We start from the raw sequence: 57,671 nt of genomic DNA, 5'->3' as shown, positions 1-57,671 counted from the left end.
CCCAGCACCACCGCCACGGCTCCCCTGCGCACGGCCACCGACGGACGCGCGCGCCACGTCCCCGCACGCCGCCCCCACGCCGTACGGCACCGTCCCCTCACGCGCCACCCCTCACCGTCGCCGGACCACGAACCGTGAAACCGTGGCCCATCCTGCCCCGCCGACGCGGTTCACGACCGTCCCTCGGCACACAAAACCCCGACCGCGAGGCGGCCGGGGTGTGTTCGGTCTGGGTTGTCGTGACTCACGAACCCGTGGGCACGGAGTCAGTCGCCTCCGTCCACAGATCCTGCTCGGCGCGATCCGCCTGGATCTGGCGGTACACGAGGAGCCCGCCGATGGCGGCCAGTGCGACCAGGAGAAGCTTCTTCACCGCGCGACCTCGTCTTTCCTTGACGTAGGGGACCTCTGGCGCCCGACTATACACACCGACCGATACCGATCGGTGACCTGAGTCGGCCCTCAACTCCCGTCCCGGACACCGGGAGAGAAGCGGAGTTCACCGCTCCGATCTGAGGGTGATCACACCTCGACGGACGGTTACTTCGTCCGCTCTTCACCTTCTTTTCGCCATTTTCAACCCTCTTGCGTCCATACGGGTGGTGTTCATCTGAACATCGCCGCGCCACGGGCGTCGGTCCGCCACTTCTCAGCCGTCATACACATCATGAGGAAAGTACGCAAATCGCCCGACCCGAAAGTGAGGGGCCATGGCCCGGAACAAGGTCATGAAGCTGTGGACCGCCATCGTCACCGCCTTCCTCGCGCTGTGCACGACGCTCGGACTCGTCACCACGACCGCCGCCGCGGCGGTACCGCAGGCCGAGCAGAAGCGCAACAGCGCCAGCAACGGCAGCATCCCGCAGCAGCGGCTGGCACCGGCGACGCTCCCCTGGACCCAGGCCAGGGCCCTGCCCCCCACGATGAAGCAGCGCATCCGCGCCGAGGCGCACAACAAGGCCCCCCGCTGCCGCCACCGCCCCCTCACGGACACGGCGTCCTCGCCCGGCACGGACTGCACCGACGAGGACGCCGACACCGACACCGAGGCGGACCGCCTCACACCCCTCCAGCGCTGATACCCGGCACGACATCCTGGCGATCCCGCGTACAGAGCCCGGCAGCTCGACAGAGCCGCCGGGCTTACGCATGTCCCGGGTGCCCCGACCGACGAGCCTCTGAGGACCTATCAGGTCGATCGAGGCGCCCTCTCGACCATGATGAGCCTCCGCAGAACCCTGGTCCGGCTACCGCTGAGGTTCGGCGTCGATCGGCGCCATACGCCCTTGTTGGTGTCAGCCACTGGTGTCAGACGACCTAGTCAGACGACCTAAAGCCCCTTGACAGTTCGGCCGTTCCTCTGTGTTCCCCACCGGATGGGGCAGGCTCGGGGGCGGTCAGTCTTCGGCGGGACTGGGGGCCGTGAGGTCGACCCATATCCACGGCTTGCGATCCCAGTCGCGCACCTTGCCTATCACTAGGTCGACGGTCGCCCCCACTGGCGGCAGCTCCTGCACGAGTCGCTTCACCCCTGGCTCGCTTCTGCGGCTGAGAGGTCGTCTCGGTTCATCAGCCATGGCGGCATCCTCCTCCTCAACCCACCACTCACCCCAGCTCCCGTCCCGTCCGCCGTCGACCCACACACCGTGGAGCGGGCGTGGTTCCTGGCGTCCAGGTGGAGCGCGCCACTGTACGAACGACCTGGACGCCAGGAACCGCGTCTGCTCGGCTATGCCTGGGTCGGCGGTGGACGGGATGGGAGCTCCCCGCGCACGCCCTCTACGGGCCCGCAGTCGGCGACGGTGCCCCCTCCGGGTCAAGCAGGTCCAGCGGGTCAAGGACGTCGGTCTGGTCCTCAAGGACCTCAAGACGGAGTCCTCACAGGCCGTGCTCCCGCTTCCCGAGTTCTGCGCCCGTGTCCTGGAGGAGCGGCACGAGCTGCGAGCCCTGGAACGGAAGATCGCCAGTGAGTACTGGTCCCAGGAGCCGGATCAGCACTTGATCTTCTCCTCGGAACACGGCGGCATGATCGACCCCGTGGGCTTCTCGCGCATCTTCGATCGGCTCGTCAAGCGTGCCGGCACGCCGGATCACGGTCCGCCTCGCCCGGCACACGTGCGGGACCCTGCTCGCCTTCCTGAAGGTGCGTCCCAAGGCCGCGCAGGCGATCCTTCGACACAGCCAGATCAGCATGACCATGGATGTCTACACGCACGTGGTAGGGGACAGCGAGCGGGAAACAGTCGGCATGCTCGCCGAACTCCTGGAAGATCCACTCATCGGCTGATGTCAGCCATGGATGTCAAAGACCCCCAGCCGGTATCGACTGGGGGTCTTTTCGCTGGTGGGGCTAACAGGATTTGAACCTGTGGCCTCATCCTTATCAGGGATGCGCTCTAACCAACTGAGCTATAGCCCCGCCGCGCTCTGCGGTGTGTCCCGCGCGCTGACTCCTGAAGATTAGCGCACGACATGGGCAGTCCCAAAATCGGTTGTCGGATGCAACGCCAGGGCAACGCGGGGACAACGCCGGCAGACGTCACTCGTCCTCGGCGAGCGTCAGCTCCACACCGCCCACGAAGCCCGCGGAGAGGTTGTAGATGAACGCGCCGAGCGTCGCGAGGGCCGTCGCGAGGACCACGTCGATGACCGCGATGATCGACGTGAACATCAGGACGTTGGGCAGCGACAGGAAAGCCTGCAGGTCGAAGCCGTTGGACTCGTTCGAGCCGGTCGCCTCGGAGACCGTGCCGCCGACCGTCGAGAAGACGCCCATCGCGTCCATGACCATCCACAGCACGGCCGACGCGACGATCGTGCAGATGCCCAGCGCGATGGAGAGCAGGAAGCTGACCTTCATCACCGACCACGGGTCGGCCTTCGCCACCCGCAGGCGCGCCTTGCGTACGCGGGGCGTGGTGCGCACCCCCGTGCGCGGACGCCGTACGGCAGCCGTGGCACCCGCGCCGGCACCGGCCGCCGCCCCCTGCTGTGCCGGGTAGGCCTGCGGCGGGTGGTACGGCCCGGCCTGCGCTTGCGTCTGCCGCTCTCCCGGCAGGGGGGAGGCCGGCTGCGGCTGGGCGCCCGATGCGGCCGCGCCCGCGCCGGACTTGTGCTGGGTCTGCGGACCTCGGCTGTCCGTCACTGTTCCCCCCTGGGAGTCATGTGAGGCAGACGAGGGCGCGTCCTTGGCCGGGGACTTGATCGCCTTCAGGTTGGTCGTGTGCGGGTCCGCCGCACGCGCGGCGGAGCCACGGCCGCCGTCGTCCGTTTCCGTACCCCTCGAGGTACCGCTCGGTCCGGCGCCCGTGGCTCCGCTCACGCTGACTCACTCCTCGTGCCTACTCGGACGAGGGCACCTCACCCTCGTCCGTGCCGGTGGTAGCGGCACCCTCGGCGGTCTCGTCGACGACCACGTCGCCGTCGACCTCCTCCGCCTCGCGTCCCGCCTCGGCGTTGCGAGCGATGCCTACGACGGCATCGCGCTTGCCCAGATTGATCAGTTGGACGCCCATGGTGTCACGGCCGGTTTCCCTGATCTCGTTGACTCGCGTACGAATCACACCGCCCGACAGCGTGATGGCGAGGATCTCGTCGGTCTCCTCGACCACCAGCGCGCCGACGAGGGACCCACGGTCCTCGACGATCTTGGCGGCCTTGATGCCGAGGCCGCCGCGACCCTGGACGCGGTACTCGTCGACGTTGGTCCGCTTCGCGTACCCGCCGTCTGTGGCAGTGAACACGAACGTACCGGGTCGAACAACATTCATCGAGAGCAGCTCGTCACCCTCGCGGAAGCTCATGCCCTTGACACCCGAGGTGGCACGGCCCATGGGACGCAGGGTGTCGTCCGAGGCGGTGAACCTGATCGACTGGGCCTTCTTGCTGATCAGAAGCAGATCGTCGTCGGCCGAGACCAGTTCGGCTCCGATCAGTTCGTCGTCCGAACCGTCCTGACCCTCACGTAGGTTGATGGCGATCACACCGCCGGAACGCGGTGAATCGTAATCCTTCAGAGGCGTCTTCTTCACAAGTCCGGCCTTGGTGGCGAGGACGAGGTACGGAACCGCCTCGTAGTCGCGGATCGCCAGGATCTCCGCGATCGCCTCGTCCGGCTGGAAGGCGAGCAGGTTGGCGACGTGCTGGCCTCGGGCGTCCCGGCCGGCGTCGGGCAGCTCGTAGCCCTTGACGCGGTAGACGCGGCCCTTGTTGGTGAAGAACAGCAGCCAGTGGTGCGTGGTGGACACGAAGAAGTGGTCGACGATGTCGTCTTCCTTGAGCTTCGTGCCCCGGACGCCCTTGCCGCCGCGCTTCTGGGCGCGGTAGTCGTCGGTCTTGGTGCGCTTGATGTAGCCGCCCCGGGTGACCGTGACGACGATGTCCTCCTCGGCGATCAGGTCCTCGATGGACATGTCGCCCTCGTAGGGGATCAGCGTCGTCTTGCGGTCGTCGCCGAACTTCTCGACGATCGCGGCCAGTTCCGCGCTGACGATGCCGCGCTGACGGACCGGGGAGGCCAGGATCTCGGTGTACTCGTTGATCTTCGCCTGGAGCTCGTCGTGCTCCTGGACGATCTTCTGGCGCTCCAGGGCGGCCAGTCGGCGCAGCTGCATCTCGAGGATGGCGTTGGCCTGGATCTCGTCGATCTCCAGCAGGCTCATCAGGCCGCCGCGGGCGATCTCGACGGTGTCGCTGCGCCGGATCAGCGCGATGACCTCGTCGATGGCGTCCAGGGCCTTCAGCAGACCGCGCAGGATGTGCGCCCGCTCCTCGGCCTTGCGCAGCCGGAAGCGCGTACGGCGGACGATGACCTCGATCTGGTGCGTCACCCAGTGACGGATGAACGCGTCCAGCGACAGCGTGCGCGGCACGCCGTCCACCAGCGCCAGCATGTTGGCGCCGAAGTTCGTCTGCAGGTCCGTGTGTTTGTAGAGGTTGTTCAGCACGACCTTGGCGACTGCGTCCCGCTTCAGCACGATGACCAGGCGCTGGCCCGTGCGCGAGGAGGTCTCGTCGCGGACGTCCGCGATGCCGCCGATCTTGCCGTCCTTGACCAGGTCAGCGATCTTCTGGGCGAGATTGTCGGGGTTGACCTGGTACGGGAGTTCCGTGACCACCAGGCACTGGCGGTTCTGGATCTCCTCGACCTCGACGACCGCGCGCATGGTGATGGAGCCGCGGCCGGTGCGGTACGCCTCCTCGATGCCCCGGCGGCCGACGACCAGGGCGCCGGTCGGGAAGTCCGGGCCCTTGATGCGCTCGATCAGCGCGTCCAGCAGCTCCTCGTGGGAGGCCTCGGGGTTCTCCAGGTACCACTGGGCACCCGCGGCGACCTCGCGCAGGTTGTGCGGCGGGATGTTGGTGGCCATGCCGACCGCGATACCGGCCGAGCCGTTGATCAGCAGGTTCGGGAAACGGGCCGGCAGGACGGTCGGCTCCTGGGAGCGGCCGTCGTAGTTGTCCGTGAAGTCGACGGTCTCCTCGTCGATGTCGCGGACCATCTCCATCGACAGCTGCGCCATCTTGCACTCGGTGTACCGCATGGCCGCGGCCGGGTCGTTGCCCGGGGAGCCGAAGTTGCCGTTGGAGTCCACGAGCGGCATGCGCATCGACCACGGCTGGGCGAGGCGCACCAGCGCGTCGTAGATGGAGGAGTCGCCGTGCGGGTGGTAGTTGCCCATGACGTCGCCGACGACGCGGGCGCACTTGTAGAAGCCGCGCTCGGGGCGGTAGCCGCCGTCGTACATGGCGTACAGCACGCGGCGGTGGACGGGCTTGAGGCCGTCACGGACGTCCGGCAGCGCACGCGAGACGATGACGGACATCGCGTAGTCGAGGTACGAGCGCTGCATCTCCGTCTCGAGCCCGACGGGCTCGACGCGCATGGCCAGGGGGTCACCCTCGGGCGTCGTCACGGGAGTGTTCTCGTCGGTCATTGCTGGTGAAGATCCTTCCTGATGCGGTCAGCTGAGACCGACTCAGATGTCGAGGAAGCGGACGTCCTTGGCGTTGCGCTGGATGAACGCGCGGCGGGCTTCGACGTCCTCGCCCATGAGGACCGAGAACAGGTCGTCGGCCTGGGCGGCGTCGTCGAGGGTGACCTGGCCGAGGACGCGGTGCTCCTGGTCCATGGTCGTGATGCGCAGTTCCTCGGCGTTCATCTCGCCGAGACCCTTGAAGCGCTGCACGGAGTCGTCCTTGATGCGCTTGCCCGCGTTGCGGCCCATCTCGATCAGGGCGTCGCGCTCGCGGTCGGAGTACGCGTACTCGAAGTCGTCCTTGCCCCACTTGATCTTGTAGAGCGGCGGGCGGGAGAGGTACACGTGCCCGGCCTCGACCAGGGGCCGCATGAAGCGGAACAGGAAGGTCAGCAGCAGGGTGTTGATGTGCTGGCCGTCGACGTCGGCGTCAGCCATCAGGATGATCTTGTGGTAGCGCAGCTTCTCGATATCGAAGTCCTCGTGGACTCCGGTACCGAAGGCCGAGATCAGCGCCTGGATCTCCTGGTTCTGCAGGATCTTGTCGATCCGCGCCTTCTCGACGTTGAGGATCTTGCCGCGGATCGGGAGGATCGCCTGGTACTGCGGGTTGCGGCCGGACTTGGCCGAGCCGCCGGCGGAGTCACCCTCGACGATGAAGATCTCGCACTTCGTGGGATCGTTCGACTGGCAGTCGGAGAGCTTGCCCGGCAGGGACGCGGTCTCCAGCAGTCCCTTGCGGCGGGTGAGGTCACGGGCCTTGCGGGCCGCCACGCGCGCGGTGGCCGCCTGGATGCCCTTGCGGATGATGTCCGCGGCCTCGTTCGGGTTCCTGTCCAGCCAGTCCGCGAGGTGCTCGTAGACGACCCGCTGCACGAAGGTCTTGACCTCGGTGTTGCCCAGCTTGGTCTTGGTCTGGCCCTCGAACTGGGGCTCGCTCAGCTTGACCGAGATGATCGCCGTCAGACCCTCGCGGATGTCGTCGCCCGTGAGGTTGTCGTCCTTCTCGCGCAGCAGCCTCTTGTCGCGCGCGTACTTGTTGATCAGCGAGGTCAGCGCGGCGCGGAAGCCCTCTTCGTGCGTACCGCCCTCGTGCGTGTGGATGATGTTGGCGAAGGAGTACACGCCCTCGGTGTAGCCGCCGTTCCACTGCATGGCGACCTCGAGGGACAGGTGCTTGTCCTTGTCCTCGGCCTCCAGGTCGATGACGGTGGGGTGCACCGCCTCGCCCTTGCGGGAGTTGAGGTACTTCACGAAGTCGACGATGCCGCCCTCGTAGTGGTACGAGACGGCCTTGACCTCATGCTTCTCGTCCTCGCCCGCCTCGTCCGCCCCGGCGGTGGCCTTCGCCGACTCACGCTCGTCGGTGAGGTTGATCCGCAGGCCCTTGTTGAGGAAGGCCATCTCCTGGAAGCGCCGCGACAGCGTCTCGAAGGAGTAGTGCGTGGTCTCGAAGATGTCCGGGTCGGCCCAGAAGGTGACCGTGGTGCCGTGCTCGTCCGTGGCCTCGTGCTGGGCGAGCGGGGCCGTCGGGACGCCCAGCTTGTAGTCCTGGGTCCAGCGGTAGCCGTCGGTCTTGATCTCGACGGACACCTTGGTCGACAGGGCGTTCACGACGGAGACACCCACGCCGTGCAGACCGCCGGAGACCGCGTAGCCGCCGCCGCCGAACTTTCCGCCCGCGTGCAGCACCGTCAGCACGACCTCGACGGCCGGCTTGCCCTCGGATGGGACGATGCCGACCGGGATGCCACGGCCGTTGTCGACGACCCGCACTCCGCCGTCGGCGAGGATCGTCACGTCGATGGTGTCCGCGTGACCGGCCAGCGCCTCGTCGACGGAGTTGTCGACGACCTCTTGCACAAGGTGGTGAAGTCCGCGCTCACCGGTCGAGCCGATGTACATACCGGGGCGCTTGCGGACCGCGTCCAAGCCCTCGAGGACGGTGATGGCGCTGGCGTCGTACGAGGCGGTGACCTCGCCGTTCGACGAGGTCACCGCGACGTTCTCGCCGGCGTCTGTGGACGGGATGTTCTCGTTGGAGTTGCCGGAATCGGCCACGAAGCGCCCTTTCTGGCACAGCACCAGCCAGGCTCGTCGGCGGGTTGCCGGAGCGGCTGCGGCATGTTGCGTTGGTCAGCCTTGATCAGCGTTGCTCAGCTTTTCCCGGACGGTCCCCACGATTGGGGGCGGGATTGCTTCCAGTCTACCGGTAGCGGTGACACTGATGGGGGTTTGCCGGTACCTGAGTCCGCATGTGCCGCCCTCGACGGGTCTCGTCCGACTCCCGATATGCGGATGGGGGCTCCAAGAGGCTCACGGAGGCACTCAGCGCTTCCGGCCGTCCACCCTTGGCTACTTCGGAGTCAGGTCGCGACAAGCAATGGCGTCCGGTGGCACGACGGGACGACCGCACCCGGCGAACAGGGCACCGGAGACGTGACGTAAGTCACCTGTAGGTGTCACCCGGACCACTGCTGCCGGGGGCACGCAGGGGGCCGTACCGGCGAGGCGGACCACCGGGTCCCATGACCTTGATCTGCCGCACGGTGCCGTGGCCCAGATCCTCGTTGAGGCGCGCCACCAGGGTCGGGGCGAGCAGCCGCAGGTTCGTCGCCCAGGCCGTCGAGTCGCAGCGCACGCTCAGGACGTGCTCGTCCTCGTCGTACTTCTCCGGCACGCAGTGCTTGGCCACGTCGTCGCCGACGATCTGCGGCCAGCGGCCCATCACCCCGCCCACCGCGGCCGGGGCCTCCCAGCCGCGCTCGGTGATCAGCCGGTTGATCGCGGAGCCGAGCGCCATGGGGTCGCGGCCGTCGGCGCGCGCGCCGGAGCGCAGCCCGCCGCCACGGCGCGCCTGCTTCTTCTGCTGCGCCGCGTCCCCCCTCGCGCGTGCGGCCTCCTTCGCCGCGCGCAGCGCCACGCGCGCGAGGTCGACGCCGGAGGGCTCGGGCTGCGTGGGGGGCTTGGCCGGCTGGGGGATGCCCCCGGGTGTGTTCTCCGTCATACGCGCTCCACCGTCCCCTCGGACACGGCGAACCGCGTCCCGGACAGCACATGCGGTACGTCGTCGTCGACCGCGGCGGTCACCAGGACCTGCTCGCCGGGGGCGACCAGCTCGGCGAGGCGCTCGCGGCGACGGGTGTCCAGCTCGGCGAAGACGTCGTCGAGTACCAGCACCGGCTCGTTGCCCTCGGCTCTGAGCAGGTCGTACGAGGCCAGGCGCAGGGCCAGCGCGTAAGACCAGGACTCGCCGTGGGAGGCGTAGCCCTTGGCGGGCAGCTGGCCGAGCTTGAGCTGGAGGTCGTCCCGGTGCGGGCCTATCAGCGTGACGCCCCGCTCGATCTCCTGCTTGCGGGCCTCGGCGAGCGCGGCCATCAGCTGCTCGAACAGGTCCTCGCGCGCGTGCGCCTCGCCCGGCGCCGACGGCTTGTACTCCAGGGCGAGCGGACCGCCGCCGGGCGCGAGCTGCTCGTAGGCCTTGTCGGCCAGCGGCTGGAGCGTGGCGATCAGGTCCAGGCGCTGGGCGAGCAGCTCGGCACCCGCGCGCGCGAGGTGCTGGTCCCATACGTCGAGCGTGGACATGTCCATGGTGCGGCCGCCGTGCCGCCGGGCGAGCGCGGCCGACTTCAGCAGGGTGTTGCGCTGCTTGAGGACGCGGTCGTAGTCGGAACGGACCCCGGCCATGCGCGGGGAACGGGCCGTGATCAGCTCGTCGAGGAAACGCCGCCGTTCACCGGGGTCGCCCTTGACCAGAGCGAGGTCCTCCGGGGCGAACAGCACGGTCCGTACGATCCCCAACACGTCACGCGGCCTGACCTGCGAGGACCTGTTGATCCGGGCCCGGTTGGCACGCCCCGGGTTCAGCTCCAGCTCGACCAGCTGCTGCCGGTCGCCCTGCCGGACCTGGGCGCGGATGATCGCTCGGTCGGCGCCCATGCGGACCAGGGGGGCGTCGGAGGAGACCCGGTGACTGCTGAGGGTGGCGAGATAGCCGACGGCCTCGACGAGGTTGGTCTTGCCCTGCCCGTTCGGGCCGACGAAGGCCGTCACCCCGGGGTCGAGCGGGACCTCGACCCGGGGGTACGAGCGGAAGTCGGCCAGCGACAGATGCGTGACGTGCATGGTCGTTTCGCCGACCTCCCAGGCCCTCGGTGCTGCTTACTTCTTCTCGACCGCGTGGCCGCCGAACTGGTTCCGCAGCGCCGCGATCATCTTCATCTGGGGCGAGTCCTCCTGGCGGGAGGCGAACCGTGCGAACAGCGAAGCGGTGATCGCCGGCAGCGGTACCGCGTTGTCGATGGCGGCTTCCACAGTCCAGCGTCCCTCGCCGGAGTCCTGTGCATGACCCCGGAGCCTGTCCAGGTGCTCGTCCTCGTCGAGCGCGTTGACCGCGAGGTCGAGCAGCCAGGAGCGGATGACCGTGCCCTCCTGCCAGGAGCGGAAGACCTCCCGGACGTCGGTGACGGAGTCGACCTTCTCCAGGAGCTCCCAGCCCTCGGCGTAAGCCTGCATCATCGCGTACTCGATGCCGTTGTGGACCATCTTCGCGAAGTGGCCCGCGCCGACATCGCCGGCGTGCACCGAGCCGAAGTCGCCCTCGGGCTTGAGGGCGTCGAAGACCGGCTGCGCCTTGGCGACGTTCTCGGCGTCGCCGCCGTACATCAGCGCGTAGCCGTTCTCCAGGCCCCACACGCCGCCGGAGACGCCGCAGTCGACGAAGCCGATGCCCTTGGCCGCCAGCTCCTCGGCGTGCTTCTCGTCGTCGGTCCAGCGGGAATTGCCGCCGTCCACGACGACATCGCCCGGCTCCAGCAGCTCGGCGAGCTCGTCGATGGTGGACTGCGTGGCCTCGCCCGCCGGGACCATCACCCAGACCACGCGCGGGCCGCTGAGCTTGCCCACAAGCTCCCGCAGGCTGTGGACATCGGCGAGGTCCGGGTTGCGGTCGTATCCGAAGACGGTGTGGCCCGCGCGGCGAATCCGCTCGCGCATGTTGCCGCCCATCTTGCCGAGGCCGACGAGACCGAGCTCCATCAGTTGTGTTCCTTAGGTTCTGCGACGTGGCGTGGCGGCACGTTCGAACCGCCAGGCACTTTCGTACCCACGTCCGAGCCTAGACCCGGACGCTCGCGCACATCTGTGGGCATACGCGCTCAGTCGTACGCCCTCACCTGCGGGTTTGCCCCCAGCCTATGGACAGCCGCCGACAGGCTCAGCCGGTCAAGGCCTTGCGCCGGAGCCGGCTCAGCCGCTGAGGCGCACCGGCATGATCAGGTACTTGTAGGCCTCGTCCGCCTCGGCGTCCAGCGCCGGCTTGCCGCTGAGCAGCGCGGGCTTGGTGGACGTCGTGAACGACAACTGGGCCACCGGGGAGTCGATGGCACTCAGGCCGTCCAGCAGGAAGGTCGGATTGAAGGCGATCGAGATGTCGTCGCCCTCCAACTGGGCGTCGACCCTTTCCACAGCCTGTGCGTCGTCGCTGGAACCGGCCTCCAGGATGAGCACGCCCTGCTCGAAGCTGAGCCGCACCGGGGTGTTGCGCTCGGCGACCAGGGCCACGCGCTTGACGGCCTCCACGAAGGGGGCGGTCTCGATGACGGCGACGCTGTTGAACTCCGTCGGGAACAGCGTGCGGTACTTCGGGAGGTCGCCCTCCAGCAGGCGGGTCGTCGTACGGCGGCCGGCGCCCTCGAAGCCGATGAGACCCTCGCCCGAGCCCGAGCCGGACAGCGCCAGGATCACCTGGTCGCCGCTGGTCAGGGCCTTGGCGGTGTCCAGGAGCGTCTTGGCGGGCACCAGGGCGACCGCGGAGGCCTCCGGGTTCTCCGGCTTCCACAGGAACTCGCGGACCGCGAAGCGGTAGCGGTCGGTGGACGCAAGCGTGACCGTGTCGCCCTCGATCTCGATGCGGACGCCCGTGAGGACGGGCAGCGTGTCGTCACGGCCGGCCGCGATGGCGACCTGGGCGGCCGCGGAGGCGAAGACCTCGCCGGGGACCGTGCCCGTCGCGTTCGGCATCTGCGGCAGGGCCGGGTACTCCTCCACAGGCAGGGTGTGGAGTGTGAACCGCGAGGAGCCGCAGATCACCGTCGCCCGTACACCGTCTGTGGAAATCTCCACCGGCCGGTTGGGGAGCGCGCGGCAGATGTCCGCGAGCAGGCGGCCGGAGACCAGGACCGTGCCCTCCTCCTCGACCTCGGCCTCGAGGCTCACGCGAGCGGAGACCTCGTAGTCGAAGCCGGACAGGCTCAGCTGGCCCTCCTCGGCCTTCAGCAGCAGGCCGGCGAGGACAGGCGCCGGCGGACGGGCCGGGAGGCTGCGGGCCGCCCAGGCCACTGCCTCCGCGAGTACGTCGCGTTCCACCCGGATCTTCACTGTTGCCGCCTCCTGCTGTTGCCGGCGCTTCTCGCTCTGCCTGGCCCTCGTCGTCTGTCTCGGTGTCGACGGTCCCTGTGACGGGGAGGACACCGGGGACCAGTCTGACGCACCGCACTGACAGTAGGTGCCTCTCGGGGTCAAGTCGTGACGAGGGGCGGTCGGGCACCGGAGAGCGAGTTGTGCACAGGACCCGCTTCGAAACGAATTCCCAGCTCTCTCTAGTCGGGAGTAGTAGTAGGGCCTGTGGATACCGTGGATAACCTCGTTTGCCCAGCTCAGAGCCGAAATTTTGTCCACCGGGCCTGTGGGTGGAGGCGGTGGACAACCAGGTGTCTCTGTGGAGAACGGAAAGTTCTGCACACGCCGTGCACAGGGAGAGGCGACTTCTCCCCAGCGCCGTCCCCAGCTTTACCCAGCTTTCCCACAGCCCAACCCGGCACCTTCGTGTGACGCCTTTCACTCGACCCGGTGAGGAGGCGCGTCACGTTGCCGAACAGTGGACAGGCATGTGGAGAAGGGGGCCTTCACTGGGGACAACCGCCCCCAGCCTGTGGGTTGCCGGTGGACAACTCGATGCACAGCCTGTGGACCAGTCCGTTGTCCACAGTCTGTGGAGATCGTTCGTCCACGAATCCACAAGTACCTGAGCTGGCCTGATGGTCTTTCAGTAGTGCCCTCTGTGGACGCAATCTGGACAACTCCCCGGTCCCCAGGATGTGGACGGGAGAAAGTCCCCGAATCTGTGGAGGGAGGCCGTAACCCGGCAGGTATTCGAACAGTGGGGTGCGATCGGGTGCCGGAGGTGCGGGCCGGGATCCGCCCGAGGAGGCCCGGAAGCGGGCCTCCTCGGGTCGGGGAGGCGGCCGGGGGTGGGCGCGGGAGCCGGCCGGGAGGGTCCGAAAGCCGGCTGTGGCGTGGTGCCCGGAAACCGGACCGGGATCGGCCCTTCGATCGCTGCCCCGCGGCACAAGCGGCACACGAAGAAGGGCGCTCCCTGAAGCCTCAGGGGGCGCCCTCAGCGGCGTACCGCCGTCGTCGTCAGCCGTTCTTGATGCGGTTGGTCAGTTCCGTGACCTGGTTGTAGATCGAGCGGCGCTCGGCCATCAGATTGCGGATCTTGCGGTCGGCGTGCATGACAGTCGTATGGTCGCGGCCGCCGAACAGCGCGCCGATCTTCGGCAGGGAGAGGTCCGTCAGCTCACGGCACAGGTACATGGCGATCTGCCGGGCGGTGACGAGGGCGCGGCCGCGTGAGGTGCCGCACAGGTCCTCGACCGTGAGCCCGAAGTAGTCGGCGGTCGCGCCCATGATCGCCGTGGAGGTGATCTCCGGGGCGGAGTCCTCGCCGCCGGGGATGAGGTCCTTCAGGACGATCTCCGTCAGCCCCAGATCCACCGGCTGCCGGTTCAGCGAGGCGAACGCCGTGACCCGGATCAGCGCGCCCTCCAGCTCGCGGATGTTCCGCGAGATCCGGGACGCGATGAACTCCAGCACCTCCGGCGGTGCGTTCAGCTGCTCCTGGACCGCCTTCTTGCGCAGGATCGCGATCCGCGTCTCCAACTCGGGCGGCTGGACGTCCGTGATCAGTCCCCACTCGAAACGGTTCCGCAGCCGGTCCTCCAGCGTCACCAGCTGCTTCGGCGGCCGGTCGGAGGACAGCACGATCTGCTTGTTCGCGTTGTGGAGGGTGTTGAAGGTGTGGAAGAACTCCTCCTGCGTCGACTCCTTGTCCGCCAGGAACTGGATGTCGTCGACGAGCAGGATGTCCATCTCGCGGTACCGCTTGCGGAAGCTGTCGCCCTTGCCGTCGCGGATGGAGTTGATGAACTCGTTGGTGAACTCCTCCGAGCTCACATACCGCACCCGCGTGCCCGGGTAGAGGCTGCGCGCGTAGTGCCCGATCGCGTGCAGCAGGTGCGTCTTGCCGAGCCCGGACTCCCCGTAGATGAACAGGGGGTTGTACGCCTTCGCCGGTGCCTCGGCGACAGCGACCGCGGCCGCGTGCGCGAAACGGTTGGAGGCGCCGATGACGAACGTGTCGAAGAGGTACTTGGGATTCAGGCGCGCGGTGGGCTCACCCGGGCCGGTAGCCGGCGCGGGCTGCGCGGCCAGCGGGCCGGGCGCACCGGTCGTCGGCAGGTTCGGGCCGACAGGGCCGCCCCGGTGCACGTGCCCGGATCCGGCCGGCGGCTCGGGCAGCTCCCGGCGGACCGCGTCGCGCTGGTCGTACTCGGGGCGGTCGTAGTCGGGGCGCGGCTGCTCGTAGGAGTGGCGCTCCATGGGCTGCGGGCGGTAATCCTGTGAGGGGGAGCCGTAGGAGTCCTTCGAGCCATAGGAGTCCTGGGACCCGTACGCGTCCTGCTGCGATCCGGATCCAGGTCCGGAACCGTAGGAATCCTGCGAGCCGTACGCGTCCTGCGAGCCGTAGCCGTCCTGGCTCGGTGACGCGTAGGGGTCACGCTCCGGGAAGCCGAGGCGCTGCTGCTGCCAGCCGTAGTCATCCTGTGCCGGCCGCGGCCAGGCGCCGGGTTCGGGGCGCTGGTACTCGGACGGGTATGCGGGACGGGCCGTGGGGAGCTGATCTGCGCGCGTAGGCGGAAGCTGGTCGCCGGCCGTTCCCGGCAGCTGGTCGGCGCGGTGGCGGCCGTATCCCTCGTATCCCTCGTAGCCGTCCCGCTCCCGGTCCCGGCGGGGGTCGTACCCGTCACGGTCCTGGCGCTCATGCCCGTCGCGGTCCTGGCGGTCGTAGCCGTCGCGGTCCTGGCGCGCGGCCGGAAGCTCGGCCTCCTCGTAGCGCGGCTGGGGGCGGGACGGGGGCGTCGGCGGCGCCGGGGGCTCGCCCGCGGAGTCGTCGACGGTGATCGCGATGCGGATCGGGCGGCCGCACTCACGGCTCAGCGTCTCGCTGACGATCGGCGCCAGGCGGCCTTCGAGCACGCCCTTCGCAAATTCGTTCGGTACGGCGAGCAGCGCGGTGTCGGCGACCAGCGCGAGCGGCTGACAGCGCCGGATCCAGTGCTCGTCCTTCACCTCGACCCCCTGCCCACGGCCCTCCCCGAGGAGTTTCTCCAATACGCGTGGCCACACTGCGGCAAGATCGGCAGGTACGTCAGCCACAGGGCACGCTCTCTCACAGGTCCCACGAACGTGTGGTTCTGGGACGGCTCGGGATGTAAATCGGGTGGGGCAGGGATAAGGGAACGAATCGGAGTTCCGTCACGGTAGTCAGGGCGGCCGCTGCGGTTCAAGTTGTTGTCCCCAGGCTGTGGACAAGTGTCTCCCGGCGACTCCTGGTTTGACCGGATGGCGTAGCCGCGCGTACCGTAACCAGGTCGAGTTGTCGATGGCTGCTGCCGCCTGCCTCCGATGGGCACAGATCATTTGGGTGATCGGTCAGCGGTGCACTCGGGCGTAACTGCGAGCTACTCGTGGGCGCACGGTGACAGCCAGGACGGCACCCCGCAACCACCGATTCTTTCTGGAGCCCCCGAGTGAGCAAGCGCACCTTCCAGCCGAACAACCGTCGTCGCGCGAAGACCCACGGCTTCCGCCTGCGGATGCGCACCCGTGCCGGCCGCGCGATTCTCGCGAACCGTCGCAGCAAGGGTCGCGCCAGCCTGTCCGCCTGATCCCGATCAGGTCATGACGTCGTGCTGCCCACCGAGAACCGGCTGAGGCGGCGCGAGGACTTCGCGACCGCGGTACGGCGAGGCCGCCGGGCAGGACGCCCGCACCTCGTCGTCCACCTTCGAAGCGGTGCCACGGACCCGCATGCGCCTGGGGAGAGCGCTCCCCCGACGCGTGCGGGTTTCGTCGTGAGCAAGGCGGTGGGTGGCTCGGTCGTGCGCAACAAGGTGAAGCGCAGGCTTCGCCACCTGATGCGCGAGCGAGTCGCCCAGCTGCCCCCCGGTAGCCTGGTAGTCGTACGAGCGCTGCCCGGATCGGGCGACGCCGACCATGCACAGCTGGCCCGAGACCTGGATGCCGCTCTTCAGCGGCTGCTGGGAGGGGGCGCGCGATGAAGTACCCGCTGCTGGCTCTGATCAAGCTCTACCAGTGGACGATCAGTCCGCTGCTCGGGCCGGTCTGCAAGTACTACCCGTCGTGCTCCCACTACGGCTACACGGCCATCGACCGGCACGGTGCCGTCAAGGGCACGGCGCTCACGGCCTGGCGCATCCTGCGGTGCAATCCGTGGTCGCTGGGCGGTGTGGACCATGTTCCTCCGCGTAAGCGTCCGCGGTGGCACGAAATGCTGCGTCACGCGTGGCGTGCACGCAAGGGCGGGCCCTCCGCCGCCGACCCGGCCACCGAAGGACAGACTTCTCCCCCAAGTCCGTCGAGTCCTTCGAGCCCGGCCGCAGAGACACCGTCCCATGCCCAAGGAGCATGATTAGTGGACACGATTGCCAGCCTCTTCAGCTTCATCACCACACCCGTCTCCTGGGTCATCGTCCAGTTCCACTCGGTGTACGGCGCCCTCTTCGGGCCTGACACCGGCTGGGCCTGGGGCCTGTCGATCGTGTCCCTGGTGATCCTGATCCGTATCTGCCTGATCCCGCTCTTCGTGAAGCAGATCAAGGCGACCCGGGCGATGCAGACGCTCCAGCCCGAGATGAAGAAGATCCAGGAGCGCTACAAGAACGACAAGCAGCGTCAGTCCGAAGAGATGATGAAGCTGTACAAGGAGACGGGTACCAACCCGCTCTCCTCGTGCCTTCCCATCCTGGCGCAGTCCCCGTTCTTCTTCGCCCTGTACCACGTGCTCAACAGCATCGCGTCGAACGACACCATCGGCGTGATCAACACCAGTCTTCTGGAGAGCGCGCAGAAGGCGCACATCGTCGGTGCGCCGCTCGCGGTGAAGTTCACCGACAGCGCCTCCAAGGTGGAAGGGCTCGGTGCCACCCTCACCGACGTGCGCGTGGTCACCGCCGTCATGATCGTCCTGATGTCGGCGTCGCAGTTCTTCACCCAGCGCCAGCTGATGACGAAGAACGTCGACACCACGGTGAAGACGCCGTTCATGCAGCAGCAGAAGATGCTGATGTACGTCTTCCCCGTCATGTTCGCCGTCTTCGGCATCAACTTCCCCGTGGGTGTCCTCGTCTACTGGCTGACCACCAACGTGTGGACCATGGGCCAGCAGATGTACGTGATCCACAACAACCCGACCCCGGGTTCCAAGGCCCAGGCTTCGTACCTGGAGCGCCTGCACAAGCACGTCACGCAGCACAGCAAGGTCAGCAAGCGCCGTGACAAGGCCGTCGTGAAGGCGATCGTCGCCAAGGGCCGCGACCGCAACGAGTTCGAGCGCAAGTTCATCAACGGCCTGAGCAAGGCCGGACTCGCCGCCCAGGCCGACGGCACCGTGATCAAGAGCGACACCGCGGCCGCGGCCCAGGCCGAGGACGGTACGCCGACGGCCACCGGCACGCCGAAGCGTCAGCAGCCCAAGCGGCAGAGCAAGGCACAGCGCCAGTCCGGCACCACCGGCGCTAAGGCGGATGGTGAGCACGAGCCGAAAACGTCGCTGACCAAGTCCGACGAGCCCCAGGACGCCAAGCCCGCCGCTGCCAAGAAGGGCGGCGCGAAGCCCGCCGGCGGTACCCGCAGCAAGGCCCAGTCCGGACAGCGCAAGGGCCCGCAGCGGCCCAAGTCCCCGTCCAAGAAGTAAGAAGGAGCCCATCCCGTGACGGAAGGCACCACCTCCGCTGCTGCCGAGGGTGCAGACACCCTGACTCGCCTGGAGCAGGAAGGCGAGATCGCGGCGGACTACCTGGAGGGTCTGCTCGACATCGCCGACCTCGACGGTGACATCGACATGGACGTGGAGGCCGACCGCGCCTCCGTCTCGATCATCAGCGACACGGGCAGCCGCGACCTGCAGAAGCTGGTCGGCCGTGACGGCGAGGTGCTGGAGGCGCTCCAGGAGCTCACCCGTCTGGCGGTGCACCGGGAGACCGGCGACCGCAGCCGTCTGATGCTCGACATCGCGGGATACCGCGCCCGGAAGCGCTCCGAGCTGTCCGAGCTGGGGGCCAAGGCTGCTGCCGAGGCCAAGAGCAGTGGTGAGGCCGTGAAGCTGCAGCCGATGACGCCGTTCGAACGCAAGGTCGTGCACGACGCGATCAAGGCCGCGGGCCTGCGCAGCGAGTCCGAGGGCGAGGAGCCGCAGCGCTTCGTCGTCGTGCTGCCCGCCTGATCGGCCCCTACGTTCCCCGGCCCCGTCTGTTGCGCAGGCGGGGCCGAACTTTGTCAGCCTGATAGTTCTGGTGGTTCTGGTGTCGGCGCAAGGTGCGCTGACGCGGTACGGAAGGACGGTCCCCCGTGACGGAGGCAGCGGAGCTTCCCCCCGCGCCCGAGCAGGCGCGCGAGGTGTTCGGTGACCGCTTCGCGGATGCGGTGCGGTACGCCGAGCTGCTTGCTGAGGCGGGCGTGCAGCGCGGTCTCATCGGCCCACGTGAAGTGCCCCGCCTGTGGGAGCGGCACCTGCTGAACTGCGCGGTTCTCTCGGAGGTTGTGCCCGACGGCGTGACGGTGTGCGATGTCGGCTCGGGAGCAGGCCTCCCGGGCATTCCGCTGGCGCTGGTGCGGGAAGACCTGAAGATCACGCTGCTGGAGCCGCTGCTGCGGCGCACCAACTTTCTCAGCGAGGTCGTGGAGCTGCTCGGTCTTGATCACGTGACCGTTGTGCGCGGCCGGGCCGAGGAGGTCATGGGGAAGATCCAGCCCGTGCATGTGGTGACCGCCCGAGCCGTCGCGCCTCTCGACCGTCTCGCTACCTGGGGCATCCCGCTGCTGCGGCCCTACGGGGAGATGCTCGCACTCAAGGGCGACGCCGCCGAGGAGGAGCTGAAGAGCGCGTCGGCGGCCCTCAGTAAGCTGGGTGCGGTGGAGACCTCCATCCTGCATGTGGGTGAGGGCGTGGTGGACCCGATGTCCACGGTCGTGCGAGTCGAGGTCGGGGAGAGCCCTGGCGGTGTGCGCTTCGCCGCCAAGCGCGCCAAGGCGGCTCGAACGGGACGAACGCGTCGGCGACGCTAGCGGGACGAACGCGTCGGCGACGCTAGCGGGACGAACGCGTCGGCGACGCTAGCGGGACGAACGCGTCGGCGAGGCTGATCCGTCCTGGCGACGAGACGTACTCCACACAAGCTGCCAAACCGATGCATGCCGGAGTGTCGCGGCAGTCCGGCCTCGGTGGCTGTGCATCGTGTTTCACGTGAAACGTCGCTCACTGCTGCACGGCATCATCAGTCGTGGCCGCGCTGCGGCCGAACCCCGCGACCGTAAGCCTCTCGGTTCACTCGATGAGAGCCCTGAGTTGTCCACAGAGGTGGATTTCTCCACAGAACGCCAGGCCTCACTGGTTCACGACCCCGAAGACATGGGAGGCTCTGTTCATTGCGAGCCTGAAGTCGAGGAGAGTGAATCCTTGCGGTCCGACGCCAACATCGCGGGACCGATGACCGATCCGGTCCCCGGTCCCCGTACCGAGTCGATGGGGGCGGATGTTTCACGTGAAACACCGCCTCCGATGGACGACACTCCCATCGGTCGTGCTGCCCAACTGGCGGTGGAGGCTCTGGGTCGTGCCGGCGAAGGCCTGCCGCGGCCCGAGCAGACCCGAATCATCGTGGTCGCCAATCAGAAGGGCGGTGTGGGCAAGACGACGACAACCGTCAACCTTGCCGCGTCGTTGGCTCTGCATGGTGGCCGGGTCCTGGTGGTCGACCTCGACCCGCAAGGAAATGCGTCCACTGCGCTGGGCATCGACCATCACGCCGAAGTTCCGTCCATCTATGACGTGTTGGTGGAGAGCAGGCCGCTCTCCGAGGTCGTCCAGCCGGTCCCCGACGTCGAGGGCCTCTTCTGTGCACCTGCCACCATCGATCTCGCCGGTGCGGAGATCGAGCTGGTGTCCCTGGTAGCACGGGAGAGCAGGCTGCAGCGCGCGATCCAGGCGTACGAGCAGCCGCTGGACTACATCCTTATCGACTGTCCTCCGTCGCTCGGCCTCCTGACGGTCAATGCGCTGGTCGCGGGCCAGGAGGTCCTGATCCCGATCCAGTGCGAGTACTACGCACTGGAAGGCCTGGGCCAGCTGCTCCGCAACGTCGACCTGGTGCGAGGGCACCTGAACCCCGCCCTGCACGTGTCGACCATCCTGCTCACCATGTACGACGGCCGGACGCGACTCGCGTCCCAGGTCGCGGAAGAGGTGCGCACCCACTTCGGCGACGAGGTCCTGCGGACGAGTATCCCCCGGTCCGTCCGTATCTCGGAGGCGCCTAGTTATGGGCAGACCGTACTGACTTACGATCCTGGATCGAGTGGTGCCCTCTCCTACCTGGAGGCGGCACGAGAGATCGCGCTGAAGGGCGTCGGCATCAGCTATGACGCGACGCACGCCCATATCGGCGCACAGCAGAACGACCCGAGCATGGTGGAGGGCATCCAGTGAGCGAGCGACGGAGGGGGCTGGGCCGTGGTCTCGGCGCACTGATCCCTGCCGCCCCGACGGAGAAGTCGGTGGCCCAGGCTGCTTCGGGGGGTGCCGCTTCCACACCCCCCGCGGCAGTGCCCACGCTGCCGAATGACCGTGGGGTGGCCGCAGCGAAGGTAGCGACGCTGCCGACCGTTTCACGTGAAACAGAGGAGTCGGCGCAGCCGAGTGCTCCTGCTGTTCCTGCGGCGCCCATCGGTGCGCACTTCGCCGAGATCCCCCTCGACACCATCACGCCGAACCCGCGGCAGCCGCGTGAGGTCTTCGACGAGGACGCGCTGTCCGAGCTCATCACCTCCATCAAGGAAGTCGGGCTCCTCCAGCCGGTCGTCGTACGGCAGGTGGGCCCCGGCCGCTACGAGCTCATCATGGGCGAGCGCCGCTGGCGCGCCTGCCGCGAGGCGGGGCTGGAGGCGATCCCGGCGATCGTGCGGGCCACGGAGGACGAGAAGCTACTCCTGGACGCGCTGCTGGAGAACCTGCATCGCGCCCAGCTGAACCCACTGGAAGAGGCAGCCGCCTACGACCAGTTGCTCAGGGACTTCAACTGCACGCACGACCAGCTGGCGGACCGCATCGGCCGATCCCGCCCGCAGGTCTCCAACACGCTGCGCCTTCTGAAGCTCTCGCCGGCTGTCCAGCGCCGGGTCGCCGCCGGGGTGCTCTCCGCCGGTCACGCGCGGGCGCTGCTGTCCGTCGAGGACTCGGAGGAGCAGGACAGGCTCGCCCACCGCATCGTGGCCGAGGGGCTCTCGGTGCGGGCGGTAGAGGAGATTGTCACCCTGATGGGGTCGCGGCCTCAGAAGGCGCAGAAGCCCAAGGGCCCGCGAGCCGGTGCCCGGGTCTCACCCGCGCTGTCCGACCTCGCCACGCGACTCTCGGACCGCTTCGAGACCCGGGTGAAGGTCGACCTCGGCCAGAAGAAGGGCAAGATCACCGTCGAGTTCGCCTCCATGGAGGACCTTGAGCGGATCCTCGGCTCACTGGCTCCCGGCGAGGGTCCGGTCCTGCAGAAGAGTCTCCTGGAAGGCGACTCCGAGGAGAGTGGGTCCTGAGCCTCCGACAGGGGCTTCGGCTTGCATGCGACAGAGCGGGTCGTGTCCGGTGTGTACCGGAACATGGCCCGCTCTTTCCTTTACGGCGGTATCGATGGAATCGCATCGTGGATACGATGCGTTCGAGTACGGCGCAACCACTCGGTAGCACCTCTGAGAGTGAGGCAGGGGCCCATGCGAACGATGAGCCGCACCGGACTGGTCAGCGCCGGTTTGGGGCTGGGAGCGGCCGGTGGGTTCATCGGCAGTCTCCTCAGGGAACGGAGCGCTTTGACAGCCGCCCGCGATGCGGCGGGAGAAGGAAGCGAGGATCAGCCTTCATGGGCCGCCGGCTCGTACCGCTCACGTTGGACAACCTTCAGGACCTTCCCAAGCGTTGTCGTTCGTGTGTCTTCTGGGAACTCGACCCAGTCAGTGGCGAGGCCGCGGTAAAGGCAGGCACGCCTGCTCTGGAGAAGGAAGCCTGGATCTCAGCGGTCCTGTTGGACTGGGGGTCCTGCGGTCGGGTCGTGTACGTCGACGATGTTCCGGTGGGCTTCGTGCTCTATGCCCCACCCGCCTATGTCCCCCGCTCCACGGCATTCCCCACGAGTCCCGTCTCCCCTGACGCGGTGCAGCTGATGACCGCGTTCATCGTGCCGGGCTACCAGGGACAGGGCTTGGGCCGGGTGATGGTCCAGACGGTTGCCAAGGATCTCCTGCGGCGCGGCTTCAAGGCCATCGAGGCGTTCGGAGACGCCCGCTGGAAGGAACCGGCCTGTGTGCTTCCCGCCGACCACCTTCTGGCCGTGGGCTTCAAGACGGTTCGGCAGCACCCCACCCATCCCCGGCTGAGACTGGAACTGAGAACGACACTCTCCTGGAAGGAAGACGTCGAGATGGCTTTGGATCGGCTCCTGGGCGCCGTGCAGAAGGAGCCTGTGCTGCGGCCGCTGTAGCGGGTACGCACGCAAACGAATGGGCCAACCCGGAGGGGTTGGCCCATTCGTGTTTCACGTGAAACATGCACCGTCGGTGCGACGGCGAAGCTGCCTTACTCGGCGATGAACTCCTCGAGGTCGCGCACGATCGCGGCCTTCGGCTTCGCACCCACGATGGTCTTGGCGACCTCGCCACCCTGGTAGACGTTCAGGGTCGGGATGGACATGACGCCGTACTTGGCGGCCGTACCCGGGTTCTCGTCAATGTTCAGCTTGACGACCTCGATCTTGTCGCCGTACTCGGAGGCGATCGCTTCGAGGGACGGCGCGATCTGGCGGCACGGGCCGCACCAGGCGGCCCAGAAGTCCACGAGGACAGGCTTGTCGCTCTTGAGGACGTCCTGCTCGAAGGAGTCGTCGGTCACATTCTTCAGGGTGCCGGCCACGGCGGGCTCCTTAACTGTTGGTGCGTGGGGCGGGTAGGGAGAGGGTCAGACGGCGGTCTTCTCGGGCTCGGGCTGCTCCTCGTCCGCGAGGGCGGCGAGGTAGCGCTCGGCGTCCAGAGCAGCGGCGCAGCCGGTCCCGGCCGCGGTGATCGCCTGCCGGTAGGTGTGGTCCACCACGTCGCCGGCACCGAAGACACCCGTCAGGTTCGTACGCGTCGACGGCGCGTCCACCTTCAGGTAGCCCTCGTCGTCCAGGTCGAGCTGACCCTTGAAGAGCTCGGTGCGCGGGTCGTGGCCGATGGCGATGAACAGTCCGGTCACCGGCAGGTCCGACAGCTCACCGGTCTTGAGGTTGCGCAGCTTCAGGCCGGAGAGCTTCGGGTCGCCCTGAATCTCGGCGACCTCGCTGTCCCACACGAACGAGATCTTCGGGTCGGCGAAGGCGCGCTCCTGCATGGCCTTGGATGCGCGCAGTGTGTCACGGCGGTGGACCACGGTGACGGACTTGGCGAACCGCGACAGGAAGGTCGCCTCCTCCATCGCGGTGTCGCCACCACCGATCACGGCGATGTCCTGGTCCTTGAAGAAGAACCCATCACAGGTCGCGCACCAGGACACGCCACGGCCGGAGAGGGCGTCCTCGTTGGGCAGACCGAGCTTGCGGTGCTGCGAGCCGGTGGTGACGATGACGGCCTTGGCCCGGTGGACGGTACCGGCTGTGTCCGTGACGGTCTTGATCTCACCGCTCAGGTCGACTGCCACGACATCGTCCGGGACGAGCTCGGCGCCGAAGCGCTCCGCCTGGGCGCGCATGTTGTCCATGAGTTCGGGGCCCATGATGCCGTCCTGGAAGCCCGGGAAGTTCTCGACGTCGGTGGTGTTCATGAGCGCACCTCCGGCGGTGACGGCGCCCTCGAACACGAGTGGCTTCAGCGACGCGCGCGCGGTGTAGAGCGCCGCCGTGTAGCCGGCGGGCCCGGAGCCGATGATGATCACGTTACGGACGTCGCTCACGGCTTGATTCCTCGTCTCTGGGTCTGCATCGGTCGACCGGTGGGAGCTTCTCTCGGAACTCTCACCCCACCCAACGGATCCTAAGGGGCGCGCATTCCCACTGTGTCCGGGCACACGGAGATGTCACACCGTGCCGGACACCACACAGGACGTAGACGAACCGCTCAGTCACGCAGACGGATAGGTCCGCTCCAGGAGGACCTTGCCGACGGCGGCGGACGCTTGGTGATCCACGCAGGTCGCGTCGACGATGTAGGCGGTGACGCGGGAGCCGTCGGCCACGTCGGGCAGCAGCACGAGCATGGCCTCCTTCCCCTGATACGTGCCGTTCTCCGTGGCGAGAGCCGCGTCGTCCCGCCCGATGCCGTCGCGGACACAGCCGGGCACCACGACTTCCCTGAACACCTTGGGCTGGTTGGTACCAGGCGCGGTCGCCGCGCCGTAGGGAGTGCGGGAGCCGCCGCCGCCTTCGGTCTTGTTCTTAGCCAGGAGGTCGGTGACCTGCTTCTGCAGTTTCCCCTCGGAGAAGGTGTCCGCAGGGCTGGTCTGTCGTCCCCCCGCCGTGTCATGCGGCGGATTGTCGTCGCCGAGCGACGACAGCAGGGCTGAACCCAGTCCAAGAGCTGCCACCGTGAAGACGGTCCCCAGCACGGCGATCCTGCGGCGCCCGGTCCGTGTGCGGCCCTTGCGGCCCGGGCCGGTGGTGGAGGCTCGGGGACGCCCGGCGGGCCGGTCGGCAGGCGCAGGTGTTTCACGTGAAACATGCGCACCGCTGTCGTCCTCGGCCTCGGACCGTGAAGCACTCACCGGTTCCGAGTCCTCTGCGGACTCCGGCACCGTTGCATTCAGCAGAGCCTCGGCGGCGAGGGCGGCATCGATGCGGTTCGCGACATCGGCGGGCATACGCGGCGGGCCCGGCAGTGTGCCGAGCAACCCGCGGATCTCCTCCAGGGAGGTGTAGACATCCGCGCAGAGCTCGCACTCGTCCAGATGCCGGCGTACATCAGTGGTCCGAGACGGTGGGAGGAGGCCCTCGGCGAGGTCGGAGATCTCCGCGACGTCCGGGTGCCCGGTCATGTCTGTCGTCGACGTCACGCTCGTCCACCTCCGCCCTTCACTGCAGCTGGGTCGCTCGGTCCTGTGCCCGGCGGGCCGGTTTCGTGCGGCCCCGCTGCGGGTGGGACGGCTGGCCCCTGCGTCCGGTTCCGTTTCCCGCCCGGGTTCTTGCCCTCACCGGTGCCATCCGGCCGTAGATGGGTGAGAAGAGGCAAAAGTCTTGCTCTGCCGCGCGCGCATCTGCTCTTCACGGTGCCGGTCGGCACGTCGAGGATGCGGGCGGCTTCCGCGACCGGGTAGCCCTGCATGTCCACCAGGACGAGCGCGGCACGCTGGTCGGTCGGCAGGGTGCCCAGGGCTTCGATGAGCTGCCGGTGGAGATCGTTGCGCTCGGTGGGCGCGGAGGCCGACTCGTGCGGCTCCAGCAGCTGCTCCAGGCGCTCGGTGTCGTCGACCGGGGAGGTCTTGCGGGAGGCCGCCTTGCGGGCGCGGTCCAGGCAGGCGTTCACCGTGATCCTGTGCAGCCACGTCGTGACGGCCGACTGGCCCCGGAAGGTGTGGGCGGCCCGGTAGGCGGAAACGAGAGCGTCCTGCACCGCGTCAGCGGCCTCCTCTCGGTCTCCCAGCGTCCGCAGGGCGACCGCCCAGAGCCGATCGCGGTGCCGCTGCACGATCTCACCGAAGGCATCGGGGTCGCCTTCGACGTGGCGGGCGAGGAGGTCCTGATCACTTGCACCGCTGTGCTCGGCGCGGTCCGCCATCGAACCCCCTTCCCTCTGCCGGCTTTCAGCCCGTGAACTTCACTTCGGTGATGGCCTGCTTGTACCCCGGCCTGCTGTAGTTGGCGGGGTCGTTTCCGGAGTACGGCAGTGCCGTCAGCCACACGAGGAGATACCGGCTCTTCACCGGCTTGTCGACGGTCACCTTCGCTGAGTTGCTGCTCGTCGTCGCCGTGCCGAGCTTCTTCATGGAGCTCAGCGGCGTGGAGGAACCGAGGGAGTCGGTCGCGTACAGCTCGACCGTGGTGTGGCTGCCGACGTACCGCAGCGAGAGGGCCGCGGCCGAGACCTCCTTCTCGGATCCGAGGTCGTAGACGATGCCGACGCCGGGCTTTATCACCATTTTCGGGCCGTCCAGGTAACTGCTGGTACGCCAGCCCGTGGACGTGTTGCCGTCGTAGGTCTTACTCACGTCGGCGGGGTGCTGGGCATCGCCCTTGGCGACGTACTCCTCGGATCCCTTGATTGCGATCGGCTTCGGTGCAGGGCGCTTCTGGTTCTTGTCGCCGTCCTGGTTGTTCTGCGTCTTGTTCGGGTCGTCCGTCTTGCCGCCCTGATCCATGAGCGCGTCTGCCAGCTGCCAGCTGCCGAGGCCCAGTGCGGCGATCAGGAGTGCGGACACGGCCCACTTCAGGGCCTTGCCCGTGCGGCTCTGCAACGGGGGCGGCGGGGTCGGGACGGGCTGGGCGGTGCCGGGACGTGAGCCCTGGCGGCCGTACGTGCCCTGCTGGTACGTCGTGCGCTGGTACTCGGGCGGGGCGGTGAACGCCGGCTCCGGCGGGCGGATGCGCGGCATTTCGCCGACCGCCTTCACCAGCTCCTCCGGCGTGGTGCACGGCGACTCGTGCCGGGATGCGGTGGCACCTTCGTTGACGAGCGCGCGCATGGAGAGTTCGGACAGGCCGCGGTGCACCCCGGCCCGAACCTGGTCGGGCGCGATCAGGCCGATGTCTTTGGGAAGGCCCGACAGCCCGTAGGCATCGCTCTCGTAGGGCCAGCGCTGGGTGAGCGCCGCGTACAGCAGGGCGCCGATGGCCTCGGTGTCGGTGCGCTGCGGAGTGTCGGACGCGGCGCCCCGCAGGGCGGCGTTCACGGCGAGACCGCGGATGCGCCACTGCCCCGTGGAGGTGCGCAGCACGGCGTTCGGGTTCAGCCGCAGATGGGCGAGACCCTCACGGTGCGCGGCGGCCATGGCCGCGGAGATCTGACTGACCATCTGGAAGGCGTCGTACGGCTCCAGAGGTCCGGAGGCGAGGAGCGTGGTCAGTTCCGTCGCGTCGGGAAGCCACTCGTGGACGACGTAGACGACGTCGTTCTCCTCCACCGCGTCCAGGACTTGGACGAAGCGGGGGTCGCCCAGGAGCGCGGAGGAACGGGCGGCGGCCAGGACGGAGCGGGCCCGCGAGTGGTCGGCGGGCAGGATGTGCACGCCGACGGCACGGCGGAGCTTCTCGTCCACGGCGCGCCAGCTGCTGAAACCGTCCAGACGGGTGACGCACTCCTCGAGGCGGTACCGTCTGGCGAGTTTGTGACCACTGTGCAGTTCGGGCGGCGAGGTCTTCCCGGAGCCGTCGGTCCGGGGGCTCTCCTGTACCTCGTCGCTGTCCGTGTCCCGCTCCCGGTTCTTGGCCACCCCGTCGGCCGTGGACTGGTCCGCCTCTGCGGTCAGCGACGTCTCGTCGCTGTTGTCTGCCACGTCGACGGCAGCCGTACTCCGTTCCGCCACCGTCGTTCCTGCCTCCCCATCCATTGCGCGCCGTCCGACGCCGAACCCAATTGTGCCCACAGTCCGCCGCAATGCACGACACGCGGTGGCTGACGATGGTTGTGCGCCTACCCCCCGACTCAGCGTCCCAGGCGTCCGCGGACCATGCCGACCAGCGAGTTGAGTTCCTCGATGCGCATGCGGCGGGCGGCGACGAAGAAGACCGCGAGGAGCACGGCACCGCCGGCCAGCACCGCGGCGAGCGAGCCCACGACGCCCTGGCCGAGCTGTTGGCCGATGCCGTAGCAGGCCGCGCCGCTGAGCAGGGCGGCCGGGACGGACGCGATGCTCAGCCGGGCGTAAGTCCGCAGGACACGGGCGCCGTCGAGGTCCCCGCCCAGCCGCTTGCGCAGGCGGCGCCAGGCGACGCCGACACCGATCGCGTAGGCGAGGCCGTACGAGGCGGCCATGCCGACCACGGCCCACCGGGACGGCAGGACGAAGTAGCAGGCCGCCGAGGCGCCGGCGTTGACCACGGCGACGATGACCGTGTTGTAGAAGGGAGTTCGGGTGTCCTCGTAGGCGTAGAAGGCGCGCAGGACGACGTACTGCACCGAGTACGGGATCAGGCCGAGGCCGAACGCCATCAGCATGAAGCCCATGTTGGTGGCCTCGCTGGTGCCCGAGGAGCCGAACATCAGCGTGCACATGGGGATGCCGAGGGAGAGGAACCCGAAGGCGATCGGCACGATGGCGACCGCCGTGTTGCGCAGACCCTGGGAGATGTCGTCACGTACGGCGCCGCCGTCGCCCTCGTTCGCCGAGCGCGACAGGCGCGGCAGCAGTGCGGCCATGAGGGAGACCGTGATGATGGCCTGCGGGAGGCCCCAGATCAGCTGTGCGTTGGCGTAGGCGGCGAAGCCGGTGCCGTCGACGGGCGAGGCCTTGCCCGCCGCGGTGGACAGCTGGATGACGATCATGGCCCCCGCCTGGTTGGCGAGGACGAAAAGAACCGTCCACTTGGCCAGCGTGACGGCCTTGCCGAGGCCCTGGCCCTTCCAGTCGAATCGCGGCCGCAGCCGGAAGCCGGTCTCGCGCAGGTAGGGGATCATCGCCAGGGCCTGGACCACGAGGCCGAGCAGGACGCCGATGCCGAGCAGCCGCTGACCCTCCGGCGGGATGGTCGTGACCCTCAGCCCGGAGTCGGCCGCGGTGCCGTAGACGTAGATGAACATGCCCAGCGTCACGATGATGACGATGTTGTTCAGGACCGGGGTCCACATCATCGCGCCGAACTTCCCGCGGGCGTTGAGGATCTGGCCCATCACCACGTGGACGCCCATGAAGAAGATCGAGGGCAGGAAGTACTGGACGAAGGTGATGCCGACCTGGTTCGCCGCCGGGTCGCTGGCGACCGGGTCGGACAGCATGCGGATCAGGAGCGGAGCACCCAGGACAGAGAGCGCGGTGAGCGCGCCGAGCGCCACCATGACGAGGGTCAGCAGGCGGTTGGCGTACGCCTCACCACCGTCGTCGTCCTCCTTCATGGCGCGCACCAGCTGCGGCACGAACACGGAGTTGAGGCCGCCGCCGACGGTGAGGATGTAGATCATCGTCGGCAGCTGGTAGGCGACCTGGAAGGTGTCACCGAGGAGGCCGACGCCCAGGGCCGACACGATCAGCGCGGAGCGGATGAAGCCGGTGAGGCGCGAGACCATCGTGCCGGCCGCCATCACGGCGCTGGACTTCATCAGGCCCGCCCCGCGGCCGCCCTTCTTCGGAGCGGGGGCGGCGGCGGGCTCCGGAGCGAGGGGCTCGTGCACGGGGGGTGGCGCGGCCTGGCCCGGTGCCGCGTAGGGGCCCTGTGCCAGCTGCCCGGGGGCCGGGGACGGGCCGGGGACCGACGGAGACTCATACGACGGGTGACCGCTGCTCTGCTGCTGGTCCCGGAAGAGGTGCGCGAACGCGTCCGGCTCCTGGCGCGGCTCGCCGGCCCGGGAGACGAGATCGTCCACGCCCACGAACTGCGTGGTGCGGGCGTCGTCGCCGTACGGCAGGTGCCGCGTCGGACCCTCCGGCTCCGGCGCGGGCGTCTGGGCCCACACCCGCGGGTCGGGCGCGTACGGCGACTGCGGCGGCTGGGCGTACAGCTGTTGCTGCGGCTGGTAGGTGCCCGGAGCGGGCGGCGGGTGCGCGGCGCGGTCGTAGAGCGCCTCGCCGACCGGGTCCTGCGCGGAGAGATCCTGTGCCCGGTAGGGATCCTGGGCGTAGGCATCCTGGAGGTACATGTCCGCGGGCGGCTGCGGCGGCACCTGATCGTGCTCGTCCGGCGAGCCCTCGGGCCCGCCCGACTCGGGGGAGCCCGGGGTGCCCGCGGCACGGCCGCGGGCACCGTCGTACGGCGCGTTCATGGTTACCCCACCTCATCGTCCCGGGCCCACCGGCCACGACATGTCAACGGTCCACTCTCTCACCCGTGCCGGACGGGTCGGCGTTTTCCGCTGCGGTGTCCGGGGGCGGGTCACTCGGCTGCTCCGGCGCGTCTGCCCGTGTGCCGTCCCAGGACTCTTCCTGGAGACGGTCGCCGGGGGCTTCCGGGTTCTGCTGAGCGCCGACCGTGCTCTCCGGACCGCTGGCGGCGTCCTCCGCCTCGGCGCTGCCGTCCTCGGCGCTGCCGTTCTCGGTGGTGCCGTCCTCGGCCTCGCGGGCGGCGGCGCGCTTGCGGTGGGTGTACATCCGGAAGCCGGCGAGGACCAGGAGCAGGAAACCGCCGCCGATGACCAGCATCACCGTGGGCGTCACCTCGGTGACCTTCACGTCGAAGGTGACCGGGTCGCCGTACTTCTGCCCGTCCTCCGTGTACAGCTGGGCGACGACCTCGGCCCGGCCGTTGGCGTTGGCGGACGTGGTGAACTTCACCGACTGGGCGTGGCCCCCGTTGACGGCGACCCGCTGCTCCTCGTAGGCGTCGCCGCCGATCTTGAGTCGTGTCGGGTTCTTCGACGTGAGCCGTAGCTCCAGGTGCTCCACGCCCTGGACCAGGTTGTTCTGGACGGTGACGGGGATCGTGGCGCTGCGGCCGGAGAGCTTGGTCTCCGACTTCTCGATTAGCTTGACCCCGTCGATGAGCCCGTCGAGGTAGGACTCGATGCCGTCGCGGTACCCCACCGCCGCGACGCCCCGGCCGCGCCACGACGTGGACATCTCGCGGTTCATGGCCCGGCCGAACGGGGTCACCACCCGGGACTGGCGGGTGAGGATCACCTTGAACTTGTCGAGCTTGTCCTGGGTCCTGGCGATCTGCTCGAAGGCGGCCCGCGGCAGCTCCTGCTTGCGTGCCGAGGAGGGGTACGCGGAGGCCGACGGCACCTTCGTGTTGGCCGCAGCGTCGGGCTTGGCCTTGGCGGCGTCCGTCAGATCCTGCGACTCGGACCAGTTCCCGCCCTGGAGCACCGCCAGCGCCTCGGCCATGGCCTGTGCCTGGCTGACGGACGGCATGCGCTGCGGGGCGACGACGACGCTGCGCTGCTTTCCGGTCTGCAGGCCGAGTGTCAGGCTCTGGGCCAGGAACCGCTGCACGGCGAGCGTGGACGCGGAGGCCCTCGTCAGGTTCCCCTGGAACGCCGTGGACATCCTGGCGTCCGCGACGACCGCCGTGGTGCCGCCGCCGATCGGCCGGGGCGCGGAGGGCGTGTAGGACAGGTTGTCCTGGAGGCTGTCGCTGCGGGCGATCACCTTGTCGGCTCCCGCGGACGTGGCGACCTTCACGATCGACGGGTCGACGGCGCCGTCCGCGGGCCAGGCGAAGTCCGTGGACGGTTTCACGTGGAGGACCGTCGGGATCGTCTCGTTGATGACGTCGGTGGCTTCCTTCAGGTGGTTCAGGGAGCCGGTGACGCTCGTGCCGTTGTGGGCGAGGGAGGCCAGGTCCGGGTCGCCGAACGGCAGGGCGACGACCTCCCGGTCCGCGACCGCCTGCTGGAGCTCGGCGAGCCAGTGCTTGGCGGCCTCCTGGCTCTTACCCGGGGTGGTGGTGCCGTCCGCGCCGCGGACCTCGTAAGTCCTCGTCATCGCGTCGACGGATGCCACCAGGTCCGGGTCGACCACCCAGGTGACGTCGAGGTTCTTGCCCAGCGACACCATCTGGTCGAGACGGCCGCCCGGGGCGATCTCCTCGGCGAGCTCGTCATCGCGGAAGACCGGCGTCTGCTGCTCGTTCGACCCTGTCTCGGCCACCATGTGGGCGCTGGAGACGAGTGGCCACAGGAACGTGGTCTTCGTATTGCTGCCCGCCTCCTCCGGCTGCCAGGGCAGGAACGTGCGCTGGATGCCGAGAACCTGGTCCCAGGGCTGCGCGGAGGTTTCCCCGGAGAGCGCGACGGCCAGCTGGTAGACCCCGTCCTGGCCGAGGTCCAGTTCCTCGGCCGGCACGGAGATGCTGAAGGGCTGCGCCACACCGGGGGTGAGCCTGGCGAACTTCGCGGCGTACTTGCCGCCGACCGCCTCACCGGCGGGGCCTTGGACCTTGTCGCTCTGCTTGGCGAGGGTGTCGATGGCGGAGCGGGTGTTGAGCGGGGGGCCCACCCGCAGATCGACGTGGGCGTCGGTGACCGCCTGCTTGCCGTTGTTGGTGACCGTGCCCGAGACGGTCACCGTGTCGCCCTTGGTGGGAGTGCTGGGGCTGAGCGAGTCGACCGCGACGGACACCGAGCCAGCGCCGGAGGCAGCCTGCAAGGACTCCTGTCCGGCCGCGTCCGCCGCACTGGCGGAGGGCAACTGGAGGAGTCCGGCCAGCAGGGGCACACCGGTGAGCAGCGCCCCGGTGCGCCGCAGCCACCGGCGGGCAGGTGAGGCACTGGTCCCCTGGAAGTCTGCCGCCTCGGCCACGCGCTCGTCCGTCCCTCGTCGTCGTCAGTGGTCGTCGGAATGTGCGTCCACGCATGGTAACGATGCGCGCTGAGGGGAAGTGCCGCGGTCCGCACCACAAGATCGCGGGCGGACAGCGTGCTGTCCGGTATGTGAATCTATGGAAACGGAGCGGTTGTTTACCTCTCAAGGGCAGGTCTTGTGCCTATATGGAGGGACGTGTCCGCATGCGCTATATGAGGGAGCCCACGGTGGCCGGGCCACGTACCCTCTTCTGTTGTGCCGAACGTCAACGAAGAAACGCCCAGCGCCCTGAGCCAGGTGCAGCACCGCGCGGTGAGTGAACTGCTGCGGGTCGCTCCTGTCGCCGACGACCTTGCCCGCCGCTTCCAGGAGGCCGGGTTCTCACTCGCCCTGGTCGGCGGCTCGGTACGGGACGCCCTGCTGGGCCGGCTCGGCAACGACCTCGACTTCACGACCGACGCCCGCCCCCAGGACGTGCTCAAGATCGTGCGCCCGTGGGCGGACGCCGTCTGGGAGGTCGGAATCGCCTTCGGTACGGTCGGCGCCCAGAAGGACGGCTATGAGATCGAGGTCACCACGTACCGGTCGGAAGCGTACGACCGCACCTCGCGCAAGCCTGAGGTGTCCTACGGCGACTCCATCGAGGAGGATCTCGTCCGCCGTGACTTCACGGTGAACGCGATGGCCGTCGCGCTGCCGGAGAAGGAGTTCGTCGACCCGCACGGCGGGCTGGAGGACCTCGCGTCGCGTGTGCTGCGCACCCCGGGCACCCCGGAGTCGTCCTTCTCGGACGATCCGCTGCGGATGATGCGGGCTGCCCGCTTCGCGGCTCAGCTCGACTTCGAGGTCGCCCCCGAGGTCGTCACGGCGATGACGGAGATGGCCGGTCGGATCGAGATCGTCTCGGCCGAGCGGATGCGGGACGAGCTGAACAAGCTGATCCTGTCCGGGCACCCGCGCAAGGGCCTCAGTCTGCTCGTCGAAACCGGCCTCGCCGACCGCGTGCTGCCCGAGCTTCCGGCCCTGCGCCTGGAGCGTGATGAGCACCACCGGCACAAGGACGTCTACGACCACACGCTGATCGTCCTGGAGCAGGCGATGGCACTGGAGGACGACGGTCCCGACCTGACTCTCCGCCTGGCTGCCCTGCTGCACGACATCGGCAAGCCGCGCACCCGCCGCTTCGAGAAGGACGGCCGGGTCTCGTTCCACCACCACGAGGTGGTCGGGGCGAAGATGACCAAGAAGCGCATGACGGCGCTGAAGTACTCCAACGAGCTGGTGAAGGACGTCTCACGTCTGGTCGAGCTTCACTTGCGCTTCCACGGCTACGGCACCGGCGAGTGGACGGACTCGGCGGTCCGCCGCTACGTCCGTGACGCCGGCCCGCTCCTCGACCGCCTCCACAAGCTGACCCGCTCGGACTGCACCACGCGCAACAAGCGCAAGGCGGCAGCTCTGTCCCGCGCGTACGACGGACTCGAGGAGCGGATCGCGCGGCTGCAGGAGCAGGAAGAGCTGGACTCGATCCGCCCGGACCTCGATGGCAACCAGATCATAGAGATTCTCGGCGTCGGTCCCGGTCCGGTCATCGGCCGTGCGTACCAGCACATGCTGGAGCTGCGCCTGGAGAACGGCCCGATGGAGCCCGACTCCGCAGTGACCGCGCTCAAGGAGTGGTGGGCCGAGCAGGAGGGCTGAGGCTGTGAAACGGGGGCATGTTTCACGTGAAACATGTCCCCTCCGCAGACAGGCCGAAGGGGCGGTGTTTCACGTGAAACACCGCCCCTCTGCGTCTGTCTTACTTCTTGTAGTCCTTCAGGCAGAGCAGGAAGTCCTTGCCGTCACCGCTCTCGGTGTACACGTACTGGAAGTCCTTGGCCTCGGTCTCGCACTTGCTGGAGGCCAGGGTGTCCGTGAGGAACTTGCCCTCGATCTTGGCCAGCACCTTGAACTGAGCCTTCGCGTCGTCGCACTTGACGACCTCGAGGTCCGGGTTGTTGTCGTTGGTGCTGCCACGGTGCATGCAGTCGCCGACGGAGGCCGTGTCGGCGTCATCCCGGCTGGTGATGTAGCCGCCAATGGCAATGCTCGCCACCGCGATGACGATGGCGATGTTCTTGATGGTCTTGAAGCTGAGCTTGCGGCCGGTCGGCTGCGGCGGTACCGGAGCATACGGAGCGGCGCCCTGAGGCGGGAAGCCGGGCTGGCCTGGCTGCTGGGGGTAGCCGCCCTGCGGCGGGTACGGAGCCTGGGGCTGACCCGCGGGCTGGCCCTGTGCGAACGGGTTGCCCTGGGGCGGCGGAGTAGACACTTGGGGGTCCCCCTAAAACATGGTGAGTGACGCGAACATGTCGCGAGATAAGACCCACGTAAGGTAGCGGTCCCCACTGACAACTCAGCGGTCAAAAATGGCTCTGTGTCATTGATGTGACACTTACTGGCGCTCAAACCGTGCCATACATGCAGCTACTGTCGCGTAGATGACGGCGATCGTGATCACCAGTGGCACCGATCGGCCGTCGGGCGGCAGCATCAGGGCGGCCACGGCGGCGGCGCCGACGAAGGAGACGTTGAAAAGGACGTCGTAGACCGAGAAGATCCGGCCACGGAAGCCGTCGTCGACGGAGGACTGGACGATGGTGTCCGTGGCGATCTTCGCGCCCTGGGTGGTCAGGCCGAGGACGAAGGCAGCGACCAGCAGCGGGACAGTCGCGAACGGCAGCCCGAGGGCGGGCTCGAGCAGTGCGGCGGCTCCCGCGCACACGACGATCCAGCGGCCCGGACCGAGCCGCCCCGCGGTCCAGGGCGTCACCACGGCCGCCGCGAAGAAGCCGGCCCCGGAGACGCCCAAGGCCAGCCCCAGCAGGGCGAGTCCGTCGTCCGTGGTCGAGGTGAGGGCGTACCGGCAGAGCATCAGCAGCATGACCAGCAGGGCGCCGTAGCAGAACCGCATCAGCGACATGGCGGCGAGCGCCCACGCGGCCTCCCGGCGTGGCGGCGCGGCCAGATGACGTACGCCTGCCATCAGGTCGCGCAGGGTGGCCGTGAGTGCCGTCCCGATCCGCTCGCGTACCAGGCTCCGGTCGGGACCGAGGAGTTCCCGCGCCATGCTCAGCGACGCCGCGGCGGCGCACAGATACAGCCCGGCTGCCACGAGCACCACGGCGGCGTCGGAGTCCGCCACCACCAGCCGGACGGCGAAGGCGAGGCCTCCGCCTGCGGTCGCCGCCAGTGTTCCAGCGGTCGGCGAGAGGGAGTTGGCGATGACCAGGCGGTCGGCGTCGACCACGCGCGGCAGGGCGGCGGACAGGCCCGACAGGACGAAGCGGTTGACGGCGGTGACGCACAGGGCGGAGACGTAGAAGAGCCAGTCCGGTGCCGGGCTGAGCATCAGCAGGGCCGTCACGCAGGCCAGCAGGGCACGCAACAGGCTGCCGAACAGCAGGACCTGACGGCGCCGCCAGCGGTCCAGCATGACACCGGCGAACGGGGCGACGAGCGAGTACGGGAGCAGCAGCACCGCCATCGCGGAGGCGACCGCGGCCGCCGAGGTCTGCTTCTCCGGGGAGAAGACCACATACGCGGCGAGCGCGACCTGGTAGACGCCGTCGGCACCCTGGGACAGCAGCCGCACGGCGAGCAGGCGCCGGAAGCCCTGGAAACGCAACAGGACGCGCAGGTCACGGACGACGGCCATGGGGCCCAGCCTCACATACGGGGAGGGTCCCCGGGTCGTGCGACCCGGGGACCCTCACAGCCCTGGCAGGAGCGATCAGTTGCGGCGCGTCAGCGCTCGACCTCACCCTTGATGAACTTCTCGACGTTCTCCCGGGCCTCGTCGTCGAAGTACTGCACCGGCGGGGACTTCATGAAGTAGCTCGACGCCGACAGGATCGGTCCGCCGATGCCGCGGTCCTTGGCGATCTTCGCGGCGCGCAGGGCGTCGATGATGACGCCGGCGGAGTTCGGGGAGTCCCAGACCTCCAGCTTGTACTCCAGGTTCAGCGGGACGTCACCGAAGGCGCGGCCCTCGAGGCGGACGTAGGCCCACTTGCGGTCGTCCAGCCAGGCGACGTAGTCGGACGGGCCGATGTGGACGTTGCCCTCACCCAGGTCACGGTCGCGGATCTGGGAGGTGACGGCCTGCGTCTTTGAGATCTTCTTCGACTCGAGACGGTCGCGCTCGAGCATGTTCTTGAAGTCCATGTTGCCGCCGACGTTCAGCTGCATCGTGCGGTCCAGGACGACGCCCCGGTCCTCGAACAGCTTCGCCATGACGCGGTGCGTGATGGTCGCGCCGACCTGCGACTTGATGTCGTCGCCGACGATCGGGACGCCCGCCTCGGTGAACTTGTCCGCCCACTCCTTGGTGCCGGCGATGAAGACCGGCAGGGCGTTGACGAAGGCGACCTTGGCGTCGATGGCGCACTGGGCGTAGAACTTCGCCGCGTCCTCGGAACCGACGGGCAGGTAGCAGACGAGGACGTCGACCTGCCGGTCCTTGAGGACCTGGACGACGTCGGCCGGCTCCTCGGCGGACTCCTCGATGGTCTCGCGGTAGTACTTGCCGAGGCCGTCGAGTGTGTGGCCGCGCTGGACCGTCACTCCGGTGCTGGGTACGTCGCAGATCTTGATGGTGTTGTTCTCGGAGGCGCCGATGGCGTCCGCCAGGTCGAGACCGACCTTCTTGGCGTCCACGTCGAACGCGGCGACGAACTCGACGTCGCGGACGTGGTAGTCGCCGAACTGGACGTGCATCAGGCCCGGCACCTTGGACTCCGGGTCGGCGTCCTTGTAGTACTCGACTCCCTGTACCAGCGATGCGGCGCAGTTGCCCACACCGACGATGGCTACGCGAACCGAACCCATTCCGGTTGCTCCCTGTGTGTACGAGTGAGGCCCTCAGTGGGCTCTCACGTGGCGGTGTCGTCGGGCGTATCCGGCCGGGGGTCGTCCCCCGGCCGGGGCAGGCCGCCCGACGCTCCAGATGTGGTGTCACGCGAAGCGGGCTCCCCGGTGGCCGGACCCTTGAGGTCCCGCCCCGCCCGCTCGCTCTCGATCAGCTCGTTGAGCCAGCGCACCTCGCGCTCCACGGACTCCATCCCGTGGCGCTGGAGCTCGAGCGTGTAGTCGTCGAGACGCTCCCGGGTCCGCGCCAGGGAAGCGCTCATCTTCTCCAGCCGCTCCTCCAGCCGGCTGCGGCGGCCCTCCAGCACGCGCATGCGCACATCGCGTGAGGTCTGCCCGAAGAAGGCGAAACGGGCCGCGAAGGTCTCGTCCTCGTACGCGTCGGGCCCGGTCTGCGAGAGCAGCTGCTCGAAGTGCTCCTTGCCCTCCGCCGTCAGCCGGTAGACGATCTTGGCCCGGCGACCCGCGAGGGGGGCGGCGAGGGCGTCCTCCGCGGTGTTCCCCGGCTCCTCGATCAGCCAGCCGTTGGCGACCAGCGTCTTGAGGCAGGGGTAGAGCGTCCCGTAGCTGAAGGCACGGAACACACCGAGTGAGGTGTTGAGTCGTTTGCGCAGCTCGTATCCGTGCATCGGAGACTCGCGGAGCAGGCCGAGTACGGCGAACTCGAGGATCCCGGAACGCCGGCTCATCGTCGCCTCCTCTTTGCCGCAGTGCGCATGTATCAGTCCGATGTGTCAGGCCGATGTATCGAACCGATACATCACGACGATAGAACGGCCTTCCGGATGCGACAAGAGGGGGTGTGGTGAACGGGATCACATCACCGATTCGTCGGACACGAGTTGCCTGATTTGAGGTGAACTTGGGGGCTCGGAAGGTTTTGGCGGTGCGTAGTCTGTGCGCCATGCACATCGCCGGGAACCGAGTGACGCCTGAGAGCGTCGTCATCTTCGGTGTAGTACGGGTGTATGCGGGACCGATGAATGCGGAGCCGACCGCATCCGTACTTCGGGGGGACCGGAAACCAGCCGCCGTTTCCAGGCGCGCAAGGGTGCGCCTGCCCGAGGAGTAGTCGTTCGATGAGCGAGCACCGTCGCAAACCGCCGCAGCCGCAGGGAGGCGGACGTGCCGCGGCCCGACGCGGCCAGTCCGGTTCGTCCTCCGGCCGCCGCGCGGCACCGCGAGGCGCCACCGGGTCTCCGTCCGACTCCTATGGGTCGGACTCCTACGGCTCGGGGGGTGAGGAGCGTCAGCACGGCGGCCGTGCCGAGACCCGGCGTGCGGCGCAGAGAAGCACGGGCGGCAGTCGCCGCAGAGCGGCCGAACCGGCCCGTGGCGGCCGGCGTGCCGCTCCAGGCGGGGCGACCGGGGCCGGGCGGGGCAGAGGGCGCCCGGTCATGTACGACAGGAAGCGGCTGATCGACTACCCACGTGCCGGCAAGTACGGCTGGCAGCGCTGGATGCCCTCCTGGAAACTCGTCTCGGGCCTGTGCATCGGCTTCTTCGGCAGCCTGGTGGCCGTGGCGGGCATCGGCTACGCCATGGTCGGCGTCCCCAACGAGGAGAACGCGGCGGCCCGGTCGCAGAACAACGTCTACTACTGGTCCAACGGCCAGCAGATGGTCGCGACGGGCAGCGGCCAGAACCGGCAGAACGTCACGCTCGACCGGATCCCCGAGGCCATGCAGCAGGCGGTGATCTCGGCCGAGAACAAGAGCTTCTACCAGGACTCGGGCGTCGACCCCATGGGCATCGCGCGGGCCCTGGCGAACATGGCGCGGGGCGGTGACACCCAGGGTGGTTCGACGATCACCCAGCAGTTCGTCAAGAACACCTACCTGAGCCAGGAACAGACGGTCACCCGCAAGTTCAAGGAGATGTTCATCTCGATCAAGGTGGGCACAAAGCTCAACAAGGATCAGATTCTCCAGGGGTACCTCAACACCTCGTACTACGGACGTGGCGCCTACGGCATCCAGGCCGCCGCCCAGACGTACTACGGCGTGGATGCCAAGGAGCTCACCGCGAGTCAGTGCGCCTTCCTTGCCGCCCTGCTCAAGGGCCCGACTTACTACGACCCGGCGGGCAACAAGGGCATTGATCCATCAGCGAACAAGGATGACAACCTCAGGCGCTCCAAGGAGCGTTGGGGCTGGATCCTCGAGCAGATGCACAACGACAAGAAGCTCACCGACGCCGAGTACCAGGAGGCGATCAGCAAGTACCCCACGCCTCAGGGCCGGAAGGCGATCAAGGGCATGAGCGGCCAGATCAGCTACCTGGTGGACACGGCCAAGAAGTACGTTCTGAGCCACTCCGACATCACGGAGGCCCAGTTCGACCAGGGTGGCTACCAGATCAAGACGACCTTTGAGAAGAGCAAGGTCGAGGCGCTGGCCAAGGCCGTCAAGAAGGTCGAGGACGAGAAGCTCGACCCGGAGAAGCGCGAGCGGGACAGGTACGTCCAGTTCGGCGCGGCGTCGGTGAAGCCCAAGGACGGCGCGATCGTCGCGCTCTATGGCGGTGCGGGCTACGAGAACGGCCACTTCAACAACAACGCGGACACCTCGGGTGTCCCGGTCGGTTCGACGTGGAAGCCGTTCGTACTCGCCGCCGCGATGGAGCACGGCACCTATCGGAGCGACGGTCCGCTCTCGCCGCTCAGCAAGTACAACGGCAACGACCTCCTCAAGGTCAGGAAAAACGACGGCTCCTATGTGTTGAAAAAGGACAACACGCCGTTCTTGCAGAAGAACGAGAGCGAGTACCCCTGGGGCTACATCACCTTGCGCAAGGCGATGGAGCGGTCCGTCAACACCCCGTTCGTGCAGCTCGGCATGGACGTGGGAATGAAGAACGTGCGGGACCTGGCCGAGAAGTCCGGCATCCTGGACTCGAGTTTCGCCACCCTCAACGCGTCGTTCGCCCTCGGTACGTCGACCCCCAGCGCGATCCGCATGGCCGACGCCTACGCGACGTTCGCCGCCGCCGGCAAGCAGGCCGCCCCGTACTCGGTGACCAGCGTCAAGTTCAATGGTCAGGAAATCGAAGGCTTCGACAAGCCCAGGATCACGCAGGCGATGCCCGAGAACGTGGCGCACAACGTCACGAACGTCCTGGAGAACGTCATCCAGAACGGTACGGGCACGAAGGCCCTGGCGCTGGGCCGTACGGCGGCCGGCAAGACCGGTACGACGGACGAGAACAAGTCGGCCTGGTTCGTCGGCTACACCCAGCAACTGTCGACGTCGGTGGCGATGTTCCGTGAGGACCCCAAGAGCGCCAAGCTGCTCTCCATGAACGGTACGGCGGGCGAGAAGTCCATCCACGGTGGTGACGTCCCCACGCAGGTGTGGACCGAGTACATGAAGGCCGCGCTCAAGGGCGAGCCCGACCCCGGGTTCCCGGAGGCCGAGGAGATCGGCGAGATCCAGCACGAGGTGGGTGCCCCGTCACCGACCCCGAGCCCGAGCGTCACGCCCAGCGAAACCCCGTCCTCGTCACCGAGCGCCACGCCCAGCGAGACCCCGACGCTGCCGTCGCCCTCGCCGAGTGACACCTGCGGGTTCTTCGGCTGTGAGGACGACGGCGGCACGGAGAACGGCGGAACAGGCAATGGGGGCACAGACGGAGGAGCGAGCACAGAGCCCTCTCCGACAGACACCAATCTGGACGGCGGCAACAGCAGAGGCAATGGCAACGGGGGCATCTTCGGAGGTCCCGCCGGATAACCGCCGATCGCCCGGCTTGGGTGTTTCACGTGAAACGAGGTGTTTCACGTGAAACAAGGGCCGCCGCACCCACCCGGGTGCGGTGGCCCTCGGCGTATTGCCGGACTCGTACGGCAGGATGTGCGGCATGCCCAGTGCAGAATCGACGCAAGCAGGCGTCCACGAGCCCGACCCGGTGCGGCCGACCAAGGAGGACGAGGTCGCCGCGGCCGGCAGCGAGCTGATCGGCGGCCCGCTCGGGCGGCGTGCCCTGCTCGGCGCATCCTGGTGGACTCCCGTGCGGGTGATCGCGCTGGTGGCGATCGGCATGTTCGCCCTCGGCCTGGTCCAGAAGGCGCCCTGCTACAACGGCGCCTGGTTCTTCGGCACCAGCTCTCAGTACACGCACGCGTGCTACTCGGACATCCCGCACCTCTACCAGGGGCGCGGTTTCGCAGACGGGCTTGTGCCGTACTTCGACAGGCTTCCGGGCGACATGCAGTACCTGGAGTACCCGGTGCTGACCGGTGTCTTCATGGAGGTCGCCTCGTGGCTCACACCGGGCAGCGGCACCATCCAGTACCAGGAGCAGTGGTACTGGATGGTCAACGCCGGGATGCTCATGGTGTGCGCGGCGGTCATCGCCGTCTGCGTGACCCGTACCCATGCCCGGCGCCCCTGGGACGGCCTGCTGGTCGCCCTGGCGCCCGCCTTCGCGCTGACGGCGACCATCAACTGGGACCTGCTGGCTGTCGCTCTGACGGCCTCGGCGATGCTGATGTGGTCGCGCGGCCGCGCCCTCGCCTTCGGCGTCCTGCTGGGGCTCGCGACGGCCGCCAAGCTCTACCCCTTCCTGCTCCTCGGGCCGCTGCTGGTGCTGTGCTGGCGCGCGGGCAGGTGGCGTGAGTTCGCCACGGCTCTGGGCGGCGCAGCCGTCGCCTGGATCGTCGTGAACGGGCCGGTGATGCTCTTCGCGTTCGAGGGCTGGTCGAAGTTCTACACCTTCAGCCAGGAGCGGGGCGTGGACTTCGGTTCCTTCTGGCTGATCATGGCCCAGAACTCGGACGACCCCCTCAGCACCGACACCGTGAACACGCTGGCCACGCTGCTGATGCTGGTGTGCTGTGCGGCTGTCGCGGCGCTCGCACTGACCGCTCCGCGCCGTCCGCGGTTCGCCCAGCTCGCCTTCCTGATCGTCGCGGCGTTCATCCTCACGAACAAGGTCTACTCGCCGCAGTACGTGCTGTGGCTGGTGCCGCTGGCCGCCCTGGCCCGCCCGAAGTGGCGGGACTTTCTGATCTGGCAGGCCTGCGAGGTGGCGTACTTCCTGGGGATCTGGCTGTACCTCGCGTACACGACCAGCGGAGACGCCCACAAGGGGCTGCCCACCGACGGCTACCACTGGGCGATCGGCCTGCATCTCCTGGGGACGCTGTACCTGTGCGTCATGGTCGTACGTGACATCTTCCTGCCGGAACGCGATCCGGTGCGGCGGTCGGGGGGCGACGACCCCTCGGGCGGGGTCCTTGACGGAGCCGAGGATGTCTTCGTCCTCGGTCCCGCGGCCCGGCCCCGGCGGCACGAGGCCGTCCAGTTCGAGGGGGCGCCGGTCGAGTGGGGCAAGCAGGGCGCCACGGGCGGTTCGCTCTGAGCGAACGACGCAGGGGCCAGCTCCGGATAGCAGGAAGGCCGTACGCGGGACACCGTGTACGGCCTTCCTGCTGAATGAACTGTGGTGGTCAGCGATCCACCAGCCGGTCGAACTGCGTGGTGGTGTGCCGCAGATGGGCCACCAGTTCCTCGCCGACCTTCGGCTCCGGCGCGTCCGTCGGCACGAAAAGGATAGAGACCTGCATGTGCGGCGGCTCGGCGAACCAGCGCTGCTTGCCGCCCCAGACGAACGGAGAGAGGTTCCGGTTCACTGTCGCGAGGCCGGCGCGGGCGACGCCCTTGGCCCGCGGCATGACGCCGTGCAGCGCCTTGGGGGCCTCCAGGCCCACCCCGTGCGACGTACCGCCCGCCACGACCACCAGGAAGCCGTCGGAGGCCGCCTTCTGCTGCCGGTAGCCGAAGCGGTCGCCCTTGGTGACGCGCGTGACGTCCAGGACCGCGCCGCGGTACTCGGTGGCCTCGTGGTCCCCCAGCCACAGCCGGGTGCCGATGCGGGCACGGAACCGGGTCTGTGGGAACTGCTGCTGGAGCCGGGCGAGGTCCTCGGCCTTGAGGTGGCTGACGAACATGGTGTGCAGCGGCAGCCGGGCCGCCCGCAGCCGGTCCATCCAGCCGATGACCTCCTCGACGGCGTCCGAGCCGTCGGTGCGGTCCAGCGGCAGGTGGATGGCGAAGCCCTCCAGGCGGACGTTCTCGATGGCGGCGTGCAGCTGTGGCAGGTCCTGCTCGCTGATGCCGTGCCGCTTCATCGAGGACATCACCTCGATCACCACGCGGGCGCCGACGAGACCGTAGACACCGTCTATCGACGACACGGAGCGGATGACCCGGTCCGGCAGGGGCACCGGCTCCTCACCGCGCCGGTACGGCGTCAGCACCAGCAGGTCGCCGCCGAACCAGTCCTTGATGCGGGCGGCCTCGTACGTCGTGCCGACGGCGAGGACGTCCGAGCCCAGCCGCGTGGCCTCCTCCGCGAGCCGCTCGTGACCGAAGCCGTAGCCGTTGCCCTTGCAGACCGGCACGAGGCCCGGGAACTGCTCCTGCACGTGCTTGTGGTGCGCCCGCCAGCGCGCGGTGTCGACGTAGAGCGTGAGCGCCATGGCCGGACCTGGAACCTTTCTCGTGGTTGCCGTGTATAGCGGTTGCTGTGTGTCTGCGGTTGCCGTGTGTCAGAGGTATAGAAGCACTGAACGTGACATCAGCGGCGCGACATATACATGTCGAGCGCCTTGTGCAGCAGCTTGTTCAGCGGGAAGTCCCACTCGCCGAGGTACTCGGCGGCCTGGCCGCCCGTGCCCACCTTGAACTGGATCAGACCGAAGAGGTGGTCGGTCTCGTCCAGCGAGTCGGAGATACCACGCAGGTCGTAGACGGTGGCGCCGAGGGCGTACGCGTCGCGCAGCATCCGCCACTGCATCGCGTTCGAGGGCCGGACCTCACGACCGATGTTGTCGGAGGCGCCGTAGGAGTACCAGACGTGCCCGCCGACGATCAGCATCGTCGCCGCCGACAGGTTCACGCCGTTGTGCCGGGCGAAGTACAGCCGCATGCGGTTGGGGTCCTCGGTGTTGAGGGCCGTCCACATGCGCTGGAAGTACGACAGCGGGCGCGGCCGGAAGTGGTCGCGCACGGCCGTGATCTCGTACAGCCGCTGCCACTCCTCGAGGTCCTGATAGCCGCCCTGGACGACCTCGACACCCGCCTTCTCGGCCTTTTTGATGTTGCGGCGCCACAGCTGGTTGAAGTTCTTGTGGACTTCTTCCAGGGAACGGTTCGCCAGCGGCACCTGGTAGACGTAGCGCGGCTGGACGTCACCGAAGCCGGCGCCGCCGTCCTCGCCCTGCTGCCAGCCCATGCGGCGCAGCTTGTCGGCCACTTCGAAGGCTCGCGGCTCGATGTGGTCGGCCTCGATGTCACGCAGGCGCTTGACGTCCGGGTTCTGGATGCCCTGCTTGATGGAGGCGGCCTCCCAGCGGCGGATGATCACCGGCGGGCCCATCTTCACGGAGAAGGCGCCCTGCTGCTTCAGGTGCGCCAGCATCGGCTCGATCCACTCCTGCAGATTCGGAGAGAACCAGTTGATGACCGGGCCCTCGGGCAGGTAGGCGAGGTAACGCTTGATCTTGGGCAACTGCCGGTAGAGGACCAGACCGACACCGACCAGCTCGCCCGTCCGGTCGTCGAACCAGCCGAGGTTCTCGGAGCGCCACTCCGCCTTGACGTCAGCCCAGGCCGGGACCTGCATGTGGCTCGCCGACGGCAGGCTCTGGATGTAAGCCAGATGCTGCTCTCGGCTGATGGTCCTCAGGGTCAGGCTCATTCGGGGCGCTCCTCGGGCTGGTGTGTCCCCATGGGTTCAGGGGCTCCGGCTCTCGCGCGAAGCCTACTGCGCCGTGGGAGCGCGCCGGTTGGGCGTACGCGACCTGAGCCCCGGCCCGAGGGCGGCCGGGGCGTCACGCGGTGTTCAGAAAGGGGAGTGCCTTGGCGTCAGCCGATGAGACCGCCGTGGGCCATGCCCAGGAAGAAGCCGACGCCTGAGGCGCCTAGGCCCAGGATCAGGCCGAAGCGCTCACGGGTCGTCTCCGAGATCCACTGGCCGTACGCGCCGGTGAGGATGCCCACCAGGCCGGCCCAGGAGCTGAGCAGGTGCAGGTCCTCGTCGATGATCGCGGTGAGGAACGACGTGATGCCCAGCACCAGGGTCACAGCGAGCAGCGTGTCCTGAAGGGGGTGGGGCTTGCCGTCCGTGGCAAAGAGGCCGCCGGCGGAGTTGGGTCGCAATGCCTGTGCCATAGGGCACCTCCTGCGAAAGTCGGCGCATCGTAGCGCCATACACACCCGATGTGTACAGATTGGCTGCCCTGGCGACCGGATTTCAACCGCAAGCCGCTGTGCGGGTAGTCTGTACCCTCCGCACCGGTGTCTGCCCATGTCACGGCAAGGGCTTCTCCACAGAACCCCGATTGTCAGTGGTGGCCGATATCGTTGCCTACGCATCACAACCCTCCTGCCACGGAACGACCGTGGCCGCTGAGTCCAAAGGAGGTGGGTTCCACATGCGTCACTACGAGGTGATGGTCATCCTCGACCCCGACGTCGAGGAGCGCGCTGTCTCCCCGCTGATCGAGAACTTCCTCTCTGTCGTCCGTGACGGCGGCGGAAAGGTCGAGAAGGTCGACACCTGGGGTCGTCGTCGTCTCGCGTACGAGATCAAGAAGAAGCCCGAGGGCATCTACTCGGTCATCGACCTGCAGGCCGAGCCTGCGGTCGTCAAGGAGCTCGACCGCCAGATGAACCTGAACGAGTCGGTCCTCCGGACCAAGGTCCTCCGTCCCGAGATGCACTGAGCCTCCACGCTCAGCTGATCCCGGGATTCGAGTAGCAAGCAGCCAGAGCAAACCCGCCGAGAGGTTCCCCCATGGCAGGCGAGACCGTCATCACGGTGGTCGGCAATCTTGTCGACGACCCCGAGCTGCGCTTCACCCCCTCCGGTGCGGCCGTCGCGAAGTTCCGTGTCGCGTCCACTCCCCGCACCTTCGACCGCCAGACGAACGAGTGGAAGGACGGCGAGAGCCTGTTCCTGACCTGCTCGGTCTGGCGTCAGGCGGCGGAGAACGTCGCCGAGTCGCTCCAGCGAGGCATGCGCGTCATCGTGCAGGGCCGACTGAAGCAGCGGTCCTATGAGGACCGTGAGGGCGTCAAGCGCACGGTCTACGAGCTGGACGTCGAGGAAGTCGGCGCCAGCCTGCGCAACGCCACGGCCAAGGTCACCAAGACCAGCGGCCGCGGTGGCCAGGGCGGCTACGGCAGCGGTGGCGGTGGCGGTGGCGCCCAGGGTGGCAGCGGCTGGGGCGGCGGCCCCGGTGGCGGCCAGCAGGGCGGCGGTGCTCCCGCTGACGACCCGTGGGCGACCAGCGCTCCCGCTGGTGGCAACCAGGGCGGTGGCAGCGGCTGGGGTGGAAACTCCGGCGGCGGTGGCGGCGGCTACTCGGACGAGCCCCCCTTCTAGGGCGGGTTCGCACCCACACTTCTTGATCACACAGGAGATACACCATGGCGAAGCCGCCTGTGCGCAAGCCGAAGAAGAAGGTCTGCGCTTTCTGCAAGGACAAGGTCACGTACGTGGACTACAAGGACACGAACATGCTGCGGAAGTTCATTTCCGACCGCGGCAAGATCCGTGCCCGCCGCGTGACCGGCAACTGCACGCAGCACCAGCGTGACGTCGCCACGGCCGTCAAGAACAGCCGTGAGATGGCGCTGCTGCCCTACACCTCCACCGCGCGATAAGGGAAGGGTGACCGACACATGAAGATCATCCTCACCCACGAGGTCTCCGGCCTCGGTGCCGCGGGCGACGTCGTCGACGTCAAGGACGGTTACGCTCGCAACTACCTGATCCCGCGGAAGTTCGCTATTCGCTGGACCAAGGGTGGCGAGAAGGACGTCGAGCAGATCCGTCGTGCTCGCAAGATCCACGAGATCCAGACCATCGAGCAGGCCAACCAGGTGAAGGCCCAGCTTGAGGGCGTCAAGGTCCGCCTGGCCGTCCGCTCCGGTGACGCCGGTCGTCTCTTCGGCTCCGTCACTCCGGCCGACATCGCTTCCGCGATCAAGGCTTCCGGTGGCCCCGAGGTCGACAAGCGCCGCATCGAGCTGGGCTCGCCGATCAAGACGCTGGGCGCTCACGAGACGTCTGTGCGTCTGCACCCCGAAGTTGCCGCCAAGGTCAACATCGAGGTCGTCGCGGCCTGAGTCCTGGGCTCGCTGAAGTAGTGAGCGATGGGGTCGTGCCCTTCGGGGCGCGGCCCCATCGTTGTGTCTGAGGTGGAGGCTGTCGTCGTGTTGGTGCGCGGAGGCCGTGTTTCACGTGAAACGGTGCGTTCTGTGGAGCACTTGTTTCACGTGAAACAGCCGCCGTTTCACGTGAAACGGTCAGACGATCAGCGGGTCGCGCCTGTCACGAGCCAGCGGCCCGAGCGGGTGCGAAGCCACAGGGTCAGCATTCGCACGGTCATCATCAGCGTCATCGTGGCCCATAGGGCGGTGAGCCCGCCCCCCAGCACGGGAACCAGCAGGGCGACCGGAGTGAAGACCGCCAGTGTGAGCAGCATCGCCCAGGCCAGGTAAGGGCCGTCGCCGGCACCCATCAGGACTCCGTCCAGGACGAAGACGATGCCGGAGATCGGCTGGCAGAGGGCGACGATGATCAGAGCGGGCAGTGCCACGTCCTTGACCGCCGGGTCGCTGGAGAACAACGGAGGGATTGCCGGTCGGCTGATGACTACCAGCACGCCGAGGACGATCCCGACAGCAATCCCCCACTCCACCATGCGACGGCACACGTCCCGGGCGCCTTGTATGTCGCCGGCTCCGAGGTAGCGCCCGATGATGGCCTGCCCGGCGATGGCGATCGCGTCGAGGGCGAAGGCCAGCAGACTCCACAGGGACAGGATGATCTGATGGGCGGCGATGTCGGCGTCCCCGAGCCGGGCGGCGATCGCCGTGGCGATCATCAAGACCGCCCGCAGGGAAAGGGTGCGGACCAGCAGGGGCACACCGGCGTGTGCAGAAGCCTTGATCCCGGCGACATCGGGGCGCAGTGAGGCGCCGTGCTTGCGCGCGCCCCGCAGAACCACCACGAGGTAGACCGCGGCCATGCCGCACTGAGCGATGACGGTGCCCCAGGCGGAACCGGCGATCCCCAAGCCGGCGCCGTAGACGAGCCCCGCGTTGAGGGCGCCGTTGGCGACGAAGCCGGCGATTGCCACGTAGAGCGGGGTCCTGGTGTCCTGCAGGCCGCGCAGGACACCGGTGGCTGCGAGGACGACGAGCATGGCCGGTATGCCGAGCACGGAGATGCGCAGGTACGTGGTGGCATAGGGCGCTGCCGCGTCCGAGGCGCCGAAGAGGTCCACGAGGTGGGGCGCGGTCGGCAGGGACACGGCGACGACGGCGGCGCCGAGGAGCAGTGCCAGCCAAATGCCGTCCATGCCCTGGCGGATGGCTGATTGGAGGTCACCCGCACCGACTCGGCGGGCGACTGCCGCCGTCGTGGCGTAGGCGAGAAAGACGAAGACGCTGACGGCTGTCATCAGCAGCGCCGACGCGACGCCGAGACCGGCGAGTTGGGCCGTGCCCAGATGGCCGACGATGGCGGTGTCGGCCATGAGGAAGAGAGGCTCGGCGACGAGGGCGCCGAAGGCCGGGACTGCCAGTGCGACGATCTCTCGGTCGTGCTGTCTTCGGCCGGGTCGGCGGCGCACGGGGGCCTGTGTCATGTGCACCAATCTAATCGTCCACAGGTAAGAGATGCAAAGCCTATGCAACCCTTACTTTCTGTCTCGTCGTGCGCACTGCTGTGCATCATTCGAAGCGATCTTGGGCCGCTGGGGAAAGTTTTTCTTCTGCACAGCCGGTGGACGGCAAAATGGCAGGTCAGAGTTGCTTCCCTGGCTGGACTGACTGCTTGTTCACAGGACTGTCCACCGGGTCGTGCACAGGTTTGGCGGAGTTCTCCACAGCATCTGGGCGGTCGTCCACATGGCCTGTGGATAACCAGATTGGCTGACGGTGCCGAGAGGCCTACGGTGGTCCGGCGCCCGCTCCGTCCGCCGGTTTTCAAAACGCCACAAAACCGGCTCCCACCGACCGGAGTTGGGCCTCTCATTTGTCAGTGCCGTGCCGTAGAACAGAGAGGCACGGTGAGGTCTGCTGCGGCGGACGGGAGGAGGTGGCTCGGTGAGCATTTCCGAGCCCTTGGACGACCCGTGGGCCGACAGCGGGCCCAGTGATCGTCTGCCCGCCTCCCGCCGACGTGGCGACGGAGCCCGGAGCCGCGACGAGCAGCATGAACGCGGCAGGGACAGCGGGGCGTGGGACGGCGGCTCGGGCTCGTCGTTCGAGCGCGTCCCGCCGCAGGACATCGACGCCGAGCAGTCCGTCCTCGGCGGCATGCTGTTGTCCAAGGACGCCATCGCCGACGTGGTCGAGATCCTCAAGGGCCACGACTTCTACAAACCGGCCCACGAGACGATCTACCAGGCCGTTCTTGACGTCTACGCCAAGGGTGAACCGGCTGACCCCATCACGATCGCCGCCGAGCTCACCAAGCGCGGCGAGATCAACAAGGTCGGCGGGGCCTCGTATCTGCACACTCTCGTCCAGACGGTGCCCACAGCGGCCAACGCCGCCTACTACGCGGAGATCGTCCACGAGCGAGCGGTCCTGCGCCGCCTGGTCGAGGCGGGTACGCGGATCACGCAAATGGGATACGCGGCCGATGACGACGTCGACGAGATCGTCAACCGCGCCCAGGCCGAGGTCTACGCCGTCACCGAGCAGCGCACCAGCGAGGACTACCTCCCGCTCGGCGACATCATGGAGGGCGCGCTCGACGAGATCGAGGCGATCGGATCGCGCAGCGGTGAGATGACCGGTGTGCCCACGGGGTTCACGGACTTCGACTCGCTCACCAACGGCCTGCACCCGGGGCAGATGATCGTCATCGCCGCGCGTCCCGCCATGGGTAAGTCGACGCTCGCACTGGACTTCGCGCGGGCCTGTTCGATCAAGAACAACCTGCCGAGCGTGATCTTCTCGCTCGAGATGGGGCGCAACGAGATCGCGATGCGTCTGCTGTCCGCCGAGGCCCGGGTCGCCCTGCACCACATGCGGTCCGGCACGATGACGGACGAGGACTGGACGCGTCTGGCCCGGCGGATGCCGGATGTCTCGGCAGCCCCGCTCTACATCGACGACTCCCCGAACCTGTCGATGATGGAGATCCGCGCCAAGTGCCGCCGCCTCAAGCAGCGCAACGACCTCCGGCTGGTCGTCATCGACTACCTCCAGCTGATGCAGTCCGGTGGGTCCAAGCGGGCCGAGAGCCGTCAGCAGGAGGTCTCGGACATGTCCCGTAACCTCAAGTTGCTGGCCAAGGAGCTGGAGATCCCGGTCATCGCGCTATCCCAGCTGAACCGTGGCCCCGAGCAGCGCACGGACAAGAAGCCGATGGTGTCCGACCTGCGTGAGTCCGGCTCCATCGAGCAGGACGCCGACATGGTCATCCTGCTGCACCGCGAAGACGCCTATGAGAAGGAGTCGCCGCGTGCGGGCGAGGCCGATCTGATCGTCGCCAAGCACCGAAACGGCCCTACGGCGACGATCACAGTCGCCTTCCAGGGCCACTACTCGCGGTTCGTGGACATGGCGCAGACCTGATCCGGTGCCGTCGGCGAAATGAGGTCGACTCGCGGGGCAGGTCCAGGTGGACTTGGGCCATGACGACACCTCAGAAAGAGCTGCTTCCCGCAACGCGTCGTGCGCTGCTGCACCGGATCGCCGTGGCACAGTCGCAGGGGCGGGCACCGTCGCTGGTCGCGGCCGTTGTCCGGGACGGACGTGCCGTGTGGCACGGTGCCCGGACCTCGGTGGATGGGCATGCGCCGAACGAGCACGTCCAGTACCGCATCGGCTCGATCACCAAGACCTTCACCGCCGTCCTCGTGATGCGCCTGCGGGACGAGGGACTGCTCGGGCTAGGGGATCCACTGGAGAAGTACGTGCCGGGCACCGGCGCGGGGGAGGCCACGATCGCCGAACTGCTCGCCCACACGGGCGGGCTGGCGGCCGAGTCACGCGGGCCGTGGTGGGAGCGCACATCGGGATCCCTACGCCCGGAACTGTCCGATGTCCTCGGCGAGCAGCCTCTTCTGCACCCCGTCGGCCGACGGCACCACTACTCCAACCCCGGCTACACCTTGCTGGGCGCGCTCGTGGAGGAGGTGCGGGGGACCTCCTGGGAGGAGGCGCTACGGCGTGAAGTGCTCGAACCTCTGGCGCTCGACCGGACGAGCGCACGGCCGCAGGCACCGTACGCGGGCGGCTGGGCCGTGCATCCCTGGGCCGACGTGCTGCTGCCCGAGCCGGCCGAAGACCTCGGCCGTATGGCAGCCGCCGGCCAACTCTGGTCGACCACGGGGGACCTTGCCCGGTTCGCGTCCTTCCTGGTGAAGGGCGACGAGAAGGTGTTGAGTGCCGAGTCCTTGCGGGAGATGCGGACCCCGGCGGCGCCGGCGGAAGCCGCGGACGTGATGTCGGGAGACACCTACGGCCTCGGCCTGCAGATCCAGAGCCGGTACGGTCGGCTGCTCGTGGGGCACAGCGGTTCCCTGCCGGGCTTCCTGGCAAGTGTGAGTATCAGCGTGGAGGACGACGTGGCGGCGGTCGTCCTGGCCAACTGCACCTCAGGGCCCTTGGTGTCCGGGGTCGCCGCCGATCTTTTGCGCATCGTCGCTGAGGCGGAGCCGCGCATCCCCGCCCCGTGGGTGCCGATGCGTGAGGTGGAGCCGTCGATGCTCGAGCTGACGGGCCAGTGGTACTGGGGGACATACGCTTTCGCCCTGCGGCTCACCGTCGACGGGCTCGCCTCGTTGGAGCCGCTGTCCGGCAACGGTCGCCGCTCACGGTTCCGCCCGAACGGGGATGGTACCTGGACCGGGCTGGAGGGCTACTACGCCGGAGAGCTGCTGGAGGCCGTACGGCGGCCTGACGGGTCCGTGAGCCATCTGGACCTGGGCTCGTTCGTGTTCACGCGTCAGCCGTACGACGAAGGGGCTCCCGTGCCGGGTGGGGTCGACCCCAAGGGCTGGCGTGGGATCGGCTGAGCGGTGACCTGAGAGTGTGCCCGTGTTTCACGTGAAACACGGGCACACCCGTATGTCGGTCAGAGCTGGAGCTTGAAGCCCGTGTGGGAGGCCGTGAAGCCGAGCCGTTCGTAGAAGCGGTGGGCGTCGGCGCGCGTCCTGTCGGAGGTCAGCTGGACCAACTGGCAGCTCTGCTCCCGTGATTCGGCGATCGCCCACTCGATGAGCTGTGTCCCGAGGCCGCTGCCGCGTTCCTCCGCATGGATGCGAACGCCTTCGATGATCGACCTGGTCGCTCCGCGTCGGGACAGCCCGGGGACGAGCGTGAGCTGCAGCGTGCCGACGACGCGGCCCTCGCGGACCGCCACGACCAGGCGCTGGTTCGGATCGGCGCTGAGTCGTTCCAGCGCGGTCAGGTACGGAGCGAGGTCGTCCGGTGACTCGCGCTGCGCGCCCAGCGGGTCGTCGGCGAGCATGGCGACGATCGCCGGGACGTCGTCGGCGACGGCGGCACGTATCTCAAGATCTCCCATGGACAGACCCTACGCAGGAGCGGCCCGCGTAGGGCGTCCTAGGCGGGCAGCAGGGCCTTCAGCGTCTCCACGACCCGGACCAGTTGGGTCAGCTCCGGGTTCTTCGCCGCCTCGTCCAATGCCTCGCGCAGGGCGGCGTCGTTGGTGGGCCGTGCCGCTTCCAGCAGTTCCAGGCCGGCCTCGGTGACGTTGGTGTAGATGCCCCGGCGGTCGGTGGGGCACAGGTAGCGCTCCAGGAGCCCGCGGTCCTCCAGCCGGGTGACCAGGCGGGTGGTGGCGCTCTGGCTGAGGACGACCGCGTCGGCGACCTGCTTCATCTGCAGGTGGCCTCCGTCCCCGTCGTGCTGTCGGCTGAGCACGTCGAGCAGGGAGTACTCCCGCGCGCTGAGGTCGTGCTTGGCCTGCAGGGCCCGCTCGATGTGGGCCTCGATCCTCCCGTGCAGCAGGGAGAGGGCGCACCAGCCCTGGGCGAGGGCGGTGAGCTCGGGGTCCGTCGCTGTCATTGGCGTTTCCTCTGTCCCGGAGCGGCTGACACCCAGGATAGAGCAGTCGTGCAATAGACGGCGGATGCATGTAGCCCGTGCATGCAACAATTGTGCACGCACGTAATGTGCTCCTGCAATCCTCTGGAAGGCAGCCCTTCCATGCCTCTCGCGCTTCTGGCTCTCGCGATCGGGGCCTTCGGAATCGGAACGACAGAGTTCGTGATCATGGGCTTGCTGCCCGAGGTGGCGGGCGACTACGGAGTCTCCATCCCCACTGCCGGATACCTGGTCACCGGCTACGCGCTCGGTGTCATGTTCGGTGCCCCGGTGATGACCATGCTCGGCACCAAGGTCTCCCGCAAGCGGATGCTGATGCTGCTGATGGGCCTGTTCATCGTCGGCAACCTGCTCTCGGCACTCGCCCCGGCCTTCGCCGTGATGCTGATCGGCCGGATCGTCGCCCTCCCGGCCCATGGCGCTTTCTTCGGCATCGGCTCAGTCGTGGCCGCCGACCTGGTCGCGCCTGACAAGAAGGCCGGGGCCATCGCGATGATGTTTACCGGGCTGACCATCGCCAACGTCGTCGGCGTCCCGCTGAGCACGCTCGTCGGACACTCCGTCGGCTGGCGGGCTACCTTCGCGATCGTCGCCGCCCTCGGCCTCGTGGGCCTCGTCGGCATCGCCCGGCTCGTCCCCGACATACCCAGGGAGGAGAGCTTGCGCCTGCGGCACGAGCTGGCAGCCTTCAAGAACGTGCAGGTGCTGCTCGCCCTTGCGATGACCGTCCTCGGCTTCGGCGGTGTCTTCGCGGCCATCACCTACATCGCACCGATGATGACCGATGTCACCGGCTTCGCCGAAGGCTCCGTCACCTGGCTGCTGGTCCTCTTCGGCCTCAGCATGGTCGGCGGCAACCTCGTGGGCGGCAGGTTCGCAGACCGTGTCCTGATGCTGATGCTCTACGTCTCACTGGGCGCCCTGGCCGTCGTACTGGCGCTGTTCGCTCTCACCGCGCACGACAAGCTGCTCTCGGCGGTCACCATCGCACTGATCGGTGCCCTGGGCTTCGCCACTGTGCCGCCGCTCCAGAAGCGGGTCCTCGACCAGGCGCACGGCGCCCCGACCCTGGCTTCCGCCGTGAGCATCGGCGCCTTCAACCTCGGCAACGCCCTGTCCGCCTGGTTCGGCGGCCTCGTGATCGCGGCAGGCCTCGGCTACACCGCTCCCAACTGGGTCGGTTCCGCCCTCGCGGCCGGAACTCTCGTCCTGGCCCTCCTCTCGGCCGCTCTGGAGCGCCGTGCCGGTTCCCCCAGCACCGTCGTCACGGGGTCCGCCACCGCGGCGCAGCGGGCCGCTGTCCACCACTGAGCGATCGGGCCGACCCGATCTTCCTTCAAAGCGGGCGACGCCGGTTCCCCGATCTCCAGGGCCGGCGTCGTCCTGTCGGATGGCTCAGCCTGCCGCGACTGTGACCGGTGCGAACCGCCGGCTCCAGTCTCCGGGCAGCTCGGGGATCCCGTACGTCATCACCGAGTTGAAGGCGATGGACGCCAGGCCGTGTTCCTTCACCCAGGCGAGGAGCTCCTCGTGCCGCACGTCGATGTCGGTGCGCAGGGGACGGTCGGTGTGGGAGGCGAGGGAGGCGATGAGCGCCTGGGCCACCGACGTGTCGCGCGCGATGAGCGGGCCGACGACATGGGTGTCCATGTTGGGCCAAGCGGCCGCGTACCCGATGACCTGTCCGTCCTCCTCGGCCACGCGTAGCTGGTCCGCGAAGGCGGGCAGTCGGGTGACGATGTGTGTGCGGTCGGTACCGAACGTCTGCTCGTCGAGGCGGAGGATCGCAGCAAGGTCCTCGGCGGTCGCGGCCCGGGTCGCGACCTTCGGATCCGGTCCGCCCGGAGTGAAGTGGCCGAGCACCATTTCCGCCCGCCCGGTGACCTTGAAGCCGAGCTCTTCGTAGAGGGGACGGCCGAACGGCGTCGCGTGCAGGGCGAGGGGCGTGGTGCCCATCGCGGAGACGACGTGGCGCATCAGCCGGCGTCCCACGCCCTGCCTGGCGTGCCGTCCGGCGACCAGGACCATGCCGATCGCGGCAAGGGAGGGGTGCTCCTGCGGCCCGTACTCGGTGATGACGCAGGCGCTCACGAGGCCTCCGCCGGGGTCGTCGATGCCGTAGCCCTTCCCGGCCGTGAGGAGGAACCCCCACTTGTGCTCTTCCCGTGGCCACCCCCGGTCCTCGGACAAGTCGGCGCAGGCGGTGAGATCGCGTAGCGTCAGACGGCGAATGGGCAGAGAGGCAAGGGAAGGAGTCGGCACGCAGGTCAGGCTGTCCGACGAAGGCCCTTGACGTCCACCTCTTTCGGCGCAGACACAAGAGCTTTTGGCCAGTTGTCGCCGCACGCACAGCACGCGGACACGTGTGGTTGTTTCACGTGAAACACGTAAGAACGGCAGATGCAGGGGATTGAGACGTCGAATGTGGGCGCCCTGTCCGGTAGTTGACGTACCTCATGGTTCGTGTCGCGCCCGCGTTCGTGACGAGGGAAGGGGGCTTGTGGACACTGCGGCGGCCGGTAGGGTCGACTCCGGTTCGCGTCAGGGACGAGGTGACCCGTCCCGTGTGGGCCGAGTGCAGGGCAACGCAGCCTAACGGGACGGAGAGATCGAAGACCTGCGTTTCCGGTGATGCGACGGAACCGTCCAGGCGAGTGGAAAGCTCGGTACGAGTTACTGCGGCCAATGTCACACTCTCGCCTTACTTGTCCGTACGGAACCGGAGTACGGGTTGAATGTGGCCGCATCGGCCGCGACAAGGATGGGAACGCAGACCGTCCACGGGGGAAAGCAGGCACCTTCCGACCGGGGAAGTGCGCAGACCGACCGAAAGATGCTCGAGGCGAGGCACACCATGGACGCTCCGACCACCACGTCGGCCGACGACGGCACTTCTGGCGGCGGGGGCGGCTGGTTCACACCCCGCAAGACGCCGACGACGGAGCCCGGCAGCGAGGCCTGGACGGCGGAAGGGCGTCGACCGGCCACGATACGCCCGGTGGGCCGGCGCGCAGCCGATCCCGAAACGCCGCCCGACGGCACAGCGGCGCGGTCCGCCTCGATGCCAGACAGCACGAGCACGGGTGCGCCGGGCCAGGAGCGCGAATCCCCGGGCGTGATACCGACGCCCGCCTCCACCGTCGCACGGCACGCCCCGGATCCCGCGCTCGCGAGCTTCGCCTCGGCCTCGCCGGGGCCCGTCCCCACCATGCTCACCCCGGCGCCCTTCACCTCCACTCCTACCGCTCCCTCCGGACCGCGCGTTCCCGCACAGCGGTACGCCCCGGCACCGTCTCCGGGCCCAGCCGTCTCCGCCCCGGCCGAGGAGGCGTCCCCGGACGCACTCCTCATCCGCCGCACCATGGCCGAGGTCGAACCCGTGGCCGACAAGGTCACGTCGTACTTCTACGCCCTGCTCTTCGTGCGCCACCCCGACCTGCGGTCGCTGTTCCCGGCCGCGATGGACACCCAGCGGGACCGGCTGCTCAGGGCCCTGCTCACGGCCGCCGAGCACATCGACAACACCGACGTCCTCGTCGGCTACCTGCAGAACCTGGGACGGGGGCACCGGAAGTACGGAACGCGGGCCGAGCACTACCCGGCCGTCGGTGAATGCCTCATCGGCGCGCTGAGCAAGTACGCCGCCGGCGTCTGGAACGAGGAGATGGAGGCGGCCTGGGTTCGGGCGTACACCACGATCTCCCAGATCATGATCGACGCGGCGGCCGCGGACGAACGGCGCGCCCCGGCCTGGTGGTACGCCGAGATCGTCACGCACGACCTCAGAACGCCGGACGTCGCGGTCGTCACCGTCCGCCCCGACCAGCCGTATCCCTTCCTCGCCGGGCAGTACACGAGCTTGGAGACCCCCTGGTGGCCCCGGATATGGCGGCACTACTCCTTCGCCTCGGCCCCCCGCTCCGA

General features: G+C 68.2%; 50 protein-coding genes and 1 tRNA gene (2 of these 51 running past the window's edge). 22 read left to right on the top strand and 29 right to left on the bottom strand.

Annotated features, from left to right (window positions below; genetic code table 11):
* Positions 1 to 38, bottom strand: the beginning of a protein-coding gene (locus tag ACZ5TL_RS01450; protein ID WP_468586464.1) for a hypothetical protein. 1,258 nt of this gene lie to the left of the window's left edge; 38 of the gene's 1,296 nt are visible here — the first part of the coding sequence; the start codon lies at positions 36 to 38; the stop codon falls past the left edge of the window.
* Between the two features lie 206 nt (positions 39 to 244).
* Complete coding sequence (locus ACZ5TL_RS01445; protein WP_003999697.1) at positions 245 to 373, bottom strand: DLW-39 family protein; 129 nt, start codon at positions 371 to 373, stop codon at positions 245 to 247.
* Positions 374 to 710: 337 nt separating this feature from the next.
* On the opposite strand from ACZ5TL_RS01445, the gene ACZ5TL_RS01440 reads away from it, so the two are divergent.
* Positions 711 to 1,079 carry a DUF6344 domain-containing protein gene (locus tag ACZ5TL_RS01440; protein ID WP_468586462.1) on the top strand — a complete coding sequence of 123 codons (369 nt, stop codon included), beginning with the start codon at positions 711 to 713 and terminating at the stop codon, positions 1,077 to 1,079.
* A gap of 995 nt (positions 1,080 to 2,074) precedes the next feature.
* Positions 2,075 to 2,287 (top strand): hypothetical protein, encoded by a 213-nt coding sequence (locus tag ACZ5TL_RS01435; RefSeq protein WP_468586460.1) that lies wholly within the window; start codon positions 2,075 to 2,077, stop codon positions 2,285 to 2,287.
* Between the two features lie 55 nt (positions 2,288 to 2,342).
* Here the strand turns inward: ACZ5TL_RS01435 and ACZ5TL_RS01430 are convergent.
* The 9 genes from ACZ5TL_RS01430 to dnaA form a co-directional block, all read right to left on the bottom strand.
* Positions 2,343 to 2,419: transfer RNA gene (locus tag ACZ5TL_RS01430), tRNA-Ile, on the bottom strand.
* Positions 2,420 to 2,539: 120 nt separating this feature from the next.
* Positions 2,540 to 3,322: a DUF3566 domain-containing protein gene (locus ACZ5TL_RS01425; protein ID WP_468586458.1), complete on the bottom strand. Its 783-nt coding sequence runs from the start codon at positions 3,320 to 3,322 to the stop codon at positions 2,540 to 2,542.
* Between the two features lie 19 nt (positions 3,323 to 3,341).
* Positions 3,342 to 5,936 carry a DNA gyrase subunit A gene (gyrA, locus tag ACZ5TL_RS01420; protein ID WP_468586456.1) on the bottom strand — a complete coding sequence of 865 codons (2,595 nt, stop codon included), beginning with the start codon at positions 5,934 to 5,936 and terminating at the stop codon, positions 3,342 to 3,344.
* A gap of 42 nt (positions 5,937 to 5,978) precedes the next feature.
* Positions 5,979 to 8,039 (bottom strand): DNA topoisomerase (ATP-hydrolyzing) subunit B, encoded by a 2,061-nt coding sequence (gene gyrB, locus ACZ5TL_RS01415; protein ID WP_468586454.1) that lies wholly within the window; start codon positions 8,037 to 8,039, stop codon positions 5,979 to 5,981.
* A 388-nt stretch (positions 8,040 to 8,427) separates the two neighbouring features.
* Positions 8,428 to 8,985, bottom strand: coding sequence for a DciA family protein (locus ACZ5TL_RS01410; RefSeq protein WP_468586452.1), 558 nt, complete (start codon positions 8,983 to 8,985; stop codon positions 8,428 to 8,430).
* Entirely contained in the window at positions 8,982 to 10,103 is a 1,122-nt protein-coding gene (gene recF / locus ACZ5TL_RS01405; protein WP_468586450.1) for a DNA replication/repair protein RecF, read from the bottom strand. The genes ACZ5TL_RS01410 and recF overlap by 4 nt, the downstream gene beginning before the upstream one ends.
* A gap of 36 nt (positions 10,104 to 10,139) precedes the next feature.
* Positions 10,140 to 11,015, bottom strand: coding sequence for a phosphogluconate dehydrogenase (NAD(+)-dependent, decarboxylating) (gene gnd / locus ACZ5TL_RS01400; protein WP_468586448.1), 876 nt, complete (start codon positions 11,013 to 11,015; stop codon positions 10,140 to 10,142).
* A 210-nt stretch (positions 11,016 to 11,225) separates the two neighbouring features.
* On the bottom strand, positions 11,226 to 12,356 hold the full coding sequence (gene dnaN / locus ACZ5TL_RS01395) for a DNA polymerase III subunit beta (protein WP_468586446.1): 1,131 nt from the start codon (positions 12,354 to 12,356) through the stop codon (positions 11,226 to 11,228).
* Positions 12,357 to 13,397: 1,041 nt separating this feature from the next.
* Positions 13,398 to 15,446, bottom strand: a complete 2,049-nt coding sequence (dnaA, locus tag ACZ5TL_RS01390) for a chromosomal replication initiator protein DnaA (RefSeq protein WP_468587068.1) — start codon at positions 15,444 to 15,446, stop codon at positions 13,398 to 13,400.
* A 404-nt stretch (positions 15,447 to 15,850) separates the two neighbouring features.
* Here dnaA and rpmH point away from each other — a divergent pair, with 404 nt between their 5' ends.
* The 9 genes from rpmH (at position 15,851) to ACZ5TL_RS01345 (ending at position 22,861) form a co-directional block, all read left to right on the top strand.
* Positions 15,851 to 15,988, top strand: a complete 138-nt coding sequence (gene rpmH / locus ACZ5TL_RS01385; RefSeq protein WP_005482975.1) for a 50S ribosomal protein L34 — start codon at positions 15,851 to 15,853, stop codon at positions 15,986 to 15,988.
* 21 nt (positions 15,989 to 16,009) lie between these two features.
* Entirely contained in the window at positions 16,010 to 16,381 is a 372-nt protein-coding gene (gene rnpA / locus ACZ5TL_RS01380; RefSeq protein ID WP_468586444.1) for a ribonuclease P protein component, read from the top strand.
* Positions 16,378 to 16,752: a membrane protein insertion efficiency factor YidD gene (gene yidD, locus ACZ5TL_RS01375; RefSeq protein WP_468586442.1), complete on the top strand. Its 375-nt coding sequence runs from the start codon at positions 16,378 to 16,380 to the stop codon at positions 16,750 to 16,752. The genes rnpA and yidD overlap by 4 nt, the downstream gene beginning before the upstream one ends.
* A gap of 3 nt (positions 16,753 to 16,755) precedes the next feature.
* Positions 16,756 to 18,036: a membrane protein insertase YidC gene (gene yidC, locus ACZ5TL_RS01370; protein WP_468586440.1), complete on the top strand. Its 1,281-nt coding sequence runs from the start codon at positions 16,756 to 16,758 to the stop codon at positions 18,034 to 18,036.
* A gap of 15 nt (positions 18,037 to 18,051) precedes the next feature.
* A complete protein-coding gene (locus tag ACZ5TL_RS01365) occupies positions 18,052 to 18,564 on the top strand; it encodes a Jag family protein (protein WP_468586438.1) in 513 nt (170 codons plus the stop codon).
* 125 nt (positions 18,565 to 18,689) lie between these two features.
* Complete coding sequence (gene rsmG, locus ACZ5TL_RS01360) at positions 18,690 to 19,406, top strand: 16S rRNA (guanine(527)-N(7))-methyltransferase RsmG (protein WP_468586436.1); 717 nt, start codon at positions 18,690 to 18,692, stop codon at positions 19,404 to 19,406.
* A 343-nt stretch (positions 19,407 to 19,749) separates the two neighbouring features.
* Entirely contained in the window at positions 19,750 to 20,826 is a 1,077-nt protein-coding gene (locus ACZ5TL_RS01355) for a ParA family protein (protein WP_185008886.1), read from the top strand.
* A complete protein-coding gene (locus ACZ5TL_RS01350) occupies positions 20,823 to 21,923 on the top strand; it encodes a ParB/RepB/Spo0J family partition protein (protein WP_468586434.1) in 1,101 nt (366 codons plus the stop codon). The genes ACZ5TL_RS01355 and ACZ5TL_RS01350 overlap by 4 nt, the downstream gene beginning before the upstream one ends.
* Positions 21,924 to 22,243: 320 nt before the next feature.
* Positions 22,244 to 22,861 carry a GNAT family N-acetyltransferase gene (locus ACZ5TL_RS01345; protein WP_468586432.1) on the top strand — a complete coding sequence of 206 codons (618 nt, stop codon included), beginning with the start codon at positions 22,244 to 22,246 and terminating at the stop codon, positions 22,859 to 22,861.
* 95 nt (positions 22,862 to 22,956) lie between these two features.
* Here the strand turns inward: ACZ5TL_RS01345 and trxA are convergent, their stop codons facing one another.
* The 7 genes from trxA to ACZ5TL_RS01310 form a co-directional block, all read right to left on the bottom strand.
* Positions 22,957 to 23,289 (bottom strand): thioredoxin, encoded by a 333-nt coding sequence (gene trxA, locus ACZ5TL_RS01340; protein ID WP_010032728.1) that lies wholly within the window; start codon positions 23,287 to 23,289, stop codon positions 22,957 to 22,959.
* Positions 23,290 to 23,334: 45 nt separating this feature from the next.
* Positions 23,335 to 24,303, bottom strand: a complete 969-nt coding sequence (gene trxB / locus ACZ5TL_RS01335; protein WP_468586430.1) for a thioredoxin-disulfide reductase — start codon at positions 24,301 to 24,303, stop codon at positions 23,335 to 23,337.
* 168 nt (positions 24,304 to 24,471) lie between these two features.
* A complete protein-coding gene (locus ACZ5TL_RS01330) occupies positions 24,472 to 25,398 on the bottom strand; it encodes an anti-sigma factor family protein (protein ID WP_468586428.1) in 927 nt (308 codons plus the stop codon).
* Positions 25,395 to 26,120 (bottom strand): RNA polymerase sigma factor SigM, encoded by a 726-nt coding sequence (gene sigM, locus ACZ5TL_RS01325; RefSeq protein ID WP_468586426.1) that lies wholly within the window; start codon positions 26,118 to 26,120, stop codon positions 25,395 to 25,397. Before sigM ends, ACZ5TL_RS01330 begins: the two co-directional genes overlap by 4 nt.
* A gap of 25 nt (positions 26,121 to 26,145) precedes the next feature.
* Positions 26,146 to 27,864 (bottom strand): protein kinase family protein, encoded by a 1,719-nt coding sequence (locus ACZ5TL_RS01320; RefSeq protein WP_468586425.1) that lies wholly within the window; start codon positions 27,862 to 27,864, stop codon positions 26,146 to 26,148.
* A 119-nt stretch (positions 27,865 to 27,983) separates the two neighbouring features.
* Entirely contained in the window at positions 27,984 to 30,254 is a 2,271-nt protein-coding gene (murJ, locus tag ACZ5TL_RS01315; protein ID WP_468586423.1) for a murein biosynthesis integral membrane protein MurJ, read from the bottom strand.
* A gap of 43 nt (positions 30,255 to 30,297) precedes the next feature.
* The gene (locus ACZ5TL_RS01310; RefSeq protein ID WP_468586421.1) at positions 30,298 to 32,730 is read right to left on the bottom strand and encodes a DUF6049 family protein; all 2,433 of its coding nucleotides are present in this window, start codon (positions 32,728 to 32,730) and stop codon (positions 30,298 to 30,300) included.
* A 258-nt stretch (positions 32,731 to 32,988) separates the two neighbouring features.
* Here ACZ5TL_RS01310 and ACZ5TL_RS01305 point away from each other — a divergent pair, with 258 nt between their 5' ends.
* Positions 32,989 to 34,434, top strand: a complete 1,446-nt coding sequence (locus tag ACZ5TL_RS01305) for a CCA tRNA nucleotidyltransferase (RefSeq protein ID WP_468586419.1) — start codon at positions 32,989 to 32,991, stop codon at positions 34,432 to 34,434.
* 100 nt (positions 34,435 to 34,534) lie between these two features.
* Here ACZ5TL_RS01305 and ACZ5TL_RS01300 read toward each other — a convergent pair whose 3' ends face one another.
* The 4 genes from ACZ5TL_RS01300 to ACZ5TL_RS01285 all read right to left on the bottom strand — a co-directional run bounded on the left by ACZ5TL_RS01300 (position 34,535) and on the right by ACZ5TL_RS01285 (position 38,333).
* On the bottom strand, positions 34,535 to 35,047 hold the full coding sequence (locus tag ACZ5TL_RS01300) for a DUF1720 domain-containing protein (protein ID WP_468586417.1): 513 nt from the start codon (positions 35,045 to 35,047) through the stop codon (positions 34,535 to 34,537).
* A gap of 123 nt (positions 35,048 to 35,170) precedes the next feature.
* Positions 35,171 to 36,433 carry an MFS transporter gene (locus tag ACZ5TL_RS01295; protein WP_468586415.1) on the bottom strand — a complete coding sequence of 421 codons (1,263 nt, stop codon included), beginning with the start codon at positions 36,431 to 36,433 and terminating at the stop codon, positions 35,171 to 35,173.
* A gap of 89 nt (positions 36,434 to 36,522) precedes the next feature.
* Positions 36,523 to 37,605 (bottom strand): inositol-3-phosphate synthase, encoded by a 1,083-nt coding sequence (locus tag ACZ5TL_RS01290; RefSeq protein ID WP_468586413.1) that lies wholly within the window; start codon positions 37,603 to 37,605, stop codon positions 36,523 to 36,525.
* 44 nt (positions 37,606 to 37,649) lie between these two features.
* Positions 37,650 to 38,333 carry a PadR family transcriptional regulator gene (locus tag ACZ5TL_RS01285; protein WP_468586411.1) on the bottom strand — a complete coding sequence of 228 codons (684 nt, stop codon included), beginning with the start codon at positions 38,331 to 38,333 and terminating at the stop codon, positions 37,650 to 37,652.
* Between the two features lie 771 nt (positions 38,334 to 39,104).
* Here ACZ5TL_RS01285 and ACZ5TL_RS01280 point away from each other — a divergent pair.
* Positions 39,105 to 41,375, top strand: a complete 2,271-nt coding sequence (locus ACZ5TL_RS01280; RefSeq protein WP_468587066.1) for a transglycosylase domain-containing protein — start codon at positions 39,105 to 39,107, stop codon at positions 41,373 to 41,375.
* A gap of 118 nt (positions 41,376 to 41,493) precedes the next feature.
* Entirely contained in the window at positions 41,494 to 43,005 is a 1,512-nt protein-coding gene (locus ACZ5TL_RS01275; protein ID WP_468587064.1) for a glycosyltransferase family 87 protein, read from the top strand.
* A gap of 88 nt (positions 43,006 to 43,093) precedes the next feature.
* On the opposite strand, the gene ACZ5TL_RS01270 is transcribed toward ACZ5TL_RS01275, so the two are convergent.
* The 3 genes from ACZ5TL_RS01270 to ACZ5TL_RS01260 all read right to left on the bottom strand — a co-directional run bounded on the left by ACZ5TL_RS01270 (position 43,094) and on the right by ACZ5TL_RS01260 (position 45,818).
* Positions 43,094 to 44,125, bottom strand: a complete 1,032-nt coding sequence (locus ACZ5TL_RS01270; protein WP_468586409.1) for an alanine racemase — start codon at positions 44,123 to 44,125, stop codon at positions 43,094 to 43,096.
* 98 nt (positions 44,126 to 44,223) lie between these two features.
* Positions 44,224 to 45,345, bottom strand: a complete 1,122-nt coding sequence (gene femX, locus ACZ5TL_RS01265) for a peptidoglycan bridge formation glycyltransferase FemX (protein ID WP_468586407.1) — start codon at positions 45,343 to 45,345, stop codon at positions 44,224 to 44,226.
* Between the two features lie 167 nt (positions 45,346 to 45,512).
* Positions 45,513 to 45,818, bottom strand: coding sequence for a hypothetical protein (locus ACZ5TL_RS01260; protein ID WP_468586405.1), 306 nt, complete (start codon positions 45,816 to 45,818; stop codon positions 45,513 to 45,515).
* 263 nt (positions 45,819 to 46,081) lie between these two features.
* Between ACZ5TL_RS01260 and rpsF the strand changes: the two genes are divergently transcribed.
* The 4 genes from rpsF (at position 46,082) to rplI (ending at position 47,780) form a co-directional block, all read left to right on the top strand.
* Positions 46,082 to 46,372 (top strand): 30S ribosomal protein S6, encoded by a 291-nt coding sequence (rpsF, locus tag ACZ5TL_RS01255; protein WP_030237450.1) that lies wholly within the window; start codon positions 46,082 to 46,084, stop codon positions 46,370 to 46,372.
* A 71-nt stretch (positions 46,373 to 46,443) separates the two neighbouring features.
* Positions 46,444 to 47,034, top strand: a complete 591-nt coding sequence (locus ACZ5TL_RS01250; protein WP_468586403.1) for a single-stranded DNA-binding protein — start codon at positions 46,444 to 46,446, stop codon at positions 47,032 to 47,034.
* A gap of 44 nt (positions 47,035 to 47,078) precedes the next feature.
* Entirely contained in the window at positions 47,079 to 47,315 is a 237-nt protein-coding gene (gene rpsR, locus ACZ5TL_RS01245) for a 30S ribosomal protein S18 (protein ID WP_003949403.1), read from the top strand.
* Between the two features lie 18 nt (positions 47,316 to 47,333).
* Positions 47,334 to 47,780 carry a 50S ribosomal protein L9 gene (rplI, locus tag ACZ5TL_RS01240; RefSeq protein WP_010032778.1) on the top strand — a complete coding sequence of 149 codons (447 nt, stop codon included), beginning with the start codon at positions 47,334 to 47,336 and terminating at the stop codon, positions 47,778 to 47,780.
* Between the two features lie 188 nt (positions 47,781 to 47,968).
* On the opposite strand, the gene ACZ5TL_RS01235 is transcribed toward rplI, so the two are convergent.
* Positions 47,969 to 49,306, bottom strand: coding sequence for an MATE family efflux transporter (locus ACZ5TL_RS01235; RefSeq protein ID WP_468586400.1), 1,338 nt, complete (start codon positions 49,304 to 49,306; stop codon positions 47,969 to 47,971).
* A 460-nt stretch (positions 49,307 to 49,766) separates the two neighbouring features.
* Here ACZ5TL_RS01235 and dnaB point away from each other — a divergent pair, with 460 nt between their 5' ends.
* Together dnaB and ACZ5TL_RS01225 are read left to right on the top strand one after the other, a co-directional pair.
* Positions 49,767 to 51,248 (top strand): replicative DNA helicase, encoded by a 1,482-nt coding sequence (gene dnaB / locus ACZ5TL_RS01230; RefSeq protein ID WP_468586398.1) that lies wholly within the window; start codon positions 49,767 to 49,769, stop codon positions 51,246 to 51,248.
* A 59-nt stretch (positions 51,249 to 51,307) separates the two neighbouring features.
* Entirely contained in the window at positions 51,308 to 52,693 is a 1,386-nt protein-coding gene (locus ACZ5TL_RS01225) for a serine hydrolase domain-containing protein (RefSeq protein WP_468586396.1), read from the top strand.
* Between the two features lie 59 nt (positions 52,694 to 52,752).
* On the opposite strand, the gene ACZ5TL_RS01220 is transcribed toward ACZ5TL_RS01225, so the two are convergent.
* Positions 52,753 to 53,205 carry a GNAT family N-acetyltransferase gene (locus ACZ5TL_RS01220; protein WP_468586395.1) on the bottom strand — a complete coding sequence of 151 codons (453 nt, stop codon included), beginning with the start codon at positions 53,203 to 53,205 and terminating at the stop codon, positions 52,753 to 52,755.
* A 38-nt stretch (positions 53,206 to 53,243) separates the two neighbouring features.
* The gene (locus ACZ5TL_RS01215; RefSeq protein WP_468586394.1) at positions 53,244 to 53,708 is read right to left on the bottom strand and encodes a MarR family winged helix-turn-helix transcriptional regulator; all 465 of its coding nucleotides are present in this window, start codon (positions 53,706 to 53,708) and stop codon (positions 53,244 to 53,246) included.
* A 141-nt stretch (positions 53,709 to 53,849) separates the two neighbouring features.
* On the opposite strand from ACZ5TL_RS01215, the gene ACZ5TL_RS01210 reads away from it, so the two are divergent.
* Positions 53,850 to 55,058, top strand: coding sequence for an MFS transporter (locus ACZ5TL_RS01210; RefSeq protein WP_468586392.1), 1,209 nt, complete (start codon positions 53,850 to 53,852; stop codon positions 55,056 to 55,058).
* An 84-nt stretch (positions 55,059 to 55,142) separates the two neighbouring features.
* On the opposite strand, the gene ACZ5TL_RS01205 is transcribed toward ACZ5TL_RS01210, so the two are convergent.
* Positions 55,143 to 56,009: a GNAT family N-acetyltransferase gene (locus ACZ5TL_RS01205; RefSeq protein WP_468586390.1), complete on the bottom strand. Its 867-nt coding sequence runs from the start codon at positions 56,007 to 56,009 to the stop codon at positions 55,143 to 55,145.
* A 592-nt stretch (positions 56,010 to 56,601) separates the two neighbouring features.
* Here ACZ5TL_RS01205 and ACZ5TL_RS01200 point away from each other — a divergent pair.
* Positions 56,602 to 57,671, top strand: the 5' portion of a protein-coding gene (locus ACZ5TL_RS01200) for a globin domain-containing protein (protein ID WP_468586388.1). The gene runs 520 nt beyond the window's last position; only the first 1,070 of its 1,590 coding nucleotides appear in the window; the start codon lies at positions 56,602 to 56,604; its stop codon lies beyond the right edge, outside the window.

The organism is Streptomyces sp. NPDC033136 (assembly GCF_055578235.1).
This window is presented reverse-complemented; position numbering and strand designations above follow the sequence as displayed.

Bases quoted from the DNA above. Each gene is read 5' to 3' on its own strand.
- ACZ5TL_RS01225 (WP_468586396.1), top strand. From the start codon at position 51,308: ATGACGACACCTCAGAAAGAGCTGCTTCCCGCAACGCGTCGTGCGCTG.
- ACZ5TL_RS01215 (WP_468586394.1), bottom strand. From the start codon at position 53,708: ATGACAGCGACGGACCCCGAGCTCACCGCCCTCGCCCAGGGCTGGTGC.
- ACZ5TL_RS01210 (WP_468586392.1), top strand. From the start codon at position 53,850: ATGCCTCTCGCGCTTCTGGCTCTCGCGATCGGGGCCTTCGGAATCGGA.
- gyrA (WP_468586456.1), bottom strand. From the start codon at position 5,936: ATGACCGACGAGAACACTCCCGTGACGACGCCCGAGGGTGACCCCCTG.
- ACZ5TL_RS01280 (WP_468587066.1), top strand. From the start codon at position 39,105: ATGCCCTCCTGGAAACTCGTCTCGGGCCTGTGCATCGGCTTCTTCGGC.
- murJ (WP_468586423.1), bottom strand. From the start codon at position 30,254: ATGAACGCGCCGTACGACGGTGCCCGCGGCCGTGCCGCGGGCACCCCG.
- sigM (WP_468586426.1), bottom strand. From the start codon at position 26,120: ATGGCGGACCGCGCCGAGCACAGCGGTGCAAGTGATCAGGACCTCCTC.
- ACZ5TL_RS01295 (WP_468586415.1), bottom strand. From the start codon at position 36,433: ATGGCCGTCGTCCGTGACCTGCGCGTCCTGTTGCGTTTCCAGGGCTTC.
- rpsR (WP_003949403.1), top strand. From the start codon at position 47,079: ATGGCGAAGCCGCCTGTGCGCAAGCCGAAGAAGAAGGTCTGCGCTTTC.
- yidD (WP_468586442.1), top strand. From the start codon at position 16,378: ATGAAGTACCCGCTGCTGGCTCTGATCAAGCTCTACCAGTGGACGATC.
- ACZ5TL_RS01355 (WP_185008886.1), top strand. From the start codon at position 19,750: ATGGGAGGCTCTGTTCATTGCGAGCCTGAAGTCGAGGAGAGTGAATCC.
- gnd (WP_468586448.1), bottom strand. From the start codon at position 11,015: ATGGAGCTCGGTCTCGTCGGCCTCGGCAAGATGGGCGGCAACATGCGC.
- ACZ5TL_RS01235 (WP_468586400.1), bottom strand. From the start codon at position 49,306: ATGACACAGGCCCCCGTGCGCCGCCGACCCGGCCGAAGACAGCACGAC.
- ACZ5TL_RS01290 (WP_468586413.1), bottom strand. From the start codon at position 37,605: ATGGGTTCGGTTCGCGTAGCCATCGTCGGTGTGGGCAACTGCGCCGCA.
- ACZ5TL_RS01345 (WP_468586432.1), top strand. From the start codon at position 22,244: ATGGGCCGCCGGCTCGTACCGCTCACGTTGGACAACCTTCAGGACCTT.
- ACZ5TL_RS01275 (WP_468587064.1), top strand. From the start codon at position 41,494: ATGTGCGGCATGCCCAGTGCAGAATCGACGCAAGCAGGCGTCCACGAG.
- recF (WP_468586450.1), bottom strand. From the start codon at position 10,103: ATGCACGTCACGCATCTGTCGCTGGCCGACTTCCGCTCGTACCCCCGG.
- ACZ5TL_RS01270 (WP_468586409.1), bottom strand. From the start codon at position 44,125: ATGGCGCTCACGCTCTACGTCGACACCGCGCGCTGGCGGGCGCACCAC.
- ACZ5TL_RS01220 (WP_468586395.1), bottom strand. From the start codon at position 53,205: ATGGGAGATCTTGAGATACGTGCCGCCGTCGCCGACGACGTCCCGGCG.
- femX (WP_468586407.1), bottom strand. From the start codon at position 45,345: ATGAGCCTGACCCTGAGGACCATCAGCCGAGAGCAGCATCTGGCTTAC.
- rpsF (WP_030237450.1), top strand. From the start codon at position 46,082: ATGCGTCACTACGAGGTGATGGTCATCCTCGACCCCGACGTCGAGGAG.
- rplI (WP_010032778.1), top strand. From the start codon at position 47,334: ATGAAGATCATCCTCACCCACGAGGTCTCCGGCCTCGGTGCCGCGGGC.
- ACZ5TL_RS01285 (WP_468586411.1), bottom strand. From the start codon at position 38,333: ATGAGCCGGCGTTCCGGGATCCTCGAGTTCGCCGTACTCGGCCTGCTC.
- ACZ5TL_RS01440 (WP_468586462.1), top strand. From the start codon at position 711: ATGGCCCGGAACAAGGTCATGAAGCTGTGGACCGCCATCGTCACCGCC.
- ACZ5TL_RS01410 (WP_468586452.1), bottom strand. From the start codon at position 8,985: ATGACGGAGAACACACCCGGGGGCATCCCCCAGCCGGCCAAGCCCCCC.
- ACZ5TL_RS01260 (WP_468586405.1), bottom strand. From the start codon at position 45,818: ATGGCACAGGCATTGCGACCCAACTCCGCCGGCGGCCTCTTTGCCACG.
- ACZ5TL_RS01250 (WP_468586403.1), top strand. From the start codon at position 46,444: ATGGCAGGCGAGACCGTCATCACGGTGGTCGGCAATCTTGTCGACGAC.